Annotated in this window: 75 protein-coding genes and 1 tRNA gene (1 of these 76 cut by a window edge); 50 read left to right on the forward strand and 26 right to left on the reverse strand. The window is 61.8% G+C overall.

Annotated features, from left to right (window positions below; all coding sequences use genetic code 11):
- Positions 1-240 carry the start of a leucyl/phenylalanyl-tRNA--protein transferase gene (gene aat, locus APT59_RS09695; protein WP_059314653.1) on the reverse strand. The gene continues 450 nt to the left of window position 1, outside the view, so 240 of the gene's 690 nt are visible here — the first part of the coding sequence; its start codon is at positions 238-240; its stop codon lies off the left edge, out of view.
- Between the two features lie 256 nt (positions 241-496).
- Here aat and APT59_RS09700 point away from each other — a divergent pair, with 256 nt between their 5' ends.
- From APT59_RS09700 to cysG, 5 genes are read left to right on the forward strand one after another with little or no spacing between them, the layout of a single operon-like run.
- A complete protein-coding gene (locus tag APT59_RS09700) occupies positions 497-2,980 on the forward strand; it encodes a DNA translocase FtsK (RefSeq protein WP_059314654.1) in 2,484 nt (827 codons plus the stop codon).
- 17 nt (positions 2,981-2,997) lie between these two features.
- Entirely contained in the window at positions 2,998-3,621 is a 624-nt protein-coding gene (gene lolA / locus APT59_RS09705; RefSeq protein WP_059314655.1) for an outer membrane lipoprotein chaperone LolA, read from the forward strand.
- Between the two features lie 10 nt (positions 3,622-3,631).
- Complete coding sequence (locus tag APT59_RS09710) at positions 3,632-4,960, forward strand: replication-associated recombination protein A (protein ID WP_059314656.1); 1,329 nt, start codon at positions 3,632-3,634, stop codon at positions 4,958-4,960.
- A 47-nt stretch (positions 4,961-5,007) separates the two neighbouring features.
- Positions 5,008-6,285 (forward strand): serine--tRNA ligase, encoded by a 1,278-nt coding sequence (gene serS / locus APT59_RS09715; RefSeq protein WP_059314657.1) that lies wholly within the window; start codon positions 5,008-5,010, stop codon positions 6,283-6,285.
- A complete protein-coding gene (gene cysG, locus APT59_RS09720; protein WP_059314658.1) occupies positions 6,285-7,679 on the forward strand; it encodes a siroheme synthase CysG in 1,395 nt (464 codons plus the stop codon). The genes serS and cysG overlap by 1 nt, the downstream gene beginning before the upstream one ends.
- Positions 7,680-7,682: 3 nt before the next feature.
- Here cysG and APT59_RS09725 read toward each other — a convergent pair whose 3' ends face one another.
- The 7 genes from APT59_RS09725 to APT59_RS09755 form a co-directional block, all read right to left on the reverse strand.
- A complete protein-coding gene (locus APT59_RS09725; protein WP_059314659.1) occupies positions 7,683-8,684 on the reverse strand; it encodes a glutathione S-transferase family protein in 1,002 nt (333 codons plus the stop codon).
- A 65-nt stretch (positions 8,685-8,749) separates the two neighbouring features.
- The gene (locus APT59_RS09730; RefSeq protein ID WP_059314660.1) at positions 8,750-9,733 is read right to left on the reverse strand and encodes a glycosyl transferase family protein; all 984 of its coding nucleotides are present in this window, start codon (positions 9,731-9,733) and stop codon (positions 8,750-8,752) included.
- On the reverse strand, positions 9,730-10,044 hold the full coding sequence (locus APT59_RS09735) for a TusE/DsrC/DsvC family sulfur relay protein (RefSeq protein ID WP_059314661.1): 315 nt from the start codon (positions 10,042-10,044) through the stop codon (positions 9,730-9,732). Before APT59_RS09735 ends, APT59_RS09730 begins: the two co-directional genes overlap by 4 nt.
- Position 10,045: 1 nt before the next feature.
- Entirely contained in the window at positions 10,046-10,345 is a 300-nt protein-coding gene (gene tusB, locus APT59_RS09740; RefSeq protein ID WP_059314662.1) for a sulfurtransferase complex subunit TusB, read from the reverse strand.
- Positions 10,342-10,698, reverse strand: a complete 357-nt coding sequence (gene tusC / locus APT59_RS09745) for a sulfurtransferase complex subunit TusC (protein ID WP_059314663.1) — start codon at positions 10,696-10,698, stop codon at positions 10,342-10,344. Before tusC ends, tusB begins: the two co-directional genes overlap by 4 nt.
- Position 10,699: 1 nt before the next feature.
- A complete protein-coding gene (gene tusD / locus APT59_RS09750) occupies positions 10,700-11,095 on the reverse strand; it encodes a sulfurtransferase complex subunit TusD (RefSeq protein WP_059314664.1) in 396 nt (131 codons plus the stop codon).
- Positions 11,096-11,144: 49 nt separating this feature from the next.
- Complete coding sequence (locus tag APT59_RS09755) at positions 11,145-11,813, reverse strand: Bax inhibitor-1/YccA family protein (RefSeq protein ID WP_059314665.1); 669 nt, start codon at positions 11,811-11,813, stop codon at positions 11,145-11,147.
- A gap of 127 nt (positions 11,814-11,940) precedes the next feature.
- On the opposite strand from APT59_RS09755, the gene APT59_RS09760 reads away from it, so the two are divergent.
- Positions 11,941-12,028: transfer RNA gene (locus APT59_RS09760), tRNA-Ser, on the forward strand.
- A gap of 120 nt (positions 12,029-12,148) precedes the next feature.
- Here APT59_RS09760 and APT59_RS09765 read toward each other — a convergent pair.
- The 7 genes from APT59_RS09765 to APT59_RS22550 form a co-directional block, all read right to left on the reverse strand.
- A complete protein-coding gene (locus APT59_RS09765; RefSeq protein WP_059314666.1) occupies positions 12,149-13,198 on the reverse strand; it encodes a tyrosine-type recombinase/integrase in 1,050 nt (349 codons plus the stop codon).
- A 1-nt stretch (position 13,199) separates the two neighbouring features.
- A complete protein-coding gene (locus APT59_RS09770) occupies positions 13,200-13,442 on the reverse strand; it encodes a DUF4224 domain-containing protein (protein ID WP_059314667.1) in 243 nt (80 codons plus the stop codon).
- 114 nt (positions 13,443-13,556) lie between these two features.
- Entirely contained in the window at positions 13,557-13,949 is a 393-nt protein-coding gene (locus APT59_RS09775; protein ID WP_059314668.1) for a phage protein NinX family protein, read from the reverse strand.
- Positions 13,946-14,281 (reverse strand): hypothetical protein, encoded by a 336-nt coding sequence (locus tag APT59_RS09780; protein ID WP_059314669.1) that lies wholly within the window; start codon positions 14,279-14,281, stop codon positions 13,946-13,948. The genes APT59_RS09775 and APT59_RS09780 overlap by 4 nt, the downstream gene beginning before the upstream one ends.
- A complete protein-coding gene (locus APT59_RS09785) occupies positions 14,278-14,781 on the reverse strand; it encodes a hypothetical protein (protein ID WP_059314670.1) in 504 nt (167 codons plus the stop codon). The genes APT59_RS09780 and APT59_RS09785 overlap by 4 nt, the downstream gene beginning before the upstream one ends.
- A gap of 56 nt (positions 14,782-14,837) precedes the next feature.
- Positions 14,838-15,113, reverse strand: a complete 276-nt coding sequence (locus APT59_RS09790) for a hypothetical protein (protein ID WP_059314671.1) — start codon at positions 15,111-15,113, stop codon at positions 14,838-14,840.
- A gap of 8 nt (positions 15,114-15,121) precedes the next feature.
- Entirely contained in the window at positions 15,122-15,262 is a 141-nt protein-coding gene (locus APT59_RS22550; protein ID WP_167348563.1) for a hypothetical protein, read from the reverse strand.
- Positions 15,263-15,503: 241 nt separating this feature from the next.
- On the opposite strand from APT59_RS22550, the gene APT59_RS22400 reads away from it, so the two are divergent.
- On the forward strand, positions 15,504-16,514 hold the full coding sequence (locus APT59_RS22400; RefSeq protein WP_156428940.1) for a hypothetical protein: 1,011 nt from the start codon (positions 15,504-15,506) through the stop codon (positions 16,512-16,514).
- Between the two features lie 648 nt (positions 16,515-17,162).
- On the opposite strand, the gene APT59_RS09800 is transcribed toward APT59_RS22400, so the two are convergent.
- The 6 genes from APT59_RS09800 to APT59_RS09820 all read right to left on the reverse strand — a co-directional run bounded on the left by APT59_RS09800 (position 17,163) and on the right by APT59_RS09820 (position 18,721).
- The gene (locus tag APT59_RS09800) at positions 17,163-17,342 is read right to left on the reverse strand and encodes a hypothetical protein (RefSeq protein WP_059314673.1); all 180 of its coding nucleotides are present in this window, start codon (positions 17,340-17,342) and stop codon (positions 17,163-17,165) included.
- A gap of 14 nt (positions 17,343-17,356) precedes the next feature.
- The gene (locus APT59_RS09805; RefSeq protein ID WP_059314674.1) at positions 17,357-17,617 is read right to left on the reverse strand and encodes a hypothetical protein; all 261 of its coding nucleotides are present in this window, start codon (positions 17,615-17,617) and stop codon (positions 17,357-17,359) included.
- Positions 17,614-17,952, reverse strand: coding sequence for a response regulator transcription factor (locus APT59_RS09810; protein ID WP_156428999.1), 339 nt, complete (start codon positions 17,950-17,952; stop codon positions 17,614-17,616). Before APT59_RS09810 ends, APT59_RS09805 begins: the two co-directional genes overlap by 4 nt.
- A 47-nt stretch (positions 17,953-17,999) precedes the next feature.
- Positions 18,000-18,221 carry a hypothetical protein gene (locus APT59_RS09815; protein WP_059314676.1) on the reverse strand — a complete coding sequence of 74 codons (222 nt, stop codon included), beginning with the start codon at positions 18,219-18,221 and terminating at the stop codon, positions 18,000-18,002.
- Entirely contained in the window at positions 18,218-18,337 is a 120-nt protein-coding gene (locus tag APT59_RS22965) for a hypothetical protein (protein ID WP_082696313.1), read from the reverse strand. The genes APT59_RS09815 and APT59_RS22965 overlap by 4 nt, the downstream gene beginning before the upstream one ends.
- 174 nt (positions 18,338-18,511) lie before the next feature.
- Positions 18,512-18,721: a hypothetical protein gene (locus APT59_RS09820; protein WP_059314677.1), complete on the reverse strand. Its 210-nt coding sequence runs from the start codon at positions 18,719-18,721 to the stop codon at positions 18,512-18,514.
- Between the two features lie 399 nt (positions 18,722-19,120).
- Here APT59_RS09820 and APT59_RS09825 point away from each other — a divergent pair, with 399 nt between their 5' ends.
- Positions 19,121-19,405: a DUF1654 domain-containing protein gene (locus APT59_RS09825; protein WP_082696314.1), complete on the forward strand. Its 285-nt coding sequence runs from the start codon at positions 19,121-19,123 to the stop codon at positions 19,403-19,405.
- A gap of 118 nt (positions 19,406-19,523) precedes the next feature.
- Here APT59_RS09825 and APT59_RS22155 read toward each other — a convergent pair whose 3' ends face one another.
- Together APT59_RS22155 and APT59_RS09835 are read right to left on the reverse strand one after the other, a co-directional pair.
- Positions 19,524-20,900 carry a Fic family protein gene (locus APT59_RS22155; protein WP_082696315.1) on the reverse strand — a complete coding sequence of 459 codons (1,377 nt, stop codon included), beginning with the start codon at positions 20,898-20,900 and terminating at the stop codon, positions 19,524-19,526.
- 337 nt (positions 20,901-21,237) lie between these two features.
- The gene (locus APT59_RS09835) at positions 21,238-22,086 is read right to left on the reverse strand and encodes an XRE family transcriptional regulator (protein ID WP_059314679.1); all 849 of its coding nucleotides are present in this window, start codon (positions 22,084-22,086) and stop codon (positions 21,238-21,240) included.
- Positions 22,087-22,188: 102 nt separating this feature from the next.
- Between APT59_RS09835 and APT59_RS09840 the strand changes: the two genes are divergently transcribed.
- The 42 genes from APT59_RS09840 (at position 22,189) to APT59_RS10045 (ending at position 49,327) form a co-directional block, all read left to right on the forward strand.
- Entirely contained in the window at positions 22,189-22,407 is a 219-nt protein-coding gene (locus tag APT59_RS09840; protein WP_059314680.1) for a hypothetical protein, read from the forward strand.
- Positions 22,408-22,591: 184 nt separating this feature from the next.
- On the forward strand, positions 22,592-23,392 hold the full coding sequence (locus APT59_RS22615; RefSeq protein WP_174523134.1) for a hypothetical protein: 801 nt from the start codon (positions 22,592-22,594) through the stop codon (positions 23,390-23,392).
- A complete protein-coding gene (locus APT59_RS09850) occupies positions 23,373-24,176 on the forward strand; it encodes an ATP-binding protein (protein WP_156428941.1) in 804 nt (267 codons plus the stop codon). The genes APT59_RS22615 and APT59_RS09850 overlap by 20 nt, the downstream gene beginning before the upstream one ends.
- Before the next feature lie 118 nt (positions 24,177-24,294).
- A complete protein-coding gene (locus APT59_RS09855) occupies positions 24,295-24,516 on the forward strand; it encodes a hypothetical protein (RefSeq protein WP_059314682.1) in 222 nt (73 codons plus the stop codon).
- A complete protein-coding gene (locus APT59_RS09860) occupies positions 24,513-24,818 on the forward strand; it encodes a nuclease domain-containing protein (RefSeq protein WP_059314683.1) in 306 nt (101 codons plus the stop codon). Before APT59_RS09855 ends, APT59_RS09860 begins: the two co-directional genes overlap by 4 nt.
- Positions 24,815-25,165: a RusA family crossover junction endodeoxyribonuclease gene (locus APT59_RS09865; RefSeq protein ID WP_059314684.1), complete on the forward strand. Its 351-nt coding sequence runs from the start codon at positions 24,815-24,817 to the stop codon at positions 25,163-25,165. The genes APT59_RS09860 and APT59_RS09865 overlap by 4 nt, the downstream gene beginning before the upstream one ends.
- A complete protein-coding gene (locus APT59_RS09870) occupies positions 25,162-25,593 on the forward strand; it encodes a hypothetical protein (RefSeq protein WP_059314685.1) in 432 nt (143 codons plus the stop codon). Before APT59_RS09865 ends, APT59_RS09870 begins: the two co-directional genes overlap by 4 nt.
- Positions 25,571-25,870, forward strand: a complete 300-nt coding sequence (locus APT59_RS09875) for a hypothetical protein (protein WP_156428942.1) — start codon at positions 25,571-25,573, stop codon at positions 25,868-25,870. Before APT59_RS09870 ends, APT59_RS09875 begins: the two co-directional genes overlap by 23 nt.
- A gap of 2 nt (positions 25,871-25,872) precedes the next feature.
- The gene (locus APT59_RS09880) at positions 25,873-26,436 is read left to right on the forward strand and encodes a hypothetical protein (RefSeq protein WP_059314687.1); all 564 of its coding nucleotides are present in this window, start codon (positions 25,873-25,875) and stop codon (positions 26,434-26,436) included.
- 290 nt (positions 26,437-26,726) lie between these two features.
- Positions 26,727-26,915, forward strand: a complete 189-nt coding sequence (locus APT59_RS22160; protein ID WP_082696317.1) for a Com family DNA-binding transcriptional regulator — start codon at positions 26,727-26,729, stop codon at positions 26,913-26,915.
- A gap of 5 nt (positions 26,916-26,920) precedes the next feature.
- A complete protein-coding gene (locus tag APT59_RS09885; RefSeq protein WP_059314688.1) occupies positions 26,921-27,757 on the forward strand; it encodes a putidacin L1 family lectin-like bacteriocin in 837 nt (278 codons plus the stop codon).
- A 62-nt stretch (positions 27,758-27,819) separates the two neighbouring features.
- Entirely contained in the window at positions 27,820-28,194 is a 375-nt protein-coding gene (locus APT59_RS09890) for a putative holin (RefSeq protein WP_059314689.1), read from the forward strand.
- A 3-nt stretch (positions 28,195-28,197) separates the two neighbouring features.
- Positions 28,198-28,521: a phage holin family protein gene (locus APT59_RS09895; protein WP_059314690.1), complete on the forward strand. Its 324-nt coding sequence runs from the start codon at positions 28,198-28,200 to the stop codon at positions 28,519-28,521.
- On the forward strand, positions 28,518-28,748 hold the full coding sequence (locus APT59_RS09900; RefSeq protein ID WP_059314691.1) for a hypothetical protein: 231 nt from the start codon (positions 28,518-28,520) through the stop codon (positions 28,746-28,748). Before APT59_RS09895 ends, APT59_RS09900 begins: the two co-directional genes overlap by 4 nt.
- Entirely contained in the window at positions 28,745-28,930 is a 186-nt protein-coding gene (locus tag APT59_RS09905) for a hypothetical protein (RefSeq protein ID WP_059314692.1), read from the forward strand. Before APT59_RS09900 ends, APT59_RS09905 begins: the two co-directional genes overlap by 4 nt.
- Entirely contained in the window at positions 28,930-29,295 is a 366-nt protein-coding gene (locus tag APT59_RS09910) for an HNH endonuclease (RefSeq protein WP_059314693.1), read from the forward strand. Before APT59_RS09905 ends, APT59_RS09910 begins: the two co-directional genes overlap by 1 nt.
- Positions 29,296-29,425: 130 nt before the next feature.
- Positions 29,426-29,911 carry a phage terminase small subunit P27 family gene (locus tag APT59_RS09915; protein ID WP_059314694.1) on the forward strand — a complete coding sequence of 162 codons (486 nt, stop codon included), beginning with the start codon at positions 29,426-29,428 and terminating at the stop codon, positions 29,909-29,911.
- The gene (locus APT59_RS09920; protein ID WP_059314695.1) at positions 29,911-31,632 is read left to right on the forward strand and encodes a terminase large subunit; all 1,722 of its coding nucleotides are present in this window, start codon (positions 29,911-29,913) and stop codon (positions 31,630-31,632) included. The genes APT59_RS09915 and APT59_RS09920 overlap by 1 nt, the downstream gene beginning before the upstream one ends.
- Positions 31,632-32,897 carry a phage portal protein gene (locus tag APT59_RS09925; RefSeq protein ID WP_059314696.1) on the forward strand — a complete coding sequence of 422 codons (1,266 nt, stop codon included), beginning with the start codon at positions 31,632-31,634 and terminating at the stop codon, positions 32,895-32,897. The genes APT59_RS09920 and APT59_RS09925 overlap by 1 nt, the downstream gene beginning before the upstream one ends.
- A 17-nt stretch (positions 32,898-32,914) precedes the next feature.
- Positions 32,915-33,577, forward strand: a complete 663-nt coding sequence (locus APT59_RS09930) for an HK97 family phage prohead protease (RefSeq protein WP_059314697.1) — start codon at positions 32,915-32,917, stop codon at positions 33,575-33,577.
- Between the two features lie 10 nt (positions 33,578-33,587).
- Positions 33,588-34,754, forward strand: coding sequence for a phage major capsid protein (locus APT59_RS09935; protein ID WP_059314698.1), 1,167 nt, complete (start codon positions 33,588-33,590; stop codon positions 34,752-34,754).
- A 38-nt stretch (positions 34,755-34,792) separates the two neighbouring features.
- Complete coding sequence (locus tag APT59_RS09940; RefSeq protein ID WP_059314699.1) at positions 34,793-34,987, forward strand: hypothetical protein; 195 nt, start codon at positions 34,793-34,795, stop codon at positions 34,985-34,987.
- Positions 34,984-35,334, forward strand: coding sequence for a head-tail connector protein (locus tag APT59_RS09945; RefSeq protein ID WP_059314700.1), 351 nt, complete (start codon positions 34,984-34,986; stop codon positions 35,332-35,334). Before APT59_RS09940 ends, APT59_RS09945 begins: the two co-directional genes overlap by 4 nt.
- On the forward strand, positions 35,315-35,653 hold the full coding sequence (locus APT59_RS09950; protein ID WP_059314701.1) for a phage head closure protein: 339 nt from the start codon (positions 35,315-35,317) through the stop codon (positions 35,651-35,653). Before APT59_RS09945 ends, APT59_RS09950 begins: the two co-directional genes overlap by 20 nt.
- Positions 35,654-35,655: 2 nt before the next feature.
- A complete protein-coding gene (locus tag APT59_RS09955; protein ID WP_082696318.1) occupies positions 35,656-36,090 on the forward strand; it encodes an HK97-gp10 family putative phage morphogenesis protein in 435 nt (144 codons plus the stop codon).
- Positions 36,090-36,455: a tail completion protein gp17 gene (gene gp17 / locus APT59_RS09960; protein WP_059314702.1), complete on the forward strand. Its 366-nt coding sequence runs from the start codon at positions 36,090-36,092 to the stop codon at positions 36,453-36,455. Before APT59_RS09955 ends, gp17 begins: the two co-directional genes overlap by 1 nt.
- A 63-nt stretch (positions 36,456-36,518) precedes the next feature.
- Entirely contained in the window at positions 36,519-37,013 is a 495-nt protein-coding gene (locus tag APT59_RS09965) for a phage tail tube protein (protein ID WP_058790571.1), read from the forward strand.
- 9 nt (positions 37,014-37,022) lie between these two features.
- Positions 37,023-37,397, forward strand: a complete 375-nt coding sequence (locus tag APT59_RS09970) for a phage tail assembly chaperone family protein, TAC (protein WP_059314703.1) — start codon at positions 37,023-37,025, stop codon at positions 37,395-37,397.
- Positions 37,398-37,411: 14 nt separating this feature from the next.
- Positions 37,412-37,705 (forward strand): phage tail assembly protein T, encoded by a 294-nt coding sequence (locus tag APT59_RS09975; RefSeq protein WP_174523135.1) that lies wholly within the window; start codon positions 37,412-37,414, stop codon positions 37,703-37,705.
- A gap of 593 nt (positions 37,706-38,298) precedes the next feature.
- Entirely contained in the window at positions 38,299-41,034 is a 2,736-nt protein-coding gene (locus tag APT59_RS09985) for a phage tail tape measure protein (RefSeq protein ID WP_059314705.1), read from the forward strand.
- Between the two features lie 12 nt (positions 41,035-41,046).
- On the forward strand, positions 41,047-41,631 hold the full coding sequence (locus APT59_RS09990; RefSeq protein WP_059314706.1) for a hypothetical protein: 585 nt from the start codon (positions 41,047-41,049) through the stop codon (positions 41,629-41,631).
- Entirely contained in the window at positions 41,631-42,230 is a 600-nt protein-coding gene (locus APT59_RS09995; protein ID WP_059314707.1) for a hypothetical protein, read from the forward strand. Before APT59_RS09990 ends, APT59_RS09995 begins: the two co-directional genes overlap by 1 nt.
- Before the next feature lie 4 nt (positions 42,231-42,234).
- Positions 42,235-42,633, forward strand: a complete 399-nt coding sequence (locus tag APT59_RS10000) for a DUF6950 family protein (RefSeq protein WP_059314708.1) — start codon at positions 42,235-42,237, stop codon at positions 42,631-42,633.
- Positions 42,633-45,566 carry a phage tail tip fiber protein gene (locus APT59_RS10005; protein ID WP_059314709.1) on the forward strand — a complete coding sequence of 978 codons (2,934 nt, stop codon included), beginning with the start codon at positions 42,633-42,635 and terminating at the stop codon, positions 45,564-45,566. The genes APT59_RS10000 and APT59_RS10005 overlap by 1 nt, the downstream gene beginning before the upstream one ends.
- The gene (locus tag APT59_RS10010) at positions 45,566-45,853 is read left to right on the forward strand and encodes a hypothetical protein (protein ID WP_059314710.1); all 288 of its coding nucleotides are present in this window, start codon (positions 45,566-45,568) and stop codon (positions 45,851-45,853) included. The genes APT59_RS10005 and APT59_RS10010 overlap by 1 nt, the downstream gene beginning before the upstream one ends.
- A complete protein-coding gene (locus APT59_RS10015; protein ID WP_059314711.1) occupies positions 45,850-46,557 on the forward strand; it encodes a hypothetical protein in 708 nt (235 codons plus the stop codon). Before APT59_RS10010 ends, APT59_RS10015 begins: the two co-directional genes overlap by 4 nt.
- A 2-nt stretch (positions 46,558-46,559) precedes the next feature.
- Positions 46,560-47,108, forward strand: coding sequence for a hypothetical protein (locus tag APT59_RS10020; protein WP_059314712.1), 549 nt, complete (start codon positions 46,560-46,562; stop codon positions 47,106-47,108).
- A 2-nt stretch (positions 47,109-47,110) separates the two neighbouring features.
- Positions 47,111-47,623 (forward strand): DUF4376 domain-containing protein, encoded by a 513-nt coding sequence (locus APT59_RS10025; protein ID WP_059314713.1) that lies wholly within the window; start codon positions 47,111-47,113, stop codon positions 47,621-47,623.
- Positions 47,620-47,979 (forward strand): DUF1353 domain-containing protein, encoded by a 360-nt coding sequence (locus APT59_RS10030; RefSeq protein WP_059314714.1) that lies wholly within the window; start codon positions 47,620-47,622, stop codon positions 47,977-47,979. The genes APT59_RS10025 and APT59_RS10030 overlap by 4 nt, the downstream gene beginning before the upstream one ends.
- 201 nt (positions 47,980-48,180) lie before the next feature.
- The gene (locus APT59_RS10035; RefSeq protein WP_059314715.1) at positions 48,181-48,654 is read left to right on the forward strand and encodes a hypothetical protein; all 474 of its coding nucleotides are present in this window, start codon (positions 48,181-48,183) and stop codon (positions 48,652-48,654) included.
- Positions 48,654-49,064 (forward strand): hypothetical protein, encoded by a 411-nt coding sequence (locus APT59_RS10040; RefSeq protein WP_059314716.1) that lies wholly within the window; start codon positions 48,654-48,656, stop codon positions 49,062-49,064. The genes APT59_RS10035 and APT59_RS10040 overlap by 1 nt, the downstream gene beginning before the upstream one ends.
- Positions 49,061-49,327, forward strand: coding sequence for a hypothetical protein (locus tag APT59_RS10045; RefSeq protein WP_059314717.1), 267 nt, complete (start codon positions 49,061-49,063; stop codon positions 49,325-49,327). Before APT59_RS10040 ends, APT59_RS10045 begins: the two co-directional genes overlap by 4 nt.
- Before the next feature lie 31 nt (positions 49,328-49,358).
- Here APT59_RS10045 and APT59_RS10050 read toward each other — a convergent pair whose 3' ends face one another.
- From APT59_RS10050 to APT59_RS10055, 3 genes are all read right to left on the reverse strand, one after another.
- The gene (locus APT59_RS10050; protein ID WP_059314718.1) at positions 49,359-49,871 is read right to left on the reverse strand and encodes a hypothetical protein; all 513 of its coding nucleotides are present in this window, start codon (positions 49,869-49,871) and stop codon (positions 49,359-49,361) included.
- Positions 49,864-50,928 (reverse strand): hypothetical protein, encoded by a 1,065-nt coding sequence (locus APT59_RS22405; RefSeq protein ID WP_156428943.1) that lies wholly within the window; start codon positions 50,926-50,928, stop codon positions 49,864-49,866. The genes APT59_RS10050 and APT59_RS22405 overlap by 8 nt, the downstream gene beginning before the upstream one ends.
- A gap of 68 nt (positions 50,929-50,996) precedes the next feature.
- Complete coding sequence (locus APT59_RS10055) at positions 50,997-51,506, reverse strand: hypothetical protein (protein ID WP_059314719.1); 510 nt, start codon at positions 51,504-51,506, stop codon at positions 50,997-50,999.
- Positions 51,507-51,766: the final 260 nt, after the last annotated feature.

Here is a 51,766-nt window from a genome sequence, read left to right on the forward strand (position 1 = left end):
GGTCTTCGCCAGGCTGCGAGAGACGTGCAGGTCGGGAGGAAAGAGTACCGTGCGCGGATCGGGCGACCACCAGAGCAAGGGCTGGCCATCCTGGTACCAGGGGAAACAGCCGTGGCGGTAGGCACTGACCAGGCGCGCTGCGCTCAGGTCGCCGCCGATGGCCAGCAGGCCATTGGGTTCGCGTAATGCCTGTTGCAGGGGCGGAAAGTCAGGGCTTTCGCGAGTCAGCCATTTTACCATGGTAGGGGAGGGCGCCTTCTGATGCAGGAAGCTGCAGGTGGGAGCCTAGTGCGTAACCAGCTCAAGAAATCGTCATAACTCTTTGTCAGGACAACGAAAGAATGCTCCAATGTTGTGCCTGAAGGCGGTTCCGGTACTGCCGTCCGCTATCGTGCCATGTTTCGCCTCGGGACTGTAGAACCAGGGCCCGGGCGATCTAGAATGGCGCACTGTTTTTGATTCACGGTCACACGTTCCGTGTGCGGGAAAAGCGCGCTTGAAGCAATCCAGTTCTGTCAGCCACGTCAACCAATGGCGTGAGCATCTGCATTATCGTCTCAAGGAGGTGGTGCTCATCGCACTGGCCGCCTTGTGCCTGTATCTGCTCATGGCTCTGCTGAGCTATGACCCCTCTGATCCGGGTTGGACCCATACCAGTCGCATCGATCAGGTCCACAACGCCGCCGGCCGCGCCGGTGCCTGGCTGGCAGATGTCCTGTTCATGGCGCTTGGCTATTTCGCCTTCGTGTTTCCCGTGTTGCTCGCGGTCAAGACCTGGCAGATCTTCCGCAAGCGGCATCTGCCCTGGGAATGGAGTGGCTGGCTGTTCTCCTGGCGACTGACCGGCCTGGTGCTGCTGATCATCTCGGGGTCGGTACTGGCCTACATCCATTTCCATGCGGTATCGGCACTGCCGGCTTCCGCAGGAGGTGCCCTGGGTGAAAGCCTCGGGCAGCTATCGGTCGCTGCGCTCAATGTGCAGGGCAGTACACTGCTGTTCCTGGCGCTGTTCCTGCTGGGATTGACGGTATTCACCGACCTGTCCTGGTTCAAGGTGATGGATTTCACCGGCAAGGTCGTGCTTGATCTCCTGGATCTGGTGCAGGGCGGTTTCAGTCGTCTCGCGGGTGGCCGTCGCCAGGCGCCGGAGCTGGACGTCTTCGACGAACCGGTATCAGCGCCGGTCGCGCGCAAGGCCAAGGCCCGCGAGGTGCCGATTCCGGTCGCCGACGAAGACCTGGACGATCTGCTCGACATCGCACCACCGCCCCGGATGGAGCGTGCTGCACCGCGCATCGAGATGCCGGCGTCCAGTCGCGTCGTTGCCGAACCGGTTGAGCCTGCACCCAAGGCCGCCGCCCCGGTCGCTGCGGCTGCCACCGTCACCACGCCGACGCCACCGCCGCGCAAGGCCACTCCCGCAGCGGCGCCGGTCCCTCATTCGACGCCGGCTGCCGCAACCTGGGTCGATGCGGGCCTGGAAGGCACGCTGCCGCCGCTGTCGATCCTGGATCGTGCCGAGAAGAAACAGCAGAGCTATTCGCCGGAGTTCCTCGAGAACATGTCGCGCCTGCTGGAGGTCAAGCTCAAGGAGTTTGGCGTCGAGGTGCTTGTGGAGAGCGTGCATCCCGGTCCGGTGATCACCCGTTTCGAGATCCAGCCGGCCGCAGGCGTCAAGGTCAGTCGTATCTCCAACCTGGCCAAGGACCTGGCGCGCTCGCTCGCGGTGTTCAGTGTGCGAGTGGTGGAAGTCATCCCTGGCAAGACCACCGTGGGTATCGAGATTCCCAACGAAGACCGTCAGATGGTGCGTTTCTCCGAGGTGCTCGAATCGCCCGAGTACGCGGCGTTCAAGTCGCCCGTTACCCTTGCCCTGGGCCACGACATCGGTGGCAAGCCCGTCATTACCGACCTGGCCAAGATGCCGCACCTGTTGGTGGCCGGTACCACGGGTTCTGGTAAATCCGTGGGCGTGAACGCCATGCTGCTGTCGATCCTGTTCAAGTCGAGCCCGGAAGACGCGCGGCTGATCATGATCGACCCCAAGATGCTGGAACTGTCGATCTACGAGGGCATTCCGCACCTGCTCTGCCCGGTGGTCACCGACATGAAGGAGGCCGCCAATGCCCTGCGCTGGAGCGTGGCGGAGATGGAGCGCCGCTACAAGCTGATGGCGGCCATGGGCGTGCGTAACCTCGCCGGCTTCAACCGCAAGGTGAAGGACGCCGAAGAAGCGGGCACGCCGCTCACCGATCCGCTCTATCGTCGCGAGAGCATGGACGACGAGGCACCGCTGCTGAAGACGCTGCCGACCATCGTGGTGGTGGTCGACGAATTCGCCGACATGATGATGATCGTCGGCAAGAAGGTCGAAGAGCTGATCGCGCGGATCGCGCAGAAGGCGCGCGCCGCCGGTATCCACCTGATCCTGGCCACCCAGCGACCGTCGGTGGATGTCATCACCGGTCTCATCAAGGCCAACATTCCCACCCGGATGGCCTTCCAGGTATCGAGCAAGATCGACTCCCGGACCATTCTCGACCAGGGCGGCGCCGAGCAGCTGCTCGGTCACGGGGACATGCTCTATCTGCCGCCGGGAACCGGTCTGCCGATCCGCGTCCATGGCGCCTTCGTCTCCGACGACGAGGTCCATCGGGTCGTCGAGGCCTGGAAGCAGCGGGGTGCGCCCGACTATATCGAGGACATCCTCAGCGGCCCGGATGAGGGCGCTGGTGCGGGTGGCGAGGGCGGTAGCGGCGAAGGCGGCGATAGCGACGAGGATGATCCGCTCTATGACGAGGCCGTGCGCTTCGTGACCGAGAGCCGGCGTGCCTCCATCTCCGCGGTCCAGCGTAAGCTCAAGATCGGTTACAACCGAGCGGCACGGATGATCGAAACCATGGAAATGGCCGGTGTCGTATCGCCCATGAACACCAACGGCTCGCGCGAAGTCACAGCGCCTGCTCCGGTGAGAGACTGATATCCATGAGGACTTCGATGCACAAGCTGCGTTGCTTTGCCCTGGCAGCCCTGGCTGCCGTAAGCGTTTCCGCCCATGCCGACCAGGCGTCGGTGGGTCGCCTGTCGCAACTGCTGGACAAGGCCCAGACCCTGACCGCACGTTTCTCGCAGCTGACCCTGGACGGCTCCGGGACCCGGCTGCAGGAAACGGCGGGCAACATGAGCCTCAAGCGCCCGGGGCTGTTCCGCTGGCACTCCGATGCGCCCCAGGAGCAGTTGCTGGTCTCCGATGGCAAGCAGGTCTGGCTGTACGATCCGGACTTGGAGCAGGTCACCATTCGCAAGCTGGACCTGCGCCTGACCCAGACGCCGGCGCTGCTGCTGTCGGGTGACATCTCCAAGATCGAAAGTAGCTTCGACGTCAGCAGCAAGGACGCGGGCAACGTCGTCGACTTCGTGCTCAAGCCCAAGACCAAGGACACCCTGTTCGACAGCCTGCGGTTGTCCTTCCGCAACGGGGTGATCAACGACATGCAGTTGATCGACGGCGCTGGTCAGAGAACCAACATCCTCTTCTTCAACGTCAAGCTCAACGAACCGGTGGCCGCATCCCAGTTCACCTTCCAGGTGCCCAAGGGAGCCGACGTCATCCAGGAGTGATCGCATCCCTATGGATCTCTTCAGCACCGCACCCGTCGGGCAGCCCTTGGCTGCCCGCATGCGTCCCGAGACCCTCGATGAATACGCGGGTCAGCAACACCTCCTGGCCCGGGGCAAGCCCCTGCGCGAGGCGCTGGAGCAGGGCGCGCTGCATTCGATGATCTTCTGGGGGCCGCCCGGGGTGGGCAAGACCACCCTGGCGCGGTTGTTGGCCCAGGTCTCCGATGCCCACTTCGAAACGCTGTCGGCGGTGCTTTCCGGGGTCAAGGAAATCCGCCATGCGGTGGAAGTGGCCAAGCAGCAGGCCGCACAGTACCGCCGGCGTACCATCCTCTTCGTCGACGAGGTACACCGGTTCAACAAGTCGCAGCAGGATGCCTTCCTGCCCTATGTCGAGGACGGCACCCTGATCTTTATCGGGGCGACCACCGAGAATCCCTCCTTCGAGCTGAACAATGCGCTGCTGTCGCGGGCCCGGGTCTATGTGCTCAAGAGTCTGGATGACGAGGCCCTCGGTGGTCTGGCCCATCGCGCCCTGACCAGTGCCAAGGGGCTGGGCGAGCGCCATCTGAGCCTGCCCGACGATGCCCTGGCGCTGCTGCTGGCCGCCGCCGACGGCGATGGCCGGCGCCTGCTCAATCTGTTGGAGAATGCTGCCGACCTGGCCGAGGATGGCGGCGCCCTGGACGCCGACCTGTTCCAGAGCCTGCTCGGTGACCAGCGTCGCCGCTTCGACAAGGGCGGTGAGGCCTTCTACGACCAGATCTCCGCGCTGCACAAGTCGGTGCGCGGATCCAACCCCGATGGCGCGCTCTACTGGTTCGCCCGGATGATCGACGGCGGTTGCGATGCGTTGTACATCGCCCGGCGCGTAGTGCGCATGGCCAGCGAGGACATCGGCAACGCCGATCCGCGCGCCCTGAGCCTGTGTCTGGATGCCTGGGACGTCCAGGAGCGCCTGGGCAGTCCCGAAGGCGAACTGGCCATCGCTCAGGCGATCGTCTATCTGGCCTGCGCGCCCAAGAGCAATGCCGTCTACCTGGGCTACAAGGCCGCCCTGGCCGATGTTCGCCAGAACGGCTCGCGCGAGGTGCCGCTGCACCTGCGCAACGCGCCCACCAAGCTGATGAAGAACCTTGGCTACGGCGGCGAATACCGCTACGCCCATGATGAGCCGGAAGCCTATGCCGCGGGGGAGGACTACTTTCCCGAGGAACTGGAGCCGCGTCGCTACTATGAGCCGGTTCCCCGTGGGCTGGAGCTGAAGATCCGCGATAAACTGCAGCACCTGGCGGACCTCGACCAGTCCAGCCCGCGCCAGCGCCGGCGGCGTTCCTGACGCTTCGCCCACACTGCTGCCCCCATTCCTAAGTAAGAGACACGGACATGCTTGATTCGAAACTGGTTCGCACCCAAACCGAGGAGGTAGCCGCACGTCTGGCGACCCGTGGCTACGTCCTGGACGTCAGCCTGGTGGAGTCGCTGGAAGCCCGTCGCAAGGCCGTGCAGACCCGCACCGAGACCTTGCAGGCCGAGCGTAACGCCCGCTCCAAGGGGATCGGCCAGGCCAAGGCGCGCGGTGAAGACATCGCGCCGTTGCTGGCCGAGGTCGATCGCATGGGCAGCGAACTGGAAGAGGCTAAGCGCGAGCTGGACAGTGTCCAGGGTGAACTGGATGCTCTGTTGCTGGGCCTGCCCAATCTGCCCGACGCCTCGGTGCCGGTTGGCAAGGACGAGGACGAGAACGTCGAAGTGCGCCGTTGGGGTACGCCGCGCGATTTCGATTTTGAGATCAAGGACCACGTCGCCCTGGGTGAAACCCACGGCTGGCTGGATTTCGAGACCGCTGCACGCTTCTCTGGCGCCCGCTTCGCCGTCATGCGCGGTCCCATCGCGCGTCTGCACCGCGCCCTGGCGCAGTTCATGCTGAACCTGCACACCGGCGAGCATGGCTACGAAGAGACCTACACCCCTTACCTGGTGCAGGCCGAGACGCTGCAGGGCACCGGTCAGCTGCCCAAGTTCGAGGAAGACCTGTTCAAGATCGGCCGGGAAGGCGAGAGCGACCTCTACCTGATCCCTACCGCCGAGGTCACCCTGACCAACCTGGTCGCTGGCCAGATCCTCGACGCCAAGCGCCTGCCGCTGAAGTTCACCGCCCACACGCCGTGCTTCCGCAGCGAAGCCGGTGCCTCGGGTCGCGATACCCGCGGCATGATCCGCCAGCACCAGTTCGACAAGGTGGAGATGGTCCACATCGTTGAGCCGAGCACCTCCTTCCAGGCCCTGGAAGAACTGACCGGCCACGCCGAGACCGTGCTGCAGCGCCTGGAGCTGCCCTACCGTGTACTGTCGCTGTGCACCGGCGACATGGGCTTCGGCGCCACCAAGACCTACGACCTGGAAGTCTGGGTGCCGAGCCAGGGCAAGTACCGTGAGATTTCGTCCTGCTCCAACTGCGGCGACTTCCAGGCCCGCCGCATGCAGGCTCGCTACCGCAACGCCGAGGGCAAGCCCGAACTGGTGCACACCCTCAATGGTTCCGGCCTGGCCGTGGGTCGCACCCTGGTCGCCGTGCTGGAGAACTACCAGCAGGCCGATGGCAGCATCCGCGTACCCGAGGTGCTCAAGCCCTACATGGGCGGCCTCGAGGTCATCGGCTGATGGATTACCTGCCGCTCTTCCACAAGCTCGATGGCCGTCCGGTACTGGTGGTCGGCGGGGGCGATATCGCCCTGCGCAAGAGCGTGCTGCTGGCCGAAGCCGGTGCCCGCATCACCCTGGTGGCGCCGGAGATCGAGCCGGAGGTACGCGCCTTCGTCGAGGCGCGGGGCGGCAGTTGTCGGGTCGAGCGCTATGCGGCGGACCAGCTCGCCGGGCACTGCCTGGTGATCGCGGCCACCGATGATGACGGCGTCAACGAGGCGGTATCCCATGACGCCCAGGCCCTCGGTCTGCCGGTCAACGTGGTGGATGCGCCGCGGCTGTGCACCGTGATCTTCCCGGCCATCGTCGATCGCTCGCCGCTGGTGATCGCCATTTCCAGTGGTGGGGATGCCCCGGTGCTGGCCCGCCTGGTGCGGGCCAAGCTGGAGAGCTGGATTCCTGCCACCTATGGTCAACTGGCGCAACTGGCCCAGCGCTTCCGTGCCCGGGTCAAGACGCGCTTCGCCGATCTGCAGGCGCGGCGGATCTTCTGGGAAGAGGTATTCCAGGGCGAGGTCGCGGAAAAAGTCTTTTCCGGCCAGCCTCAGGCCGCCGAGCAACTGCTGGAAGCCAAGCTCACCAGCGAGACCGCCACCTTTCGGGGTGAGGTCTATCTGGTCGGCGCCGGTCCTGGCGATCCGGATCTGCTGACCTTCCGCGCGCTGCGACTGATGCAGCAGGCCGACGTGGTGCTCTACGATCGCCTGGTGGCGCCTACCATCCTCGACATGTGCCGTCGCGACGCCGATCGCATCTATGTTGGCAAGCGGCGCGCCGAGCACGCCGTACCCCAGGATGATCTCAACCGGCTGCTGGTCAAGCTGGCCCAGGAGGGCAAGCGGGTCTTGCGGCTAAAAGGTGGGGATCCCTTCATCTTCGGTCGGGGTGGCGAGGAGATCGAGGAGCTGGCCGCGGAAGGCATTCCCTTCCAGGTGGTGCCGGGTATCACTGCTGCCAGCGGCTGCGCCGCCTATGCCGGCATTCCTCTGACGCACAGGGACCATGCCCAATCGGTGCGTTTCGTCACTGGCCATCTCAAGGATGGTTCGGCCGATCTGCCCTGGACCGACCTGGTCGCTCCTGGGCAGACCCTGGTGTTCTACATGGGGCTAGTCGGGCTACCGACCATCTGCCAGCAGCTCATCGCCCATGGCAAGAACCCGTCGACGCCGGCGGCCTTGGTCCAGCAGGGCACCACGAGCAATCAGCGCGTGTTTACCGGCACCTTGCAAGACCTGCCGCAACTGGTCGCCGAGCATGAGGTTCATGCGCCGACCCTGGTGATCGTCGGTGAAGTGGTGGCGCTACGGGAGAAGCTGGCCTGGTTCGAAGGCGCCCAGGCCACGGCTTGAGGTTCAGGCCGATCCCTGGATGCCTGCCCCAGTCAGGACCTCCCGGCCATGGGGCAGGTCCAGCTCCAGGGCCGGCCCCTTGGGGACGATGCCGGTCGGATTGATCTGGGCATGGCTGCCGTAGTAGTGATGCTTGATGTGCTGGAAGTCCACGGTCTCGGCGATACCTGGCCATTGGTAAAGCTCCCTGAGCCAGCCCTGTAGCGCCGGGTAGTCACGGATTCGTCGCAGGTTGCATTTGAAGTGGCCGTGGTAGACGGCGTCGAAGCGGATCAGGGTGGTGAACAGGCGCCAGTCGGCTTCGGTCAGCCATTCCCCAGTGAGATAGCGCTGCTGCTGCAACAGTCGCTCGAGATCGTCGAGGGTGGCGAAGACCTCGTCGAAGGCTTCTTCGTAAGCCTCCTGGGTGGTAGCGAATCCGGCACGATAGACGCCGTTGTTGACCGTCGGATAGATGCGCTCGTTGAGGGTGTCGATCTGTCCGCGCAGGGCTTCCGGATAGAGGTCCAGGCGATTTCCCGTCAGGTCATCGAAAGCGCCATTGAACATGCGGATGATCTCGGCGGATTCGTTGCTGACGATGCGTTCCTGTTGGCGGTCCCAGAGTACCGGGACGGTGACCCGCCCGGTGTAGTCGGCCTGGTCGCGCTGATAGAGCTGGTACAGGCGGTCGAGCTGATAGAGATCGTCGCCACTGGAGCCGTGCGCGGGATCGAAGGTCCAGCCTTCCTCACGCATCAGCCAGCTGACCACTGAAACTCCGATCAGGTCTTCGAGACCCTTGAGCTTGCGATAGATCAGGGTGCGATGGGCCCAGGGGCAGGCCAGGGAGACATAGAGATGATAGCGGCCGGCCTCAGGCGCGTAGCGCGAGGCCTCTTCCGGAATGGCCTGCTCCGGACGGGCTATCCAATCACGGCGCTGGGCCTCTTCCCGCTTGAAATGGCCGTCCTCGCCGTTGTCGTACCAACGGTCCTGCCACTGCCCATCGACCAACAAGCCCATATCGTCATCCTCCGCTACGTTGCGGTTAGGAACCCAGGTGACCACCCTGGGTTCCGACGGCGACGTCAGAGCGTGCGATCACGCGCCTCCCAGCGGCGTTCGGCTTCGATCTGGGCACTCGCCTGATCCTGGCCAAGGGCGCGCAGGGCCACGGCTAGCGTCGCGATGACCGCCAGACGGCCATAGGGGTCTTCCACCTCGCCACGCCAGGTGGCGGCCAGCAGCGCCGGATCGAGGCGCTCCGGTTTGACCTGGCGGCGCTCGGTCAGCGCCGGCCAGCTTTCGTCCCAGGCTTCGCCGCCACGGGTGCCATAGAGATGAGCGATGACATCGGGATTGCGCTCGACCTCGCCCCCTTCGCCCTTGATGACGATGCTGTCGTCACGCAGCAGGCGACTGGCCTCGCGATGTACCTCCTGGTACCCCGGGTGGAAGATGCTCTGCAGGATGCAGCGCGCGTCACTGGGATTGAGCAGCCGGACCAGCGAGTGGATCGGGGAGCGCAAGCCAAGTTCGGCCTTGAGGTCGATCATCCGCTGCAGCGCCGGCATCCAGGCCGCCAGCGGCAGGAAGGCGGGCTGGCCGCGGTCGAGCAGGGCGCCGACGTCCTGCCAATCCTTGGCCGTCTGCAGACCCAGGTCTCCCAGGCATTGCTCGGTGTAGAGCCGGCCCCCCGTGTGGGTGCCGCCGCCATGCATGACGATCCGCACGCCGCTGCCGGCCAGGCACTTCACCGCAAGCAGGTACCAGGGCAGGTGCCGCTTCTTGCCGGCGTAGGACGGCCAGTCGAGGTCGACGGGGAAGCCGGGAGACTGCAGGCGCGCCCGAACGGCGCGGGTAAAGCCTGCCAGCTCTTCAGGGCTTTCTTCCTTGTGGCGCAGCAGCATGAGGAAGGCGCCGAGCTGGGCATCGGTCACCTGGCCGTCGAGGATCAGGCCCATGGCCATTTCGGCTTCGGCTTCAGTCAGGCTGCGGGCACCGCGCTTGCCCTTGCCCAGGGCGCGGACGTAGACGGCGAAGGGATGTTCTTCGGGCGTGGTGAAGGTCATAGGCAATTGTCCGGTTTCGGCAGGCCGGCGAGCTTGGCGCCGAGCTTGGCCGGCGCTCCCTTGAACAGCAGGTTGAGCTGCAGGCTGGTACCCAGTTCGGGGCCCAGTGTCTGGGCGATGTACTTGATCAGCGGCCGATTGGCTGGTGATAGCTGGAATTGCGCATAAAAGTCACGGAGCGCCTGCAGCACCTGCCAGTGGCGTTCGGTCAATTCGATGCCTTCCTGGAGTGCGAGTTGCCGGGCTACCTCGGGACTCCATTGGGAGAGATCGCGCAGATAGCCTTCGGGGTCGAGGTCGAGAGAGTGCATGCTAGGTCCAGCTGATGACCTTGGCGTGGCTCACGCTCAGGTCAACGAAAGTGGGGTAATCGATCAGGGTCACGCCACGCTCCGGATGTAGGCGGCGGGCCTGGACGTCTTCCGCGAGCGCGTAGAGGCCTGCTTCCGCAGGCAGCCGTGCCAACGCCTGGCTGGCGGTGCTACCCGGGCGCAGTGCCTCCACGGCGCCACCGGTGAGCAGGATGGCGTCCCCGCCACGGACCCAGGTCAAGCCGTCCAGGGCATCGGACTCTGTCAGCGGCGAGCGGGAAAACAGGTGCAGAGTCGTCAAATGGAAATCACCTGGTCATGGTCGTGGATCAACGTGGCCAACGCCTCGGGTTCGAGTGGGGTCACCCAGGCGGGCAATTGCTCGGGCGTGATGCCCAGACGCTGCAGGGCCGTGGCTTCCGCATAGATGGCGTCGACGCCGAACAGCGGCAGTGCGGAGAGATTGGCGCTCAGATCCTTCTGTTCGAGGGCAGTGCTGTCGGCTGCCAGCAGTTGGGTCACCCCAGGGCCTGCGAACAGCATCGCCAGGGGCAGCTCGAAGGCGCCACCTGCCAGCACGATATCCAGTGCCTCGCGAGGAGCCAGACCGCCCAGCGCCGGCTGACGAGAGATGACGAGGGTACTCTTGGCCATGCTAGTCGCCTCCAAAGCAGAGCAGGCGATCGGCGTCCTGTACCGCTTCATGCAACTGCCCCAGGCCGGACAACTGCCAGGGCGCATGCACGTTCACTGCGCCACCCCGTTCATAGCGCCGCGCTTCGTTCTCGTCCAGCAGCCCGCGCTTGAGGGCAGCGGCGATGCAGACCACGGCGTCGATCTGGTGGCGTTCGATCAACTCGCGCCAGCGCACGGGCAGGTCCAACTCGTCCTGTCCGCTGACCGAGGCGTGTGAGGCGTTATGGACGCCGTCGCGGTAGAGGAAGAGTCGCGACAGTTCGTGGCCCCCGGCCAACAGCGCTTCGCAGAAGCGCAGGGCCCGCCGCGCCGAAGGCGCCTGAGGGGGAGAAAGGACAACGATGGCAAATTTCATGGATGTAAAAAGGCCCGCCGAAGCGGGCCTCTTGGGCTACCGCTGATGATCAATCGTTGTTGCTGGCGAATCCGAAGATCTGCAGCAAGCTGAGGAACATATTGTAGATCGAGACGTACAGGGTGATGGTAGCCATGATGTAGTTGTCTTCACCACCGTGCACGATGGCACTGGTCTGGAACAGGATGGCCGCGGCGGCGAACAGCACGAAGCCCGCGCTGATGGCCAGTTGCAGGCCGCTGATCTGGACGAAGAAGGACAGCATCACGGCGCCCAGCAGGATCCAGAAGCCCGCCATCAGGAAGCCACTCAGGAAGCTCATGTCCTTGCGGCTGATCAGGGCGTAGGCCGACAGCCCAAAGAAGGCCAGGGCGGTCATGCCGGCCGCGGAGGCGATCACGCTGCCACCGTTGGGCAAGCCCAGGTACATGTTCAGGATCGGGCCCAGGGTGTAGCCCATGAAGCCGGTCAGGGCGAAGGTGCTGACCAGACCCCAGCCGCTGTCACGCGTCTTCATGGTCAGGAAGAACAGGCCGTAGAAGCCGATCAAGACCACGAAGATGTTGGGGTAGGGCAACCGCATCTGCTGCGAGACGAAGGCGACCAGGCCGCTGAACGCCAGAGTCATGGCCAGCAGGGCGTAGGTGTTGCGCAATACACGGCTGACGTCCCGAGATTGCGCGAGGGCAGGGTTGTAGGCGTATTGACGCTCGTTCATGGTGTACTCCAAAGCTAAATAGACGGTGTGATGTACCGTACGACCCCGAAGATAGCAAATGTTGCTTAAGGATCGCTTGCGAGTGTTTGACAGTGTGTTGCCATCAGGTACTATGCGCCCCTCTTACGGAAGTGTGGCCGAGTGGTTTAAGGCAGCGGTCTTGAAAACCGCCGACTCGCAAGGGTCCCAGAGTTCGAATCTCTGCGCTTCCGCCATCTTCGAAGCCCCGTTCTTACGGGGCTTCTTGCTGTCTGAGGGGTCGGATTTCAAGGGCCGTCGGGCAGGTATAAAGGGAGGAGTTCCGAAACTATTTCGGAACAGTTCCGAAACTCCGCCTATTTTGTGGGGCTGGCGATCGCGCCAAGGCGACGATAGACCCGTTCTGTGATGTCCTCTTCGGTATGGCCTAGAAGCTTGCTGGCTTCCTTCGGGTCGAGGATTTCCGAGGCCGCTTTCGGCCGGATGTCACGGAACTGGAATTGGCCGATCCGAAGCGCCAGTTGCGCATCGCCCGCTTCCATCGCGGCGATCTTCGCCAAGTCCCTAGCCGCATCCCAGCGGATCCGCAGCATGGATGTCGTGAGCCGACGCCCTCGGCCGGTGACGATCAGGAACGGGCTGACCCGGACAGGGTAGCGGGCATCGAACATTCGCAGCAGCGCCCCAAGGCTGTTGTCCGTTCCATTGGCCTGCAGCAGGATGCGCAACCGCTTGCTGGTCTTGCCCTGCTGCACGGTCAGGAACTCACCTTCGATATCATCCCAGCGCATGGACAGCACATCGGCCGGGCGCTGGCCGGTGAGGTAGGCCAGGTCCATGGCGTCCTTCAGCTCTGGCGTTGCCTTCTGGTAGACGGCTGCCCATACCGTGTCGTTGGCGTAGTAGTCCCTGGGCGCCTCTCGGTTCTTCCTGACGCCTTGGCAAGGATTCTCCCGGACTGTCAGTCCCCACTCCCTTGCCATGTTGAACACGTGCGACAGCGTGGCGATCTCTCGGTTGGCTCGTACCTTCGCTGTCCTGGCGTCACGGTACTGGGCGATCGTCGCCGGGGTGATGGAGTCGATAGGTGCTTCGTCGAAGACAGGCCGCAGTTGCCGCAGCTCGGCGAGGTTGTCCCGCTGGGTGCGTGGCGCCTTCTTGGGGATGACGTCCCGGACATACCGATCAAAGATGGAGCGCATCACCCGTAGGTCCTGTGGCTTCTCCTTCGCTTCCAGCTCCGCCCACCGCATCCGGGCGATGTCCAAGTCACCTCCCAGCGGGATCTCCTTTCCGGCAGCATCGCGATAGTAGTAGGCCACCCAGACCTTGCCGTTCTTCCTGGCCCGCTTTCGCCGGTAGACGCCCGGCGGCAGGTCGCGATTCTCCTTGCTTCTAGGGCGCATCTCATTTCACTCGGGAGAGGTCCGGGGTCCAGGTCTGGGCCGGTAGTGGAGGAGGCTGATAGGCTCCAGGTACTGGAAGAATGCCAAGCTTCTGCCGGGCATAAAGGCGACCCACCAGTGGCCTCTTGCCGCGGCTTTCGACGTAGTGCCAGCGGTGATCATCGAGCCATCGGCGTTGCCAACCTCTGGCCTTGTAGCCGGTAATCTCGGCCAGCTCTTCATCGGAAAGGATTTCGCTTTCCATGGGCAATACCTCTTCGCGCCGGCCGGCGGCCAGCGGTGCGGGATGATAGGGAATGGCGGGTCTATCGCTAGTGGATTAGCTCATCAGGTGAGCCGATTGCGGGTGCTATTCGGCTCATGGCACCAACTCTGCCGGCACGCTGATGCTGTCGCCTGTCATGGTTCCCACCAGAGCCCGGCAAGCTGCCATCAGCGCGGTATCGCCGAACCAGTAGCGGCTGCCGCCGAATGAGCCTGTATCGATGTGAGCTGACCACTGCCCACCCATGCAGCCGGGCCCGCTCAGGCTGATGCGCTGAGCCTGGATCAACAGTCCGCCCTCCGACCATTCCGTGGACGGGCAATAGTCGTTCGTCCAGCAGCCCTCCCTGTGCGCCACCTCGTAGATGCAGCTGACCCGGCCAGAGCCGGTAACCTTCAGCTCTTCCGCCTGGGTAGCCTTTGCCACGGCCCAGTTCAGCGCCGCGCCATGCAGCTCGGCCGTTTTCACCTTGATGAATTCGCTCATGGCTGCTCCTTGGTCATCGCCTGACGCTGGGCCCGCTGCTCGTCGAGCTGGGTCACTCGATCAATGGCGGCCCGCAGGTCCATCCCTCGGTGTTCGCAGGCATTGACGCCCGGCACGCCGGTCATGATGTAGCCGCGGTCGAGGCGGTCCTTGTCCTTTCGCAGCTGCGCACTCTCCGCCGTGAGCTGGTCGATCTCATCCAGCAGGGCCAGGACGGCGGCAGGGTTTGCCAGTTCGGTGAAGCGCTCCACCGTTGCCGGCCAGCAGTTTTCGCCCTCGGCTATCAGGCGCTCGGTGGCTTCGCGCAGTTGCTGCTGTACGAGGATGGTCATGGCTGGGCTCCTGCAGGATCGACCTTGCGGTAGCCGGCGTCGAAGATGGCTGCAGGTCCGCCGTCAGCGTAGAGGGCTTCAATCTCGGCCAGAGTCCGATCTATCGCCCGCTCCTCATCAGTACGAATAGGCCGGAAGCAAGCGCCACGGTTGTCGCTAGTGCCTATGTGATCTTCGTACTGGAACACAGCGTGGTCATCGCCGCAGATTTTGGCGTGAGCAAGGACCTTTACCTCTACCCACTCGGTGTCCTCGCCATGGCTCAGCATCTCGCAAACGATGCCAACCGGCGGTAGGCCATCGCCTGGCCACGAATCTACAGGCGCAGCCAGATACAAATCGGGTCTTGGATCTTCGACCTCCACCCAGTTTTCTTCGTCAGGGTTCCATCCATACCAATCCCCATCGTCTTTCATGCGCCAGGGCTGCTCGTCATTGAGCGGGCTGAAATGCGTTGCACCTTCCGGTGCGCTGGTCCAATCGATATGTTCCGTAGACATGAAAGTCCTCATCCCGCGCTGGGCGCAGGTTCAATGGGGTAGGGGTTAGGAGGGGCTCAGGCGGGCTTGCGTCTCGCGGCCCAGGACCGGGCGCGGCTGACTGTTTCGTAGTGGGTCCCCAGCGCCTTCGCTGCGGCGGCACAAGTCGCGCCCGGATTGGCCTGCAAGTACGCCAGGATTGCGTCGCGCATCGGTGCCTGCCGCGGTGGGCGCATCCCGATCTCCAGCCGAAGCATCTTCGGGTAGCTCAACGCACAGCCCAGTGCGCCTGCTATCTCCTGGTCACTGCGGCCGGCCAGCAGCATTTCGATGATCTGCGGTTTCAGGCTCATGGAGCACCTCAGCTGGCGTGCTTGGCGATGTTCATCTGCTGGCGGAGCTTCGAGCACTTCCGGTGATTGGCGGCGCCCTGGCCCTTGGTCCTGGGCTTGCCGCAGATGTCACAGATGCTCGATAGCCTCCGCATGTCGAAGGTCTTCATGAAAACGCGCGTGGCTAGGCGTCCTCGCGGGGTGGTGGGGGAGTGCAGCGGAGGCACGCGCAGGTGCCGACGCGCTGGCCGCTGGTACGGCAGTAGATCGGGGCGTTCATAGGCTGTTGCTCAGGGTAGGCACGCCAGCATAGGCATTCGGGAAGTTAGAGGGTTGAAAATGGGCCTCAACCTTTTGCTCGCTTCGCCGATATCTACTTGCACATTTGTAGGCAGTTGCAGGAAGCAGGTGATGAGCAATCTAATTATTGAAAGCGGTGACAATGCAAACAAAGTTGTAGTTGATAATTCTGGGCAGACGTCTCTGTCTATGCAGCAATTTCAACATGTGTACGCAATGTTTACTGGAAAAAGTGAGGAAATAGTAAGGACTTCAAATAAGCCTATAAGACTTGAGTTGGACGACCTCTATCAGCTCGACACCATGTTCCGCCAATTGTTAGAGCAGTATAAAGTAGCTGGTCTTTCTGCTGTTTATAATATTTATCATGAAGGTGGTGAGAAAGGGGTATATAGCTCTTACGAACAGTTTGCGCGTAGCGTAGGGGCGAACAGTTCGGCGACTGAAAGTATCTATTTTAAATATCACGTTGCTATAGTGCTTCCGCAAACCCAGCAGCCTCAGAATTATATAATTTCTATACGCTGTTCAAATAGCTTGGTCCTTCGGCGCAAAATGAGGAACGAGCTTCCTGCTGGAGTTCCGGCACAGTTGCTAAACCTGTTTTCAACGAAGACTGTTGAAATTAAAGTGGAATATATTGATTTTGCCGTCGCACGATCAGTAATGTCTGCGTTGGATGCTTGGTTGACCGGTTTGGCTGTAGGAGAGAAAAGCGCAGCTCTCAAAGCTCTTCGCGAGAGATCGTCTCTCATTCCTGTGCTATTTCGCTACTTAGGTCTAGCCTTCATGGCTTGGGGTTTATTTGGTGTGATACCGAAAGTGCTGGACGATAATGGCAATCTCGAAATATTAGCTAAGTTCTCTATATCTGCGGCGTTGCTGGTTTTTGTCGGCTGGAAGATTCTTAGCTCTCTTGGCGGGATGGTCGAAAATTTTGTCGATAGCACTACGGAAATATCGCATACCAATATTACACGTGGCGATAAAAACGACTTGGCGGCGGCATCAAAAGAAAATGAGGGCTACATAAAAAAAGCTATCATTGGAGGCGCTGTTTCTGGGGTTGCCAGTTTTTGCTCTAAATATTTGGTCGCGCTAACCGTGTTTGTAGGGGGTTGAAACTAATGGCTGCCATTGGACCGGTTGGCTAACTCGGTCCGTTTCTTAGGGCTAGAGTTATTGTGCGAGTATGGGGGTGATTAAGAGACCTCCGCGCGCAGCGAGTTAGTCGCGGTAAACCAAGCTGGCGCTTTCTGGTCAGCCTTACGATAGTAGTGGACCCAGGCGCCGTTGGCGCGGCGCTCGGCGCGATAGGGCCAGCACTCGAAGCCCAGCATGCGGGCACGCGAAATCACTGCCGCCGGGCTACGCCCGATGATAGGTAGGGTGATCATGATGATGGTCCCGGGATGGCGCCGAGCGGCGCGGGGAATGGATGCCGGCTTCAGGGTTGAACCGTGGCCGGCGGTGATGCAGTGCCAGTGCCTGTTGTGTGCTAACTGGCGCGACTCCGTCTTCCTGCATCGGAAAGGGGTGGCCGGTGCTTATCTCCAGCTCGCAGGCGATTCATGCTCGCCCCAGCAGGTCACGCTACCCAAGGGCCACGTATTCACCCCTTTCCGATGCAGTCCCCGTGACGTGGGGAATACGGCCTGGCCCTCGGCGGAGGTAGAAGCTGGTGACCAATGCCAGGCTGCCGGTGATGTGCGCTCCGCCGGCTGGCGCTCCTGGGTATCCGCCGGGGCGGCCCGCCAGGTCGGGGCTAGATCACCAGAAGCCGAACCAGACGCCCACGCCGTGGACGATGGCGACCGGGAAGAAGATGGCGCCCCCGATCAGGAAGCCCCATTGCTCCTCGGTGAAGCAGCGGTAGAGGTGGGTCACCCAGGCGCCGAAGCTGCTGAGCATCAGCGCGATGGTGATGATGGTTGCGGTAAGGTCTTTCATGACTCTCTCCAAGATCATTTGCCGCTGGGGGCGGACATCAATTCAATGAAACGTGACATGTCACGCTGAGCAATCTTGTCAGCGGCATGAATCAGCATAGTGATGACCTCGGCGCGCTGCTCGAAACCGCCGGCGGCGCACAGCCGGTCCAGCGCCTGAGCGGTGCCCTGATACATCTCGAACGGCATCACCTGGTGACCCAGGGCGGCCAGGCGCTCGGCCTCGCGCTTTCGCTGGTCAGCCTTCCGCTCGGCGGCAGTCTTCGGTGTGGTCATGCGTAGATCTCCGGGGCTTCAGCGCGGCGCATCATCCGGACCTGGGCGGTGCGGCGCTCCGGCGCGCGGCGGTCGCGGCGCATCGGGTCTTCATCGAGGGCGGCATGGGCAACCACCAGGGCGGCCAGCATCAGGCAGAGCGGGCTGATGATCTGGCGCTTCATGGCCTCTGCCACCAGCTGCGGGGCGCGCTGCACGCCCAGCTTAAACATGGCGCTGCTGACCCGCTTGGTGACGGTCATGGGAGCGATCGCCATGTCACGGGCGATCTGCTTGTGGGTCAGGCCGCTGGCCAGGCCCATCACGCATTCCAGTTCTCGGGGAGCCAAGCCCATGCCCAGGCGTCCTTGCCATTGCCCGAATTCGATCACGGTGTGGATCCTTACGCCGCGGCGGCGTGGTACTGGTGTTGGTTGAGGAGTTCTTCGAAGCCCGCCAGCGTGCGCTGGAAGTAGAGCTTCAGGCCGGGAGTGGAGGCCTGCTGCATCTCGCGCCGGTACATGGCCGCGAGGTCTTCAACGTGCGGCAGGATGTTCAGGTGCAGGGTGGCCGGCGTGGCCGCTTCGATCTGGGCGCGCAGCCAGGCGACGTAGTGCTGGTTCATGACGAGCTCCTCAGCAGCCTGATCCCTCGGGCCGTGTTGGGGGTGAGCGTGAGAAATCCCTTTTCTTCCAGCGCTGCCAGGTGCTCCTGGGCGCCGTTGGGCGATGCCATGCCCATCAGCTCGGCCAGCTCGGCGCGGGTGGGCGGGTGGGCGGGTAGTTGTGGGCCGACAGGAAGGCTTCCACTTCCTGCAGGGTCTGCAGCTGGCGCGGGGTGAGATCGTTGGCCATGTCGGCCTCCTGTTCGGTTGGCATCCCGTCTGGCCCTCGTGGGAAGGCCAGTCAGTGATGCTTAGGCTTCGGCGGGTGCCGCGGCTTCACGCTCAAGGCGCTTGGCGTGAGCTTCAGTCAGCTTCGCCAGGACCTTCTGCTGCAGTGCTGCAGTAGGGATCGCCTGGAAAGTCTCGATTGCTACGCCGGCGATTGACCCCTCGATGTCAGCCGTCATGGATTCCATCCAGATCTTCACCTTCGCGTAGTTCGTGCGCTTCGTTCGTGCCATTGCGGTGTCCTCGGTTGTCTTCCCGGCTGGCCCTATCTCCAAGGCCAGCGAGGAAAACTGCTATGCCGGTGTTACGCGCCACCGCCGGCTGGGCGACTACTTGTTCGGGGGATCTGAGATCCCAACAGCCGCCCGCGCTGGTGTGCCGGCGGCTCTCCATTTCGGTGCTTTACGCTGCACACCTTGGGGGAGGCGTCCCATCTCAGGAGGTCGGCTTCAAGCCCTGGGTCTCCTGATCGCTACCCGGGGCGGCTTGCGCTGCCGTGGATAAAATATGCACTGGTGCAATTATGTAGTCAATGCACCAGTGCATTATTTTTCTGAGAATATTCCCTTGAGGCATCGTTCCGCTTGGTCTACTGTCTATCCATACAGTATACTTGTGAAGGAGGTCACAGCATGTCCAAGCCCGCCAAACCGACAATGTCCGCCCAGGAACGCCTGTCCATCCGCATCTCGAACATGATTACGTCACCCAAGGCTCAGCTTGAGCGACGGGTAAGGGTGCATCAGCTCGATACCGATCCGGACGATGTATGGGAACTGGTGCTGGAGTGCCTGGCGGAATCGGCCGAGCTGGACGTGACCTTTGAAGACGACGGCGACGTGACGATCCGGTGGGAGTCGGATGCCCGAGAGGTGACGGACGAAGGAGAGGTGAGCGTGGAGCAGGTCAACTGCTGACCCGCTGAATGGAAAGGCCTCGGGCGCCCTGAGCAGTATCAAGGCGCCCGCATCAGATCATGAGACGACCTATGTCTTTCAACTTCGCCGACTTGTCTATGAACAAAAACGCAGTTTCTCAAATTGTCATTTGCGGCTTCGTTCTTTTTTTAGAGACCTTGCTTTTGGCTATTCTTGACTGGGCATCACTACGTGCTACGTAAAGGTAAGATTTCCCTTCTTTTGTTTTTGCCATGAATTTGAGAGAGGCGAGTTTTTCTAAGTCCGCCCGCGCTGTACCTTCGGATACATCAAACTCATTTTTTACTTCTTTTGCAGTGAACACTCGTCCCGGATTACGCAGGACCTTTTTAAGTAAGTGAATTTGCCGGAAGCTTAAATCTTTGCTGTAACCCGCCTGATCTATGAAAGCCATTATTTCATAGAATTCTTTCTTTTTGGTCTCGATATGAGTCAAGAAGTCATTGATGGCGCGTTCTATAATCCGCAGTTGATAGCAAATAAAATATGTGAGGTCAAAGTCGTCGTTTTCAGTGAAAAGATACGACTCGCCGTATTGGGTAGGTGCCTGCTTTAGCAGGTTGCTAATTGAGATATATTCAAATGCCCAGTATCCACTTTTAAGCATATACCAATAGAATAGGCATCTGGCCGTTCTACCGTTTCCATCATTGAACGGGTGTTCGTAGCCTATCATAAAATGCAAGATAATCGCTTTCACAGCAGGATGTATGAACGTCCGCCCATCCTCTCCGTCATGATTCGTATTAGCAAAATCACAAAGCATTTCAAGTCTGAACAGCAAGAGCTTTTGGTCAGGAGGCTGATGAGCAATTTCCTCGTCCCTCCCTTTGACATAGATGTCATTACTCTTCCGGATTTCTCCAGGACACGAGTGTTCTTCTTCTACTCCACGCGTAGCGTCAGTGTGAAAACGCCTGATGAGTTCGATAGTGAGTGGTTGGTCTTTATTGTATTTTGCTTGCTTCATTAATATGAAGTTATTGACGATCATTCTTTCATCGTCATTGACGGGTGGGCGCTCTTTTTCAAGCATCTCTTTTGCAACTTTTCTAGTAGTTGCTGCCCCCTCCAGTTGTGCACTTGAGATGGCCTCTTCCATCATCAAAGATTCAACTAAATATATATCGCTCGCTCTGGTGCGTGCGGTATCCAAATTCGCGCCTATTTCTGCGTTTAGCCTATCTATTTTGTGTAGGATGTTTTGAGATGAGTCAGGAAGACAAAATTGAAAGGGGTGTCCGGTTTCGGCATTCAGCTCTATAGGCTTTAAAAGAGACTGCCTTGATAGCTTGATTACAGCCCATGCGAGCTCGGCGTCGTCGCCATTTTGAACGCGATGACGGATATCGTGCCAATGGAGATAGCGTCCCTTTTCGTCTACAGCTTTGTACTTACCAAAATATCTTGGGAGATCGCCAGACTTCTCTTTCAAGATATCCCCGACTTTCCTAGGCCGCTTGATGTGTGACATGACTTCAGCTCAAAAACGCAAAAATTGTTCTGAACGTATCCGCAGAGAGCATCTAGGTCAAGAAATTCGTCTAAGACGGATGTTCCGGTTCCTGCTGCTCCAAATTCTGGTTGCTTGAAGGCTGCGGTTTAGACGTTTTCACAGGCACCCGGCTCTATTTTTTTGCTACGGAGGAAGAAGAGCTATGGACCTAGATCTCCCCTGGCACGGCAAAAGGAGCGCTGCCCCCCGATGTAGACGCAACAGGGTTGCCTTCGCTGCGCACGAGCGGGGTCAAGTCAGCGCTTGTGAAGCCAAAAAGTACAAGGCAACTCGGGACCTGACGCACTTTACCGTTTCAAACGCGGTGTGCGTTCCAAACCAGCAGGATGCGCCCCCGGATGTAGATGTCTTCCTTCCTCACCTGGCGATCCTTGTGCTTCTCATTATCCGAGATCACTTCGAATCGCTCAGCATCGGCCAACTGCAGCCGCTTGATGAACAGGTACTCGCCCTCGTTGAAGAGGTAGATCCCGTCGCCGGTGTACTCGGTGATGCTGACGTCGATCAGCAGCGGATCCTTGTCCTGGATCGTCGGCGCCATCGACTGGCCCCAGCCGGTGATCAGCTTCAGGTGGTACGGACTCTCGTAGTCCACGCCCAGGCGGCGCAGGTGCTCCTGGCTGACGGTGACATCCTGCAGCAGCTCGACATAGTCGGCCGGGATCTGCCCGCCGCCCATGGCCGCGCGCACGTCGTAGTGGGGGATGCGGATCTCGTCACCCACGGCGCCAGGCCGGGAGAAGTCGGCGGTGATCACATTGCCGCGTTCGGCAGCGACCGTTGGCTGGTCTTCGGCGGCGGCCTGGATACGCTGGCGCGCCTCCTCCGGAAGCCCCTTGCCATGCTTCAGCAGCATCTCATTGACGAGGTCAGAGAGCTTGCGCACCTTCTCTTCCGGCGCGGGCTCAGTATCGCCCGGTAGGGGAGAGTGGCCACGAAGCTGATCAGTGGTGATCCCGAAGAAGTCCGCCAGCGGCTTGACCTGCTTATCAGTCGGCTCCTTGATGCCTTTCGCGATGTTTTTCGGACCAAGGATGCGGGATAGCGTCGACTGGTTGAGGCCAGTCTGACGAGCCAGTTCGGTCTGATTGATCCCTCGCTGATCCATGAGATGGCGAAGGATTTTGTCCACTGTTTTATGCATGGGTGCAATGCTGTCCCTAGCCGGTGCATAACTCAATAGCGCGGTGCATTGACGTTTATGCACTAGTGCATGATCATGTGCATACCGATCCAGGAGTAAGCCATGAGCGCTACTGACCTCTCCCAGAAATTGGATGCGTTGTTCGCCGCCGGGCTGACCTACAAGGCCATTGCCAAGCGCGCTGGCTGCGACATCTCGACGATCTTCCGCATTCGTTCGAAGCAGATCACCAACCCCAGCTACTCGGTGGGTGTGGCTATCGACTCGCTCTATGCGGAGTCCGTGAAGCGCGCTCGGAAAGCTGCGCGTCTGGCGTCCTGACCATGGAACCCATTATCCGCGTCATGGCCTTGCGCCAGCAGTCACGCGGGATAGCTGTGATTCCGTCCAGTACGTGAATCGCAGACAAGAAAAAGCCCGGCGGCAACCGGGCTTCGAAGTAACGCTAAACAGGTGACCATTATGAATCGTTTCGCTGCAGTTTCAAGCGGCAAGGCAGAGCGCCATGGCCGGTGACTGGATCAAGTTCGAGCTGACCACCCTGGACAAGCCTGAGGTGTGCCAGATCGCTGATGAAGCCAACATCGATTCCGACGCGGTGGTAGGCAAGCTGCTCCGCGTGTGGGGTTGGTTCGATCAGCAGACCTCCGAAGGTAACGCTCCGAGCGTTAGCAAGCGGTTACTGGATCGCCTGGTAGGCGTTACTGGCTTCTGCGATTTGATGCGAAAGGTCGGCTGGATGGTTGAGGACGACGGCGTCATCAGCATCCCCAATTTCGAGCGCCACAACGGGAAAACCGCCAAGAACAGGCTTCTCACGGCCAAGCGCGTAGCCAACCACAAGGCTGCTAACGGTAAAGGTAACGCTCGCAGCGTTAGCGATGCGTTACCTAGAGAAGATGTAGAGAAGAGAGAGAAAGAGCAAGAGCCAAGAGCTGGCTCCGCAGCGCCGCAACACCAGGCCGAAGCCAATCCCGAGACCGATCAAGCCAAGCCCCGGGCAAGCCGCCTGCCGAAGGACTGGGCGCTCCCTGAAGACTGGGCAGCCTGGGCTCTCGCTGAGCGGCCCGAGTTCACCGAGCAGCAGGTCCGCGCCATCGGCGCCACCTTCGCCGACTTCTGGCATGCCAAGGCTGGCAAGGACGCCTGCAAGCTCGACTGGCTCGCCACCTGGCGCAACTGGATCCGCAACCAGAAGGCCCATGGCGGCAACGTCCGCCAGCTGCCCAGCCGCCACGTCGGCCTGAACGACCAAGACTATTCCCGCGACCTGGAGGCCAATGGCGATGGCACCTACCGGTTTTAACTCGTTGCTCGAACGCACCCAGCGCCTGGCGGGCATCGTCGGCCAGGAACAAGCCACCTGCGATCGCCATGGCGCCTACGAGGCCCAGGTCTTTCGCGATGAGCGCCGCTCTGGCTGCCCGGCCTGTGCCGAGGACGCCCGCGAGAAGCGCGAGGCGGAGGAGTGGGCAGCCCAGCGCCGCCAGGGCGCCGTGGCCAAGCTGGAGCGCCGCCTGGGTAGCGCAATGATCCCGCCGCGCTTCACCGGCAAGACGTTCGAAAGCTACCGCGCCGAGACCGCCGAGCAGAAGAAGGCCCTGGCCTCCTGCCGCCGCTACGCCGAGCAGTTCACCGAGAACGCCCAGGGTGGCCGCTGCATGTTGCTGCTGGGCAAGACCGGCACCGGCAAAACCCACCTGGCCGCCGCAGTCGCCCAGCACGTCATCCGCGAGCACGGCGCCACGGCGATCTACACCACCGTCAGCCGCATATGCCAGCACATCAAGGGCAGCTTCGGCAGCGACGCTACCTACACCGAGGCCCAGGCCATCGAGCTGTTCGCCCAGGCGGATCTGCTGGTGATTGACGAGGTGGGCGCCAGCCGGGACAACGACTTCGAGCGCATGAGCATCTTCGAGGTGGTGAACAAGCGCTACGAGGAGATGAAGCCGACCGTCCTGGTCTCGAACCTCTGCGCCACCAAGTTCGAGGCGAGCGTAGGTGACCGCACCGCTGACCGGCTGCGCGAGGGTGGCGGCTTCGTTCTCCTGTTCGAGTGGGACAGCGCCCGCCGAGGTGCTGCATGAAGGCCTGCTGGTTCGTTCTGCTCCCAGGTCGCCCGCCGTTCGCAATGGTCGGCGCCCAAGTAACCCGCGACGAGGCGCTGACCTCGGCGCGCATCATCTGGCCGGAGGCCGACGTAGCATGATGTTCACCGAAGCAGAGATGACCGAAGCCCGCCGCCTGGCCTATGACCAGGGCTTCTGCCGCGGCAGCGGCATGGACCCCAAGGTCCAGCACACCGAGGCCTACATCCACTTCCGTGAGCAGGAGCTGGCCCAGCCGGTTAAGCGCGAGCGAAAGGCGCCGGCACCGCGTCGACCGATCGGCGACTGGCTGGGCGACGGGGAGGGCCGTGATCAATGAGCCGCGCCCAATCCAAGAAGCTTCGCGACAGCGCCCGTGGCCAAGAATGCACCTTGCGTATCCCGGGCGTCTGCAACTTCAACCCCGAGACCACGGTGCTTGCTCACGTCGCCTGCGGCCAGAAGGGCATGGGTCTGAAGAGCCCGGACAACATGGCCGTGTTCGCCTGCAGCTGCTGCCACGACCTGCTCGACGGCCGGCGTCAGGGTGAGCTGGATCAGCGCGACGTGATCCGGGCCCTGGGCGAGACCCAGGCCATCTGGATCAGCCAGGGCCTGATGACGATCAAGGGGGCGGCATGACCGGAATCGTCCTGCCATGGCCGCCGAGCAACAACACCTACTACCGCCGAGTCGGGGCCAAGACGCTTATCAGCGAGAAAGGTCGCCAGTACAGCCGCGCCGTGACCCAGCTATGCGCTGTGGCCAGATTAAAGCGCAGGGAAGGGCGCCTTCAGGTGGTCATCACGGCCTGCCCGCCAGATCGTCGTCTGCGCGACCTGGACAACATGCTTAAGGGGCTGCTCGACGCGCTGACACATGGCGGTGCCTGGGTCGATGACAGCCAGATCGATGACCTGCGCATTGTCCGCGGCCCGGTTACTGCCGGCGGCACGGTATCGGTTGAGATTCAGGAGATCCTGGCATGAACCACCCAGCACAAGACCTGGCCGGCCTGGCCCGTCAGATCCTCGGCCACTCCATGATGGTCTTCCTGAGCCATCACGACGAAGCGCACCAGGCGGCCCCGGACAATGCCCAGGAGCTGATCGGCCAGATGCGCGCCCTGGCTGCCCAGCGCATGGCCGACGCGACTGATGACGACCTGCGCCGCCGGAAGATGGTGCTGCAGTCGCTCTACACGAACGCCGCCAGCACCGCGCACGCCTGCCGCGGCTACCAGTCGGCCCGCCGCCCTGGCTCTCGCCTTGGTGGCCGCATTTGGAAGGACCGCTCCAGCGTCAACAAGGCCGGAGAGCAGAAAGCCCAACGTGACATGTCACACGCCCTCGGCGAGATGGAAGACATCCAGAAGGAGATCGACCGGAGGGCCAATGCGCAAGAAGCACGGGCCTGACCTGAAACGGAAGGTGAAGCCGATTTCGCGTTGCGTGACATGTTACGGGCGAGGAGTCGTGAAGCCGCTGTTCTACGACGTTGAGTGTGCGGCCTGTGACGGTGCTGGCTTCGTCGATGCCGCCACTGGTGAGTCCCTTGGCAAGGACGACGCACCATTCCAGATGCGTGCCTACATCGCCCGGCTGGAAAGCCAGGTAGCAACCCTGCAGCGGATGCAGCCCTACGAATCGAGCAACCGCCGCGGCCCGCACGGCTCGCACTTCACCGGAGACTGACCATGAGCTACTACCGTGACACCCTGAGCGCAGTCGTCCGCTGCCTGTCCGCCGAGACCATCGACAACACCAGCAAGCAGGCCTGGCAGAAGCTGTACGACGCCGGCTATCCGGAGGCGCGCGGTGGTAGCGGCCTTAGCCCCCAGGAGCAGCGCGACATGGACTGCCTGCTGCACGCCCGGCTGCATCGTCAGCTGTCCGCCCTGGACTGGGCCGTGCTGGTGGCCAAGTACAGCACCCACAAGGCGCGCAAGGTGGACGCCATCGGCTTCGTCATCCCGCGCATCGAGTCCCCAGCGCCGCGCCTGTTCGTATCGAAGGCGGTCACCGCCTGGGCGATCCCAGAGCTGCGCGGGGTAGAGGGGCGTCGGTCCACTGACATGATCGTTCTGCCGAAGGCGTTCTACTGCATGAACGCCTGGGACCCGGATGCACGCCCTGAACAGACCCGGCGCCGGTGGCGCGGGGGCATTGGCAAGCGCTGCGAGGAGCTGGTGACTCAGGCGCTTCGTCGGGCCGAGGCAGTGCTAACAGAAGAAGGGCTACTAGCTCACATTGCCGCTTGACGTCTGTGAGCGGTTGAGCGAATATTTCCCTATCTTGTCGATTCTGCGCGTAAATAAGATTCGACTTAAAAGCCCGGCCACTGAGTCGGGCTTTTTTATGCGTGCTCCAAAAACAGAAGCCCCGCCAATGTGCGGGGCTTTTGCGTATCTGGAGGAAAAAGAGGGCGACCACTGACGGTGTTACGAGCACCGCCGGCGGCCACCAACCTGCAGTCTGTACCTGCAAGCCAGCCAAGGCCCCCTGCTCGCGCGAGCGTGGCGGAGCCTAGCAGAACGAGGCTTTGCAGACCATGTTGAAAGATTGCCGTTGCGGACAGTGCAACCGACTACTCGCCCGCGTGGGTGAGTTCACCGAGCTCCAGATCAAGTGTTCCCGCTGCGGGACATTGAATCATGTGAAGGCCAAGAGCCTCGAGCAATCGCCTCTGAGCGACATTTCCAGCGACCAAACGCTGAAACCATCATTACTCAGAGGTTAACTATCATGGCTGAAACTTACTCTCCCTTCGCTGATAACGGCAACGCGATGCTGCCCCCTTTTCAAGTGATGTCTGTAGGTCAATACCTACAGTCTCCGAATGGGCAGTACCGTTTGGTTTTCCAGAGCGACGCGAATCTGGCGCTCTATCAGGGGGATCAGGCGATTTGGGCTGCAAACGAAGATGTTCCTTATAGCCAGACGATCAAGCTGAATACTGGCAAGGGCACATCCAGCGCTTATAACCGGGGCACTTTGGAAGTGACGGACTACATGCGCAAGCGGCAGTGGAATGCGTCGCCTTCCACCTATCCAGCTGAGGACAGGTATCGCGTGTATTGCGTACTGCAAGACGATGGAAATATCGTATTGACGGTATTCAAGCCGCTTTGGCAGAGCGATGCGGGTCGTGCGGTAGTGCCTGATGCTCGCGGCATTGTTAGCTTTGCCCCGGGAACCCGTCTGGACCAAGGCCGGGAGTATCACGCGGGGGATAAGCGAATTGTGTTTCAAGGCGATGGTAACTTGGTTGTCTACGATGCCAATTCGGCTCCTGTATGGAACTCGGGTACGCAAAACCAAGGCGGTGATGAAGCGGTCATGCAGCCAGATGGCAACTTCGTCATCTACAATTCTAGGGAAGGCCGGCCGCTGTGGAATAGCCAGACTGCCGGTAATCCCAACGCCTACGCGATGCTCACCGACAACGGCTGCTTCAGTGTGCTTACTCAAGAGCCTATTTGGGCACGCTTTGGCTTCACGCCGACTATTCAAAAAGGAAAGCCGCGTAGCAAAGGAGGTATCAGCCTCAGCACGCCGCAGATAGTCATCTGGACCTTCTAGTCCTGCCTGCTGCCCCCACCATGGCCCGCCCTGCGGGCCTTCTGCTTTCTTGGAGTAATGAAATGGGCGAACCCTCATCCACGAGCATCGGGCTGGCCGGCTTGTTCGCCAGTCTGGGCCTGGGTGCAGTGTTCCCCGATCTGGATCCGGCTGCGCTGGTTGGAGCCTTCGGTGGCGCCTTCTTCTACGTGGTCTTCGCCAAGGACATGCCCTTCTTTCGGCGTGTGGGCTACCTGTTCGTTGGCTGGATCGGTGGCTACTTCGCGGCGGCCGAGGCGATCGGACAGGACTGGACGAGAACCACCGGCCTGGTGGCCATGGCCTGCGGCGCCGTTTGTGTAGTCTTCCTTGCCGGCCTGGTCGAATGGGTTGAAACGGGCACTATGCCGCGCTTTTTGCGCTGGGTGCTCACCATTCGTTTTGGTAAAGGGGGCTGATCGATGGCCACTATCCTGCAGGCGCTGTTCTGCGCTGGCATCTTCATCATGATCGGCTTCGTCTACCGGCCCGATCCTGACTCACGGTACCGCCTGGGCGTATCGGTGATTGCCTTCGCGCTGTGCGCTGTCACCGGGATGCAGTTCATGAGCATCACCGCCCGCATCATCCTCGAACATCATCTGCCGGTAGTGTCCTGGTACAACACGGCGTTCTATGGCCTAAGCCTGGCGCTGGTCGTCCAGGCCCGCGGCAACGTAGCTAAGATCTGGCCGGCGGGCTTCGAGCGTTGGGATGGCAGCGAGCGGCGGAGGGGCAGGGGATGAACCAGCAGCAGATCAAGCTGGCCCAGCAGCTGTTCTCCGAGCGCGACCGGCTGAAGAAGTTGCGCGACGATGCTGAGCGAAAAGGCGGCTTCTCTGTTGCCGTCAACGGCAGCTATCAGGATGACGAGATGGTGAATGTTGCGCGACGTCCAGTGCTTGATCTGATAAGCCAGCGGATTAAGCGTATCGAAGGCGACCTTCAGCAGCTGGGATGGGATGGAAAATGACCGAGCACCAGGAGCTGATCGCAGCACTGGCACGCCAGACCCAGGCGATGCTGGAGCTGGCCGAGAGCAACAGGCTGTTGGCCGAGAGTAACCGCGAGATGGTCGACTACCTGGCCGACCAGCAGGACGACGGCGGCGAACGCGATGGCCCTCGCTTTGATTTGGCAGGGAAGCCCCTCTGATGGCGCTGCGACCCAACAAGCCATGCCGCGCCCGCGGCTGCAACGCGCTGACCCGTAACGCTGGTGGCTACTGCGATGAGCACGCCGACCAGGCCAAGGCCTGGGCCAGCAGGCAAGGCTCTGGTCGTGGTGGTCGGCCCTGGCGACGGATGCGCGAGCAGGTGCTGAAGCGTGATGGCTACCTCTGCCAGTGCGAGGACTGCAAGCATCTGGGCCGTGTCAGGCCAGCGCACGAGGTCGACCACATCGTGGCCCTGGCCCAAGGCGGCAGCGATATCCCGGACAACCTGGCGGCCATCAACCATGACTGCCATCGGGTCAAGACGCTGCGCGAGTCAGCAGCAGGCCGGCGGCCCAATCTGTAGCACGTCACAGCCCCGATATAGGCTTGGCCTATGGGTGGGGGTTGGTCAAAAGTCCAGGGCTATAGGGTCGGACACCGTCCGCCCCGTCAATTTTTCACGCCCGCGAAATTAAAAATTCAGGAGTAGCGCCATGGGCGGCACAGCGGCGGTCGCTGGCCGAGGTCGCAAGCCCAAGCCCACGGCCAAGAAACAGCTCGCCGGCAACCCCGGCAAGCGGGCCTTGAACAAGGCCGAACCCCAGTTCTCCACGGTCACCAACGTCGATCCGCCCGAGTGGTTGAACGACCGAGCGGCTGACATGTGGAAGATGATCATTCCCGAATTGCTTCGCGAGAACGTGCTGGCGCTCACCGACCTGCACAACGTCGAGGCCTTCTGCACGGCATATGGCAACTGGCGCCTGGCGCAGGAATCGATCAACACCCACGGCATCGTGGTGGAGGGCGCCCAGGGCGGGCCGATGAAGAACCCGGCCCTGACCGCCGCCAACGAAACGATGCGCCAGATGGTGACCTTCGGTTCACTGCTCGGGCTCGACCCGGCCAGCCGGACGCGCCTGATCGGCGGCAACAAACAGAAATCCACCAACGAGTTCGCTGCTCTCCTAGGTTCCTGATGGCCAAGACCCCCACGCCCAACGTCGACAAGGCGATGGCGTGGGCGCGGTCCGTCCTGAAGGGCAGGGTGCCGGCGTGCCGGTTCATCCATCTGGCGATCCAGCGGCACTTCGAAGACGTGGCCGAGAGCCGGGGCAAGGGCTTTCCCTACAAATTCGACGCTGCCCAGGCGGAGAAGAAGCTGCGCCTGGTGCAGCTGATGCCGCACACCAAGGGCGAGTGGGCGTTCAAGCGCCAGCTCATCACCCTGGAGCCCTGGCAGCTCTTCGGCATGGCCTGCACCTTCGGCTGGCTGCGCAAGAAAGACGGCTACCGGCGCTTCCGCGAGAGCTACTGGGAGGTGCCGCGCAAGAATGGCAAGTCGGTGATCGCCGCCGGCGTCGGCATCAGCATGTTCGTCGCCGACAACGAGTTCGGCGCCGAGGTGTACAGCGGTGCCACCACCGAGAAGCAGGCCTGGGAGGTCTTCCGCCCGGCCAGGCTGATGGTGAAGCGGACGCCGATGTTGATCGAGGCGGCGGGGATCGAGGTGAACGCCTCGAACATGAACGTACCAGCCCAGGGTTCGCGCTTCGAACCCCTAATCGGCAACCCCGGCGACGGCGCTTCGCCCAGCTGCGCGATCATTGACGAATTTCACGAGCACGACAGCTCGGCCCAGTACGACACCATGCTGACCGGCATGGGCGCCCGCCGGCAGCCGCTGATGTTCATCATCACCACGGCCGGCGCCAACATCGAGGGCCCGTGCTACGACAAGCGCCGCCAGTCCATCGAGATGCTAGAAGGCTCGGTGCCCGATCCGGAGTTGTTCGCCTGGATCTGGACCCTGGACGAAGGCGACGACTGGACCGACCCGAAGAACCTGGCCAAGGCCAACCCCTGCATGGGTGTTTCGGTCTATCAGGAGTACCTGGAAAGCCAGCTGGCCCGGGCGATCCGCTCGGCGCGCTTCACCAACACCTTCAAGACGAAGCACCTGAACCTCTGGGTCAGCGCGAAAGCGGGCTTCTTCAACGTCGAGAACTGGAAGGCCTGCGAGGACAGGAGCCTGACCCTGGAGCAGTTCGAGGGGCAGGAGTGCATCCTGGGCTTCGACCTGGCGCGCAAGCTGGACATGAACTCCATGGCCCGGCTGTTCTGGCGCGTCATCGACGGCCGCATCCACTACTACAGCGTCGCCCCGGGCTTCTGGGTGCCGGAAGACACGGCGTTCAACGACGACAACCGGCGGATGGCCGAACGCTTCCAGGCCTGGATCAACACCGGGCATCTACAGGTCACCCCAGGCGCCGAGATCGACTATCGGGAGATCCTCGAGGAAGCCAAGGAGGCCAACCTGGCTGCCCCGGTGCTGGAGTGCCCGATTGACCCGCATGGCGCGACGAACCTGAGCCACCAGCTTGATGACGAGGGCCTGACCCCGGTCACCATCGTCCAGAACTACACCCACATGTCGGACCCGATGAAGGAACTGGAAGCCGCTATCGAGTCCGGCCGCTTCCATCACGACGGCAACCCGATCATGACCTGGTGTATCGCCAACGTGATCGGCAAGACGGTGCCTGGAAACGACGACATCGTCCGGCCGATAAAGCAGGGCAACGACAACAAGATCGACGGCGCCGTGGCGCTGATCATGGCGGTGGGGCGCGCAATGCCGGCAGCGGCCGAGCCCCGCAGCATCGATTCCTTCCTGGACAATATCCTGAGCGCGTAATGGCAGACACCGACTACAGCATCGACCTGCGAACCCGCAGCCCCTTCTGGGCGCGCATGGCGAGCTTCTTCGTCGGTGGGCGCCTGGTTTCGCCGGAAAAAGGCTCCGTGACAGGTCCCATCTCCGCGTCTGGAGTGGTGGGCGACTCGGTGGTGAGCGACGAGCGCACCCTGCAGATCAGCACCGTCTACGCCTGCGTCCGGCTGATTTCCAGCGTGACCGCCGGCCTGCCGCTGGATGTCTTCGAGACCAAGGGCGATGACCGCCACAAGGTCGGCCTGGACCAGCCGCTGGCGCGCCTGCTGCGCTATAGCCCGAACAGCTTCATGACCGCCGTCGAGTTTCGCGAGGCGATGACCATGCAGCTGTGCTTCTACGGCAACGCCTATGCCCTGGTCGAGCGCAACGGCGCCGGCGACGTCATCTCCCTGCTGCCGCTACTGTCGGCCAACATGGACGTGCGGCTGGAGGGCAAGAAGGTCGTCTACCGCTACCGCCGAGATAGCGAGTACGCCAACTTCAGCCAGCGCGAAATCTTCCACCTGAAGGGTTTCGGCTTCAACGGCCTGGTGGGGCTGTCGCCGATCGCCTTCGCGGCCCGCGCCGCCGGCGTGGCGGTCTCGATGGAAGACCAGCAGCGCGACTTCTACGGGAACGGCGCCAAGTCCCCGCAGCTGCTGATGACCCCGGACGTGCTGAAAAAGCAGCAGCGCGACCAGCTGGAGGAGAACTTCAAGGAGATCGCCGGCGGCCCGGTCAAGAAGCGGCTCTGGATCCTAGAGGCAGGCTTCACCACCCAGGCCATCGGGGTGACACCGCAGGACGCCGAGACCATGGCGGCCCGGAAATTCCAAGTCAGCGAGCTGGCGCGCTTCTTCGGCGTGCCGCCCCACCTGGTGGGTGACGTAGAGAAATCGACGAGCTGGGGATCCGGCATCGAGCAGCAGAACCTTGGCTTCCTGCAATACACCCTGTCGCCGTACCTGGTGCGCTGGGAGCAGGCGATCTGGCGCTGGCTGGTGAAGCCCGCTGACATCAGCCGTTTCCATGCCGAGCACAACCTGGAAGGCCTGCTGCGGGGCGATTCGACGGCCCGGGCCCAATTCCTCACCCAGCTGGTGAATAGCGGCCTGCTGACCATCAACGAGGGTCGGCGCCTCGACAACCGGCCGCCACTGCCTGGAGGCGACGTCGCCACCCGGCAATCGCAGAACGTGCCGATCACCCAACTTGGCCAACCAAACCCCGCCCCGAGCGGGGTTTGATCTATCTGGAGGCTGCAATGCCCAACATCTGCAAGACCCTGGACTTCGAACTGGCCGGGGTGAAGTTCGCCGGCAATGGCGCCCAGGGCATCTTCGAAGGCTATGCCAGCGTCTTCGGCGTGACCGACAGCGATGGCGACGTGATCCAGCCGGGTGCATTCGCCAACGCGCTGAAGTCCCAGACCCGCTCGGTGGCCATGTTCTTCAACCACCGCCGCCACGAGATCCCGGTAGGGAAGTGGCTGCACCTGGAGGAGGACAGCAAGGGCCTGCTGGCCCGTGGCGAGCTGACGCCGGGTAACCCCCAATCCGAGGCCCTGAAGGCCGCCATGCAGCACGGCACCGTGGCGGGCATGTCGGTCGGCTTCCTGGCCGCCAAGGGCGACTTCGAGCCCATCGCCACCGGCATGTCGTTCAAGAACGTCTCCCGGCTGAGCGAAATCAGCATCTGCACCATGCCGGCCAACGAGCACGCCACCGTGGCCTCGCTCAAGAGCATGGATGGCATCGAAAGCATTCGCGACGCGGAGCACTGGCTGCGAGATGCAGCTGGCCTCTCCAAATCCGAGGCGCAGGCGTTCATCGCCCGCATCAAGTCCGCAGTTCGGAGCGAGTCCGAAGGCGGCGACGAAATCGCCGCGCTCTTGCAGCGCATTCAAACCTTCCCCTCCGTGAACTGAGGAACCCCCCATGTCCGATTTGGCAGTCATCCAAAAGGCGATCGAGACCGCGCAGACCCGCATGCAGGAGCTGTTCGACGCCCAGAAAACCGAAATCCAGGCCACCGGCGCTGTCAGCAAGCAGCTGCAGGGCGACCTGACCACCGTCCAGGAAGAGCTCAAGTCGGCAGGCACCCGCCTGTTCGATCTGGAGCAGAAGCTGGCGGGCAACAAGATCGATGATCCGTCCACCCAGAAGTCCTTCGCCGAGCGCACCGCCGCCGACATCATGAAGGGCTGGGACGGCCGCTCCTCGAAGGTAGACGTGAAGTCCTTCGACAAGGCGTTGGGCAGCACCGCCGCCTCGGCGGGCACCCTAGTCGAGCCCCAGCGCAATGCCGGCATCCTGATGCCGGGCCTGCGTCGTCTCACCATTCGCGATCTGCTGGCCCAGGGCCGCATCAGCTCCAACTCCCTGGAGTACGTGCGCGAGAACGTCTTCACCAACTCGGCGGCGATTGCGCCGGAAGGCACCCTCAAGCCCGAGTCGCAGCTGACCTTCACCAAAGAGTCGGCAAACGTGAAGACCATCGCCCACTGGATCCAGGCTTCGCGCCAGATCATGGAAGATGCGCCGATGCTCGAGTCCTACGTCAACAACCGTCTGCTGTACGGCCTGGCGCTGAATGAAGAGGTGCAACTGCTCAACGGCGACGGTACCGGTGACAACCTGGTCGGTATCAACAAGGTGGCAACCGCCTACGACACCGGCCTGAACGCCACCGGCGACACCCGCGCCGACATGATCGCTCACGCGATCTTCCAGGTGACCGAGTCCGAGTTCGAGGCCTCCGGCATCATCCTCAACCCGCGCGACTGGCATGCCATCTCGCTGCTCAAGGACGCCGAAGGCCGCTACATCTTCGGTGGCCCGGCAGCGTTCGCCGCCCGCGTGATGTGGGGCCTGCCGGTCGTGGCCACCAAGGCCCAGGCCCAGGGCACCTTCACCGTCGGTGCCTTCGACCTGGCCTCCCAGGTCTGGGACCGCATGGACGCCACCGTCGAGGTCAGCCGCGAGGACCGCGACAACTTCGTCAAGAACATGCTGACCATCCTCTGCGAAGAGCGCCTGGCGCTGGCCCACTACCGGCCGACCGCCGAGATCAAGGGCACCTTCGCGGCTCCGGCTGCCAGCTGATCACACGAGGCGGGGCAGGCAACTGCCCCGGTACCGCCATGAAGACGATTCGCGCTCTGCGTCAGTTCTCCCACTACCACGCTGGCAACTTCGACCAGGGCGAGACCCGCCCGGTAGACGACTATGTCGCCGATGCCCTGGTGGGCATGGAGCTGGCCGAGGAAGTCAGCACCGAGGGCAAGCCCGAGGTGAAGACCAAGCCGGCCACCCGGAAGAAGGACGACCCGCAATGAGCATCCAGCCCACGGACCTTGTGTCGATCGAGCGGATGCGCGAGCACCTGGTCATCGACAGCGATGACGACAGCGAGGACTCCCTGATCCTGCTGTACGCATCGGCGGCCTTGGGCTGGTGCCTGTGGTTCTGTGATGAACCGGCCTGGACCGTGCCCGCTCAGGTGCCGGCCCAGGTCGCTATCGCCATGCTGCTAGTGCTCACCGACTTCTATGAGCACCGGTCCAGCCAGGCAGAGATTCAGCTCTACGAGAACAAGGCGGCCAAGGCCATGCTCTTTAGCTGCCGTAATTGGTACGGCGGCCCGCTGCCGGTGGAGGGTAGCAATGGAACCGGGACGGCTTAGGCATCGCATCAACCTGCAGAAGCCGGGCAGGGTGCAGGACCCTGATACCGGGGAGATGATCACCGGCTGGACGAACCTGACGGCCAAGCCGATCCGGGGCTCCGTCGAACCGGTGAGCGGCCGCGAATTTATCGCCGGCCAGGCCACCCAGAACGAGGTGACGACCCGGATCGTCATCCGGTACCGCGCCGGCGTCACCGCTGCCATGCGCGCTGTGCACCGCGGCGTCACCTACAACATCGAGGCCGTCCTACCGGACAAGAAATCCGGGCGGGAGTACCTCACCCTGATGGTTTCCGGCGGACTCGACGAGGGCTGACCATGATCACCTTCACCCTCAAGGGCGTGGACGATGCCATCGAACGCCTGACCCAGCTGCCGGATAAGGTCCAGCGCTCTTCGGTGCGCCGGGCAGCGCGGGCGGCGATGAAGATCGTCCGTGACGAGGCGGTCGACCGGGCAAACCAGCAGGATGACCCGGAAACGCCGATGAACATCGCCGACTTCATCGTGATCCGCGAGGGCACGATCAAGGGGCGGCGCGAGGGTGGCATCGTCATGCGCGTCGGCGTCATGGGCGGCGCCCGCTACGACAAGAAATCACCGAACCCGACCTACTGGCGCTTCGTCGAGCTGGGTACCGAGCGCTCCAGGGCCCGGCCATTCATGCGGCCGGCTCTGGATAACAATGTGCCGGACGTCATCCAGACCTTCATCGACGTGCTCGACGACGAGCTGAACAAGGAGCTGGTCTGATGTTTCCCCCTCTGTTCAAGGCTGCGGCGGCATCCGCCGAGGTGAAGGCGCTGCTGGGCAGTGATCCTGTTCGGGTCTATCCCTTCGGCGAGGCCGAGGAAGGCACCGCGCTGCCGTATGCCGCCTGGCAGGTCATCAGCGGCAGCCCCGAGAACTACCTGTCCGGCAGGCCGGACGTGGATGGATTCCGAACCCAGGTGGACGTCTACGGCACCACCGCGGCCAGTACCCGGGCCGCTGCTACCGCTCTGCGCGCCGCGCTGGAAGGTGTGGCCTACCTGGTGGCCTACAACGGCGAGAACCGCGACCGCGACACCAAGAATTACCGGGTCAGCTTCGACATCGAGTGGACTGTGCTCCGCTGACCTTTCACCGACTACCCCTCGACCCGCTCCGGCGGGTTTTTTCATGCCCGCAGGAGACGCTCCATGTCCATCAAGACCCAAGGAACCCAGGTCTATGTCCTGGTCCCGCCCGCCAGCGGCACCGGTGCCAACACCGTGCTGGAGATCGAAGGCCTGACCGCCTTCAACCCCGGTGGCTCGCCGGCCGATCAAATCGACACCACCACGCTCAAAGACAAGGCCCGGACCTTCATGAAGGGGTTGCGCACCCCGGGCAGTGCCACCGGCACCGTCCAGGCTGATCCGACCAAGGCCAGCCACGTCCGCCTGGCGCAGCTCGCCGCCGATGATAGCGACGCCAATCTGAAGTTCGCGGTGGGCTTCTCGGATGGCACTGTCCCGCCGACCGTCGCCAGCGGTGGCAGCGACTTCACCCTGCCGCCCGCCCGTACCTGGTTCACCTTCGACGGCTACGTCTCCGACTTCCCGTTCGATTTCGCCACCAACACCGTCGTGAGCACCGCTCTGACCATCCAGCGCTCCGGCCCCGGCGCCTGGACGCCCAAGAGCGCCAGCTAAGGAATTGCCATGAAGCTGAAAGACCTGAAAGCCGCCGGCGCCTTTGTCGAAGCAGCGCCGGTGAAGAAGACCATCCAGTGGGACCGCGGACAGCTGGATGAAGAGAAAAAGCCGGTGATCGACGAGTTCACCGTGCTGGTGAAGCGTCAGTCATTCGGCGTGATCGAGAAGCTCTACGCGCCGGCCGAGGGTGAGGACGAGGCCGCTGTGGCCAAGCGCAGCCGCAACGCCAAGCTGATCAGCGAGTGCGTTCTGCTGGGTGAGCAGGGCGACGAGCAGATCCCTTACGAGGACGCGCTGAACCTCGAACCCAACCTGGCCTTCGCGCTGCTCAATGCGGTGCACGAGGTCAACGGCATCGGGAAGGGCGCCGCAAAAAACTGACTCCCGCCGATGAGGTGTGGCACGAGCTTGTGCTGCATGGCATCGGCGGGTGCACGATCCTCGAAGCAAAGGAGCGGCTGACCTACGCCGAGGCGATGGACTGGTACGCCTACATCCGCCGGCGCGGCAGCCTGAACCTGGGCAATCGCCTGGAGCACGGCTTCGCCATGCTGGCCACGGTGCTGAGCCGGATCCATGGTGGCGAGGTAGAGATGGAAGCCTTCATGCCTTACGAGGCGGCCCTGACCCAGGAGCAGGACGACTGGTCGAGCATCTCCGTCGAGCGCGCCCGTGAAATCTGGCACTGAACCACCTAGGCGGCGGATCACGCCGCCGGTATGGCCTGTGACTTGTAAGACAATTCATAGCTGGTCTACCGTTTGTGAGCTAGTTATCACATGGAAGGCAGGTCAGAAATGCGCATTATCTCGTTGGCCCTGGCGGCTCTGGTTCTCACAGGGTGTGCTCAGGAGGCGGTACGCAAGCAGACGCAGTCGGGGTACCCGGAGGGCATTTTCAAAGCCTCCTCGTCAGCGGATGTAAGGGGCAAAATAATAAATGGCTGTATTAATAAGGGTCTTCAAATTGAAGATTCTGGCGCCGGTCAAATTGTTTGCTCTAGGGAGCTTGATGGGCTCCAAGCGTCTTTCACTCAGATAGCTATTTCGAATAGCTATAGCACCACCCCTCAAATGAAAGTGAAGTTTGTCCCGGTGCAGGTTGGTGATGATGTGAGAGTCGTCGCATATCCTTGGGTGGAAAGTGTTATGCCTGGCGGACAAGTAAGGAAGGTCGAGGCGAACGGGAACAAAGATAGGAACGCTATACAGGGGTTCCTCAACTCACTTGGTGCAAGTTGAAATAAACCCGCTTCGGCGGGTTTTTTATTGGTGGAGAAAATATGGCAACCCGCTCCCTCGGCAGTTTGACGCTTGACCTGGTTGCCAAGACCGGCGGCTTCGAGCAGGGCATGGACCGTGCCTCGCGCTCCATGCAGCGGTTCAAGACCGAGACCACCAAGCAGCAGAACGATCTGGAAAAGCTGCTGGGCAAGATCGACCCGGTGGTGGGGCGCCTGGGCGAGCTGGACAAGATGGAGCAGCAGCTGGCGGCCCATCGAAAGGCCAATCGCCTGCCGGCCGACGACTATGCCGAGTACCTGGGCAAGCTCAACGCCATGCGCGACGGCCTGACCGGCGCGAGCGCGGCGAATGAAAAGTACACCATGAGCGCCAAGGCCCAGGCCGCGGCGCTGCGTGGCGTGCCTGCGCAGTTCACCGACATCGTGGTCAGCCTGCAGGCCGGCCAGCAGCCTTTGCAGGTGCTGCTGCAGCAGGGCGGCCAGCTCAAGGACATGTTCGGCGGCATCGGGCCGGCGGCTCGCGCCCTGGGCGGCTACGTCGCCGGCATGGTCAATCCCTTCACGCTGCTTGCGGCAGCCGCCGGGGTGCTGGCGCTGGCCTACAAGCAGGGCAGCGCCGAGCAAGACGCCTTCCGTGTGTCCTTGGTCTCCACCGGCAACCTAGCCGGCAAGAACACCGGGCAGATGGCTGACCTGGCCAAGGATGTCAGCGGTGTGACCGGTACCACCGGCGCCGCTGCCGAAGCTCTTGCGCAACTGGTGGCCACCGGATCGCTGACCAGCGATCAATTCAAGGACATGGCGATCGCCGCCGTGGCCTGGGAGTCTGCTACCGGGAAGGCCGTGGCCGACACCGTTGCCGAGTTCAAGCGGCTGGCCGACGAGCCTACCAAGGCTTCGGCCGCGCTGAACGAGCAATACAACTACCTCACTGCCGCGGTCTATCAGCAGATCCAGGCGCTGGAAGAGCAGGGCAACAAGACAGCCGCTGCCAACCTGGCCGAGGCGACCTATGCCGGCGCCCTTCAAGAGCGCGCCAAGGGCATCAAGGAAAACCTCGGCACTATCGAGGCGGCCTGGAAAGGCATCACCAGCACAGCCAAGTCGGCCTGGGATGCGATGCTCGACATCGGGCGCGAGAAGTCGCTGCAGCAGGAGATCACTCAGCTAAGCGAGTTCATCGAGAAGCGCCAGAAGCTCGGCGGCTATGACAACACGGCGTACCAGGCAAAGCTGGACCTGCTGATTAAGCAGAGGGACGCGGCCAATGCTGAGTCGAAGGCGCAGGGCGAGTCGGCGGAAACAGAGCGCAACGCCATTCAGGCGGTGAATACGCTGCACCAGAGCTACCTGTCCAACCTCGACAAGGAAGGGAAGAAAAAGCTCGAGATTCAGAAGCTCGACCAGGCGCGCATCCAGGCGCTGAAGGGTGTCAATGTCGACACCGCTGCGATCGAGCGCGACTACGCGGCGGCGCGCGCGGGTATCGAGGACAAATACAAGGAGAAGGCAGCCCCGCGGGCCAAGGCCTACACCGACGACGAAGCCACTCGAACTCTTCTGGCTCTGCGTCAGCAGCAGAGCAGCCTGGAAGAGCAGCTTTCCAGTACCAACAAGCTAACCGGCGCTCAGCAGAAGCTCGTGCAGTTCGAGCAGCAGATCGCTGACCTCAAGACGAAGCAGACGCTGACGGCAGACCAGCAAAGCCTGCTGGCCAGCCAGGACCAGATCAAGGCACAGCTGCAGAAAAATGCTGCTATCGAACAGGAGATCGCCCAGAAGCAGGAGCTGCAAAGGCTCACAGAGCGGGCAGCACAGCTCGATGCTTCGATTGCCAACTCCTTGGCCTCGCAGCAGGAGCAGTATGGCCGTCAGTTGGACGGCGCCGGTATGGGCGACCAGTACCGAGATCGACTGAACCAGCAGAAGGCGATCTATCGGGAGTTTCAGCGCTACCGCGAGCAGCTGGACAAGGCCACGCCGAAAGACCTTCTTGGGAGTGAGCAGTACAGCGCTGCTGTCGAGAAGATCCAGGCTGGCCTGAACGATGCTCTTAGAAGTCATGAGTCCTACTACTCGCAGCTCGACCAGCTCAACCAAGACTGGACTAAGGGCGCCGGTGATGCTTGGAATAACTACGTTTCTGAGGCCAAGAACGTAGCCAAACAAACTCAGGACCTATTCAGAACTGCATTTTCCGGTGCTGAAGACGCAATTGTGAATTTCGTGAAGACAGGCAAGTTGTCATTTTCTGATCTGGCCAATTCCATAATCACCGACCTGATACGAATCCAAGTCAGGCAAGCCTTGGTTTCCGGTCTGAGTGCCGCCTATAGCGCCTATGGTGGTGGCTTTACTTCTCTGTTCAGCGCTGCTCAGGCGAATGGCGGGGCATGGGAAAGCGGAATTCAGAAGTTTGCGAATGGCGGAGCCTTCACCAATCAGGTCGTGTCGACGCCGACCGCTTTTGCTCATTCGGGTGGTCTTGGCCTAATGGGTGAGGCCGGCCCTGAGGCAATTATGCCGCTGACTCGTAGTGCTGACGGCTCGCTAGGTGTGAAGGCTTTGTCCGGCGGCGGTACTGGCGTTGCTGGTGCTGTTGCGGCAAACGTCGGCGGTGTCAGCCAGACCTTCCACATCAACGGCGACGTCAGCCCGGAAACGGTGCGGATGATCGAGCAGGCAACAGCCAGAGGCGCGCAGCAAGGTTATCAGCTGGTGCTTAAGGACCTCAGTCGCAACGGGCCGGCCCGGCAGATGCTCAGGCGCGGATAATCAGGAGTAACCATGGCTATAGACTGGCCCGCCGATCTTGTTCCCAACGAGATGACCTTCGGCTGCGTCTACAACAATCGCGCCTTCACCTCAACGCTGTCCAACGCGCAGCAGGTGGTCGGCTACCCGGGCGACTACTGGCAGTGCCAGCTCTCGTTCTCCGGACTGACCAGGGACCGCCACCGCCTGCTGACGGCCATGCTCGGCCGCCTGCGTGGCATGACCGGTACCGTCCGAGTGCCGGCCTGGGACCGCCTACGCACCGACGACATCGGCGCCCCGGTGGTTGCTGCCGGCCCGGCCTTCGCCGCGTTCCTGCAACTGCAAGGCATGACGCCCAGCAAGAAGGTCTTCAGCCAAGGCGACTACTTGACTGTGGCCGGCGAGATGTTCGAGGTGGTGCAGGACGCTACCAGTGACTCGGCCGGCAAGGCTACGGTCAGTGTCAACAAGCCGATCCGCAAGGCCCTGGCTGCCGGTGCCGCCGTGGAGTACCGCACTCCCTACTCGGAAATGCGCCGGGTCGACAATACCAACAGCTCCAGCGTGCAGCCCATGGTGGCCAGCCTGAGCCTGCAGTTCCGCGAGGCCTTCTGATGGCGACCAGCTTCCCCTTTAGCCAGGCGGTGGTGGACATCATCGCTCAGGGCAACTTCCGCGCGGTCTACGCTGCGCAGCTCGACTTCGTCGACGGCATGGTCTACGCCCACACCGGCCTGGGCGACCTTGTGGTGGACGGCATCACCTACCAGGGCGTGGGAAAGTTTGGCGAGGTAGGTCAGAGCCAGGAGAGCAGCAACAGCAGCTCACCGATGAGCATTGAGCTCACGCTCAACGGCCTGGACACCGCAATTCTCAGCTCCACGACCATCAAGGGCTGCCGCGGGCGCCCGGCGCGCCTGCTGTTCATCGTGATGGATGAAGCGGGCAACTACGCGGCCGACGTGCTGTTCTCCGGCCGGATGGATGCCGCCCAGATCGCCTACGGCGGCAACAGCGAGGACGGCAACAAGATTACCGTCACCCTGATCGACCGCATGGCCGAGTGGAGCCGCACCGGTACCGAGCGCTGGACCGACGAGAGTCACCGCGCGCGCCATGAGGGCGACCGCTTCTTCTTCGCCGTGGCCCAGCTCGCCAGCTGGCCGATTTACTGGGGCTCCGGCAAGGACGCGCCTTCCTTCACCTACGAGTAGCGCGATGCGACATCCCGACTGGACCCTCAAGCTTTCCGACACGATCAAGGCCGCCTCCGAGCGGCCTTTTTCATGGGGCGAGTTCGACTGCTGCACCTTCGCCGCCGACTGCGCCGTAGCGGTGTGCAGTGTCGACCCGGCCGAAGCCTACCGGGGCAAGTACAAGACCGAGCGCGGGGCAAAGAAGGCCATCGTCAAGCGCCACGGCAGTGTCGAGGGCGTGCTGGACGCCTACTTCAGCCGGATCAACCCGGCCTTCATTCAGCGCGGCGACCTGGTGACCTACCAGGGGCCGAACGGCCTGAGCGTGGCCGTGCGCTGGGCAAACGAATACTGGTCCGCCTGTGAGGGTGGAGTCGCGCGCGTCGAGTGCACACCGCAGGCAGCCTGGAGAGTCGAGTAATGGGGCAGGGAGTCAGCAAGGTCGCCCAGGTCGCCATCGGTGCCGTCGTCGGCTTCATGAGCGGCGGCCCCTGGGGCGCTGCCATCGGCGCGGGCCTGGCCCTGTATTCGGCCAACCAACAGGCCAAGCTCAACACCGATACCGCACAGCAGCAGGAGCCATCCGCACAGACCGTCCGCAGCTCCAAGGCGGCGTGCCGCTACCTGCTCGGCCGGGTGAGCACCGGCGGCCTGCTGGCCTGGGCCCAGGAGCAGAAGGGGCCGGAGGGCGACGGCGAGTGGCTGCACCTGGTGTATGTGCTGGCCGAGGGTGCCATTGCCGGCGTGGACCAGATCCTGCTGGGCGAGGAAGACATCAACGCCTACGGCGACAGCGCCACCTTCGAGGTGGTGATCAACCCGACCCAGCCCAATGCCTTCCTGCTGGCCAACTGCCCGGATTGGAAGGATAGCCAGATCGGCCGTGGCCTGAGCTTTGTGCGCCTTTCGCTGCGCTACAGCGCCGAGCGCTTCCCCTCGGGTATCCCGGACGTGCGCTTCATCGTGCGCGGCCGGACCGACATCTACGACCCCCGCAACGGGATCACCGGCTACAGCGAGAACACCGCGCTTCATCTGCTCTGGTACCTACGCGCCCGCTGCAACGTGCCGGACGACGAGATCGTATTCCCCAGCTTCGCGGACGGCGCCAACGTTTCCGAGGAGGTGGTGAGCAACGCCGACGGCACCTCCAGCTCGCGCTACGTGACCTCCTGCGCCATCGGCGCGGATGAGCAGCGCACCCAGGTCCTGCAGAAGCTGGAACAGGCATGCGGCGGCCAGCTGGTGCGCGTGGGCGGCAAGTGGTCGCTGCAGGTCGGCGCCTACTACGGTCCCTACGATTTCACCATCACCGAGGACATGGTGATTGGTACCGTCAGTGGATCCACCGAAGTCAGCAACGACTCGGCGATCAACATCATCCGCGGCACCTTCATGGATCCAGCCCAGGCCTGGGCGGACACCGACTATCCCGAGGTCCGGATTGCTGAGTGGGTGGCTGAGGATGGCGGCGAAGCGGCCGAGACCCTGTCGTTCAGCTACATCACCGACCCGTACCAGGCCCAGCGCCTGGCCAACATGGAACTGCGCCGGCGCCGGGCCGGGGGTACGCTGTCGATCCCGCTGAACTTCAACGGCTACAACTGCCGGCCCGGTCGCGTGGTGCGCGTGAACCTGCCCAGCCTGAACATCGATGGCGAGTTCATCGTCCAGGACTGGACCATGACTGCCACCGGCGGCTGCACGGTCAACGTCTCCCAGTACGATGCCGAGATGTTCGGCGATGCCGTGGGCAAGCCCTACAACCCGATCGGCTTCATCAGCCTGCCCACCGGCGGCATCGGTACGCCTACTGGCCTAACCTGGACGCCTGCGGACAAGGCCGAGGTGAGCCAGGGTGTTCTGTCATGGGTGGCGCCTACCCAAGGGAGCGTGCAGGGCTACGTGGTCACTGTGCGCCAGGGCGCCAAGGCGGTGCAGTCCAAGACGCTGGCGGCTGACTCGCTGCAGATCTCGTTCAACGACCTGCCGGCTGGCAACTACACCATGAGCGTGGCCGCTGTGGGGCCGCTGGCGCGCTCGGGCGAGGTGAGCATCACCGTCAGCATCGATGGCCCGCCGATCCCGGAGAAGGTCGCGGTCTACGCCAACATCGACGCCATCACCCTGGTGCCGAGCAACCCGCTGCACGGCCTCAACGGCGGCACCTACGAATACTGGTTCAGCACCGATCCGAAGGCGACCGCGGACAAGGCTACTTTCCTGGGCCAGGGCCTGAGCTTTACCCACACCGGGCTGGCCTTCTACTCGAACTACTACTACTTCATCCGGACCCGCAACGCCTACGGCGTGAGTGCGTTCCTGAAGGTGAACGCCGCGACCAGCCAGGACGTCGGCGCGATCCTCAACGGCCTCACCGGCAAGATCACCAAGACCCAGTTGGGCGGTGACCTGCTGAAGTCGGTGAACTCGATCGACAGCCTGGTGCCCCTGGTGTGGACCTCCAGCGCCACCTATAAAAAAGGGCAGATCGTCGCCTACACCGATGGTCGGCTCTACAGCTGGAACGGGGATAAAGACGGTAACGAGACGCCCCCAGGGACGAAGTGGGTAGACGCAGGGCAGGGCATCGCCCAGGCCGGCGCCGTGGCTGCTCAGGTGAACAAGAACACCCAGGACATCAGCACGCTGGATGGCCGCGTGAAGGCCCAAGCCGAGAGCGTCAATGGGCTGGTGGCCAGTATCTCGCCGGTAGGTGCCGGTGATGCCGATTGGGGCGCCGGTGATGCCAACGTCTACGCGGGCACCATCACCGTACAGTCGGTAGCCGCGAACGACAATCTGGCCCAGGCGCGCCGCATCGACACGGTGGAATCCACCATCGGCCAGAACGCTGCCGCGGTCCAGGTTACCCAGGAGGCGATCGTCCAGCAGGGCAACTCGCTAAATGGCCTGGCTACACGGATCTCCTCGTCCTACTCCATCAAGACCGAGATCACCGCCAATGGCCAGCGCTACGCCGCGGGCATCGCCCTGGGTGTGGACTACTCAGGCGGAGACGTCATGAGCCAGTTCCTGGTGATGGCTACGCGGTTCGCAGTGCTCAACACCGATGGCACCACGGTCACCTCGCCATTCGTGGTCCAGGGCGGCCAGACCATCATCAACGTGGCGCTGATCGGTGACGGCACGATCACCAACGCCAAGATCGGCAACACCATCCAGTCGAACGACTACGTGGAAGGCCAGACCGGCTGGCGGCTCAACAAGAACGGCAGCTTCGAGATCAACGGCTCGATCGCCGGCGAAGGGCGGTTGAACATCAACAATGTCCGGCTGACGATGTACGACGAGAACAACCGGCTTCGACTGCTGATTGGGAGGCCGTTGTAATGGCGGCCTACGACTTCATCCTCAACGATGCAAGCGGGCGGAGGATCTTGGATCGCGCCCGCTTCGCCCTACGGATCATCCACAGGGGCGTCGTCACCAACCCGACCAACAACTTCACCACGAAGACCTACGACGTGCCCGGGGACCTGGGGTCGCGCTACATGATCTGGGTGCAGGAAGAGAAGCAGGGATATGGCATCCCGGCCTACCGTGTCGATGGCCGACGCGTGACCCTCAACCTGACCGGCAACCAGTCGGCATTGATATTGGCGGTGTCCTTCGGATGAGCTACGCCATTCAGCTGTTCAACGACCAGAACGCCCTGGTGCTCGACGGCCAGAACTCCCTGCTGCACTGGCTTTTCACCGCTCAATACACCGTAGGGGCCAACACCAACAAACCGATCCAGGTGAACTGGCCGCAGGTCGTCACCAGCCAGCAGCCGCCCATGGTCTTTCAGAAGCTGCAGGCCGGCGCCTATGGGTGCGGCAACTTCAGGCAGCTCGGTAGCCCTGGTAACTGGACGGGCATGAGCATCAGCCCTGACATCGTCGGCAGTACCCAGACCTATACCTATTGCGTCGCGGTATTCATGCCGCCACGCAGTTCGGGCGCCTGGGGCGTGCAGATGTGGGATGACCAGGGTGGGCTCATCCTAGACGCTGGCTATCCGCAGATGGTCTTCCAGTACGCCACCCGAACCTATCGGCGCGACGGACCGATAAACCAGTCTGGCTACAACCGCACCTGGTACTGGACTACCACCGAAAACTTCTCGGTCAGCGCCAACAGCTACGTTCTGATTTCAAACTTCACCGGCTATCTGCTCGATGGTGCCGGCGTGGGCAACGTCGCCACCTATGGCTATTTCCGAGCCACCACCACGGTGGCGCAGTACTACCAGAACTACGACATTCTCGGCTCGCCGTCAGGGAATGATCCCTATTTCAACTGGCCGTTCATCTATGCGGTCCCCAGTCATGAGGCCTGACCATGACGCGTGAAGTAATCGACACCACCACGGACCACGGCAGCTACCGGGGCGATCCTGGCCCAACCGCCTTCGGAAAGATCAACTCCAATTTCGAAGAGCTCTACACGGGTATGGACAAGGCCCTGGCCTCGCCTGTGGCGTGCCAGCTCGGAATGTCCGCCAACTACAGCATCGCCAGTGGCGTGGTTCAGGCCATCCCATGGAACACGGAGTTCTTCGATACGGCGTCGATGCACTCAACCAGTTCCAACACCGAGCAGGTCCAGATCGCCAAGGCCGGCTTCTACCTGGTGGCTTGCAACATCCAGTGCGCGGCCAATGCCAACGGCAGCCGTGCCATTCGTCTTCTGAAGAACGGGGCGCTGCTCGCGGGCACCCTAAGCTTTTTCCCTGCCATCAATGGCCGCGCCACCACCTGCAATACCTTCTCGATCGAGCAGCTGGCAGCGGGCGACATCATATCGGCGGCAGCCTTCCAAGACAGCGGTTCAACGATCGTGCTGGAAGCGGCGAACTGCAAATTCTCCATCTACAAGCTGAGTGTCTGACCATGGCTGACAAATGGGTACAGGTAGAGATCGCCGACCTGAGCGTGATTGGCCAGGTGCTGGCGCGGGTTGGCCAGACCGATCCGGAAAAGTCGATGTATGTCCAGGGCATGCTGCAGGTGCAGGGCGTAACCCTGGCAGCACTCAAACGTGCTGTGGCTGCAGTAGACCCCGCGACAATCCGCGCGGAAGGGCTGAAAGCAGACATCAGCGCGCGCCGGTACGCCGAGGAAACGCGCGGGATCACGGTGAGCGGTGTTTCCGTGGCCACTGACCGCGAAAGCCAGGGGCTGATTACCGGCGCTGCATTGGCCGCCACGGTCGATCCGGCCTATGTCTGCCGGTGGAAGACACCCGATGGCTTCGTGGAGCTGGACGCTGCCGCACTGCTGGGCATGGCGGGCGCTATCCGCGCCCATGTTCAGGCCTGCTTCGATCGTGAGGCCGATCTGCTTTCTGCGGTGAAGGATGGCACCTACACCGACGATATGTTGGGAGCGGGCTGGCCGGCATGAACCGATTCCCTGAGCCGCTGCAGGCCGAACTGCAGACCGACCGCAAGACATGGCGCCTCCTGGCGCCATTTTCGTATCTGGACCCAGACCACGGCCTGATCGTGGTGCCGCCGGGCTTCGAGACGGACTTCGCCAGCGTTCCGCGCGTGCCGATCATTTTCGACCTAGTAGGCGCCTACGGTCACGCTGCAGCTGTTCTGCACGACTTCTGTTATCGCAGCCGCCTGCTATCCCGAAAGGACGCCGATGAGGTGTTCTACAACGCCCTGCGGTCGAGCGGTATTGCCCGCTGGCGCGCATGGTTGATGCTCGGAGGCGTTCGACTCTTTGGGGCCGGCCACTACAGCGCTGCCTAAATCCTCACGATCACGCGGAATCCGCTGCGCAGCATCAACACTACCACCATATTCCTCACGATCATGAGGACATCCCAACTACCGAGGATTCCTCGGTAGTTCACCAACCGCTTATTGAGTCCGGCGGCGCCCCCCTAGCTCGCCGGAAATTCCTGCCCACAGACCGCCTCCGAGCGGGCTTTTTTTCGCCTGGAGAAAACCATGGCCCTCGACACTACCCAGACCGGTGCCATTGCTCCGGCCTTCGCGCTGCTGCCCGCCAAGATGGCCGGCAAGCGCGCCACCGTCATGCTGCTGGCCATCGGTCTGCAGGAATCCCGCCTCCAGTTCCGGCGCCAGATCGGCGGCCCGGCGCGGGGGCTGTGGCAGTTCGAGCAGGCCGGCGGCGTCCGTGGCGTGCTGACCCATCCCGCCAGCCGTCCGCACGCGCTGGAGGTCTGCGCTGCTCGCGATGTGGAGCCTACCGCCCCGGCGGTCTATGAGGCCTTGGAGCGCGACGACGTCCTGGCCGCAGCCTTCGCCCGCCTGCTGCTGTGGACCGATCCCAAGCCGCTGCCGGCCCTGGGTCAGGTGCAAGACGCCTGGGATCTCTACGCCCGCGTCTGGCGCCCGGGCAAGCCGCACCCGCAGACCTGGGAGGCGATATACGCCCAGGCACTGGCCGCGGTGCAGTGATGGTCGCGCTGGAGCAGTACAGGGTGGCCATGCTCGCAGTCGCCGTTGTCGTGTTGCTCGCTCTGGGCGGAGTGTTGGGCGGTGGGGTCGCCTATTGGCTCACCGCCGACCACTACCGGCCTATCGTCGAAGGACTGCGCGATGACGTGACGACCTCGGCCAGCACCCTGGCTTCCTGCCGAACCACCAGCAGCACGCTGGAAGGGCAGGTCGGGCAGCAGAACCTGGCGCTGGCAGATCTCCGGCGCGCTATCGACGACCGTGCTGCCAAAGCCCTGGCCGATCAGCAGCTGGCGGCCAAGGCTGCCAGCGAGGACTACCAGGCAGCCAACCGCCTCCAGCAGGAGCGCACCGGGGGTGACCCGGCGTCGGCGGCATCGGCCATCATCGACAAGGAACTAGGCCTATGAGGTGGATCATCGTGGGAATGGTGGTCGCGCTGGCAGGGTGCGCTGGCCAGCCCGTTGCCGAGCCTGAGCCGCGCGTGGTGCGCGTAGAGGTGCCGGTCCAGGTACCGTGCCGGGTGAAGGCGCCGGCAGTGCCGGCCTGGGCGGCGGAAGGGCTGCGCAGGGAGGACAGCTTGGAGGTGAAGGTGAGGGCGCTGTTGGCGGAGCGTCGCCAACGGATCGGCTATGAGCGGGAATTATTAGCGGTAATTGATAGCTGCCAATAAGCGTCCGTAACGCCCTGATCACGGCTGCATTTTATATATCGTTGTCTCTTTCTTGTATTTCTCGTTTACTATGGAGGTCGTCTATGAATTGGTAGTTGGCGTAAATAACGCTGGCTACTGATGAGCACTGTATTAATGTCAAAAAGACGATAAGTCCTGCAGCTGTGGATCTAAGCGGGATGCGGAGCGTTTCGTAGTCAGGGAATCCCGTAATAGCAAGCTTTGCAAAATATATGAGCGTTATGCACATTGCTACGAAACCCGCTTCCATCACACTGCTAACAATGCTTTCTAATCTTCTGGTATCCCGCATGGTTGAGGTAAAGTCTGCGATTTTTATCTTGTCTGGATCTTGAAGTCTTTTAATCGCGTTGGGATACACAAAAGCTATCCAAATCCCCATTATCGTAAAGACCATGCCGGAAACTGCCAGCAAGGTGTTGCAATAGTCTTTGAAGTCTGAGTAGCTAAACTTCGGTTGATAATGGTATGTAAGGATACCTATCAACAGAGAGGCTATTGCCATCACGATAATTTTATGCATTTTCTACTGCCTGACTGGCTAGGAGGTCTTTCCTAATCGGGTCAAGGTATCTTTCCCGGTTTTGCAGTATTTTAGCATATAGATAATCAGCTTTGAAAATGGGTTCGCTTCCATCTTCAATGGAAAGGTTTTCGGTCAGCCTGTACTTACTTGCCCATACAATCCTAGTCGAGTTTTCAACCGCGAATCCGACGTCTTCCCATGTAGGAGAGCTTCCGTCGGTGCCATGCTGCTCGATAATTTCCTTAATCTCACCAGGAGTAGGCTTCGCCTCGATTTTCAGCTCCACTTTTCTAACCGAGTCATTTACGGCTGAAGCAAAAGGTACTTCAAATCGCCTAAAGAACTTGGCAAACCCCCTGCGTTTATCCACATTTTTTATAGAGATGGTTTCCCTTTTTACAATGTGCGTGACTTTCTTGGCTAGTTCAGTGATTTCTGCTGAGGAGGTAGAAAGCGAGGCTATTGAGAGGTCAAACTGGAAATAGTATTTGTAGCTATCTTCGGCGTCAGGAAACTCAATCCGAGTAAAGCCTTTTTCGGTGCTGCTAACTTTAAACTCTGGCAAAGGGACCCTGAAGTTCATGCATCCACTAACCCAGTCCTGAAACATTGTTGAGTCGCAGCGGGAATTTTCGAATTTAATTGATGCAATTACATTGACTTCAGGTATTACCCAGTAATAGCAGGGTCTACCCCAAATCAGCTGCTTATTTGATTTTGTTTTTGTCTGCTCTATGGCTTTCTCGGTGGTTCCGTCAGGATTGACAGTTATCCCGTACAGTGGGCCATTTTTATCTGTATCGCCTTTCCATAAGACCAAAAGGAAGTCGCCAGTTCCGGCGTCGTGATATATTTCATGGCTGTAACACGCGGTTTTATTTCTATTTTTCTTGGGGTCCCATGGATTTGTTGCTTCAAAGTTGCGATCTTCTTTCCAATCTTTTAGTTTAGAAAAAGTGGTTATCAGATCGAGACCTTTCGGCTCGACTCCGTGGTGCCTGTAAAGGCCGCATTTGTTTACGTTGAAGAAATTCAAATGACCGTTCTGAAGCATTCCGGCTCTCCCTATTTGGAATGGTGACGCGGTTCACACTATCATTCGTCTTACCAAACGGAAACTGGCTATCTGCCCAGTAGCTGCACGACGTTCTGTCCATCCCATCGCCCTGCCAACACCATCTCGTAGAGCTGGCCGGCGATCTCTGCTTCGGTCGGCGTGACGAATACCCCGAAGGGTTCCCGCTGGAACATGTCCACCAGGTAGATCCGCCCCTCTCGCTGGCGCGTGAAGCTGCCCACCGGATGGATGCCGAGCTCTGGCCGGACAAATCCGCATCCTGAGCAGCGTGCCCACACGTGGCCGCTTTCGTGGCAGGTGAGGGTGTAACTCAGCTGCAGGTCCCAGCCCCTGGGCCAGGTCGCGTGAATCTCCAACGCATGCTCCAGGCCGGCATCGGCCATCTCACAGTGTTCTACGCATTGCTCCTGGCTGATGACCTTCCGGTCGAACAGTTCGGTGACGAGCTGCAGGCAGACGCTGTGCCACAAGTTCGGGAAGTTCAGGCGCTCATGCTCGTTCTCGAACTGGGCCTTCAGGCTTGGCAGTGAGGGGGTGAGGGGGTCGAAGATCATGACAATATCCATACTGTTCATGCGTACAGTACGGCGCCGTGCTCAGATGTCGAGTGGCTGATGACGAAAGGCAGGGGGATTGGGTGTCGGCAGAACGCCTAAGGAGGGGAAAAGCTGTCTAATAGAAACTCGGCAAACCGCGCCAATACTGGGGCAAATTTGACCAAAGTGGCGAAACCAGATTAGACAGCATTCGAAGCGAAGCCAGGAGCAGAGCGGACTCCAGCGCCTAGACACAACTACTGCTGCAGTATGGGAAT

The sequence above is a fragment of the Pseudomonas oryzihabitans genome (assembly GCF_001518815.1).
GTDB lineage: Bacteria > Pseudomonadota > Gammaproteobacteria > Pseudomonadales > Pseudomonadaceae > Chryseomonas > Chryseomonas oryzihabitans_E.

Bases quoted from the DNA above. Each gene is read 5' to 3' on its own strand.
- lolA (WP_059314655.1), top strand. From the start codon at position 2,998: ATGCACAAGCTGCGTTGCTTTGCCCTGGCAGCCCTGGCTGCCGTAAGC.
- APT59_RS09710 (WP_059314656.1), top strand. From the start codon at position 3,632: ATGGATCTCTTCAGCACCGCACCCGTCGGGCAGCCCTTGGCTGCCCGC.
- serS (WP_059314657.1), top strand. From the start codon at position 5,008: ATGCTTGATTCGAAACTGGTTCGCACCCAAACCGAGGAGGTAGCCGCA.
- cysG (WP_059314658.1), top strand. From the start codon at position 6,285: ATGGATTACCTGCCGCTCTTCCACAAGCTCGATGGCCGTCCGGTACTG.
- APT59_RS09725 (WP_059314659.1), bottom strand. From the start codon at position 8,684: ATGGGCTTGTTGGTCGATGGGCAGTGGCAGGACCGTTGGTACGACAAC.
- APT59_RS09730 (WP_059314660.1), bottom strand. From the start codon at position 9,733: ATGACCTTCACCACGCCCGAAGAACATCCCTTCGCCGTCTACGTCCGC.
- APT59_RS09735 (WP_059314661.1), bottom strand. From the start codon at position 10,044: ATGCACTCTCTCGACCTCGACCCCGAAGGCTATCTGCGCGATCTCTCC.
- tusC (WP_059314663.1), bottom strand. From the start codon at position 10,698: ATGGCCAAGAGTACCCTCGTCATCTCTCGTCAGCCGGCGCTGGGCGGT.
- tusD (WP_059314664.1), bottom strand. From the start codon at position 11,095: ATGAAATTTGCCATCGTTGTCCTTTCTCCCCCTCAGGCGCCTTCGGCG.
- APT59_RS09755 (WP_059314665.1), bottom strand. From the start codon at position 11,813: ATGAACGAGCGTCAATACGCCTACAACCCTGCCCTCGCGCAATCTCGG.
- APT59_RS09765 (WP_059314666.1), bottom strand. From the start codon at position 13,198: ATGCGCCCTAGAAGCAAGGAGAATCGCGACCTGCCGCCGGGCGTCTAC.
- APT59_RS09770 (WP_059314667.1), bottom strand. From the start codon at position 13,442: ATGGAAAGCGAAATCCTTTCCGATGAAGAGCTGGCCGAGATTACCGGC.
- APT59_RS09775 (WP_059314668.1), bottom strand. From the start codon at position 13,949: ATGAGCGAATTCATCAAGGTGAAAACGGCCGAGCTGCATGGCGCGGCG.
- APT59_RS09780 (WP_059314669.1), bottom strand. From the start codon at position 14,281: ATGACCATCCTCGTACAGCAGCAACTGCGCGAAGCCACCGAGCGCCTG.
- APT59_RS09785 (WP_059314670.1), bottom strand. From the start codon at position 14,781: ATGTCTACGGAACATATCGATTGGACCAGCGCACCGGAAGGTGCAACG.
- APT59_RS09790 (WP_059314671.1), bottom strand. From the start codon at position 15,113: ATGAGCCTGAAACCGCAGATCATCGAAATGCTGCTGGCCGGCCGCAGT.
- APT59_RS22550 (WP_167348563.1), bottom strand. From the start codon at position 15,262: ATGAAGACCTTCGACATGCGGAGGCTATCGAGCATCTGTGACATCTGC.
- APT59_RS22400 (WP_156428940.1), top strand. From the start codon at position 15,504: ATGAGCAATCTAATTATTGAAAGCGGTGACAATGCAAACAAAGTTGTA.
- APT59_RS09800 (WP_059314673.1), bottom strand. From the start codon at position 17,342: ATGAAAGACCTTACCGCAACCATCATCACCATCGCGCTGATGCTCAGC.
- APT59_RS09805 (WP_059314674.1), bottom strand. From the start codon at position 17,617: ATGACCACACCGAAGACTGCCGCCGAGCGGAAGGCTGACCAGCGAAAG.
- APT59_RS09810 (WP_156428999.1), bottom strand. From the start codon at position 17,952: ATGGGCTTGGCTCCCCGAGAACTGGAATGCGTGATGGGCCTGGCCAGC.
- APT59_RS09815 (WP_059314676.1), bottom strand. From the start codon at position 18,221: ATGAACCAGCACTACGTCGCCTGGCTGCGCGCCCAGATCGAAGCGGCC.
- APT59_RS22965 (WP_082696313.1), bottom strand. From the start codon at position 18,337: ATGGGCATGGCATCGCCCAACGGCGCCCAGGAGCACCTGGCAGCGCTG.
- APT59_RS09820 (WP_059314677.1), bottom strand. From the start codon at position 18,721: ATGGCACGAACGAAGCGCACGAACTACGCGAAGGTGAAGATCTGGATG.
- APT59_RS09825 (WP_082696314.1), top strand. From the start codon at position 19,121: ATGTCCAAGCCCGCCAAACCGACAATGTCCGCCCAGGAACGCCTGTCC.
- APT59_RS22155 (WP_082696315.1), bottom strand. From the start codon at position 20,900: ATGTCACACATCAAGCGGCCTAGGAAAGTCGGGGATATCTTGAAAGAG.
- APT59_RS09835 (WP_059314679.1), bottom strand. From the start codon at position 22,086: ATGCATAAAACAGTGGACAAAATCCTTCGCCATCTCATGGATCAGCGA.
- APT59_RS09840 (WP_059314680.1), top strand. From the start codon at position 22,189: ATGAGCGCTACTGACCTCTCCCAGAAATTGGATGCGTTGTTCGCCGCC.
- APT59_RS22615 (WP_174523134.1), top strand. From the start codon at position 22,592: ATGGCCGGTGACTGGATCAAGTTCGAGCTGACCACCCTGGACAAGCCT.
- APT59_RS09850 (WP_156428941.1), top strand. From the start codon at position 23,373: ATGGCACCTACCGGTTTTAACTCGTTGCTCGAACGCACCCAGCGCCTG.
- APT59_RS09855 (WP_059314682.1), top strand. From the start codon at position 24,295: ATGATGTTCACCGAAGCAGAGATGACCGAAGCCCGCCGCCTGGCCTAT.
- APT59_RS09860 (WP_059314683.1), top strand. From the start codon at position 24,513: ATGAGCCGCGCCCAATCCAAGAAGCTTCGCGACAGCGCCCGTGGCCAA.
- APT59_RS09865 (WP_059314684.1), top strand. From the start codon at position 24,815: ATGACCGGAATCGTCCTGCCATGGCCGCCGAGCAACAACACCTACTAC.
- APT59_RS09870 (WP_059314685.1), top strand. From the start codon at position 25,162: ATGAACCACCCAGCACAAGACCTGGCCGGCCTGGCCCGTCAGATCCTC.
- APT59_RS09875 (WP_156428942.1), top strand. From the start codon at position 25,571: ATGCGCAAGAAGCACGGGCCTGACCTGAAACGGAAGGTGAAGCCGATT.
- APT59_RS09880 (WP_059314687.1), top strand. From the start codon at position 25,873: ATGAGCTACTACCGTGACACCCTGAGCGCAGTCGTCCGCTGCCTGTCC.
- APT59_RS22160 (WP_082696317.1), top strand. From the start codon at position 26,727: ATGTTGAAAGATTGCCGTTGCGGACAGTGCAACCGACTACTCGCCCGC.
- APT59_RS09885 (WP_059314688.1), top strand. From the start codon at position 26,921: ATGGCTGAAACTTACTCTCCCTTCGCTGATAACGGCAACGCGATGCTG.
- APT59_RS09890 (WP_059314689.1), top strand. From the start codon at position 27,820: ATGGGCGAACCCTCATCCACGAGCATCGGGCTGGCCGGCTTGTTCGCC.
- APT59_RS09895 (WP_059314690.1), top strand. From the start codon at position 28,198: ATGGCCACTATCCTGCAGGCGCTGTTCTGCGCTGGCATCTTCATCATG.
- APT59_RS09900 (WP_059314691.1), top strand. From the start codon at position 28,518: ATGAACCAGCAGCAGATCAAGCTGGCCCAGCAGCTGTTCTCCGAGCGC.
- APT59_RS09905 (WP_059314692.1), top strand. From the start codon at position 28,745: ATGACCGAGCACCAGGAGCTGATCGCAGCACTGGCACGCCAGACCCAG.
- APT59_RS09910 (WP_059314693.1), top strand. From the start codon at position 28,930: ATGGCGCTGCGACCCAACAAGCCATGCCGCGCCCGCGGCTGCAACGCG.
- APT59_RS09915 (WP_059314694.1), top strand. From the start codon at position 29,426: ATGGGCGGCACAGCGGCGGTCGCTGGCCGAGGTCGCAAGCCCAAGCCC.
- APT59_RS09920 (WP_059314695.1), top strand. From the start codon at position 29,911: ATGGCCAAGACCCCCACGCCCAACGTCGACAAGGCGATGGCGTGGGCG.
- APT59_RS09925 (WP_059314696.1), top strand. From the start codon at position 31,632: ATGGCAGACACCGACTACAGCATCGACCTGCGAACCCGCAGCCCCTTC.
- APT59_RS09930 (WP_059314697.1), top strand. From the start codon at position 32,915: ATGCCCAACATCTGCAAGACCCTGGACTTCGAACTGGCCGGGGTGAAG.
- APT59_RS09935 (WP_059314698.1), top strand. From the start codon at position 33,588: ATGTCCGATTTGGCAGTCATCCAAAAGGCGATCGAGACCGCGCAGACC.
- APT59_RS09940 (WP_059314699.1), top strand. From the start codon at position 34,793: ATGAAGACGATTCGCGCTCTGCGTCAGTTCTCCCACTACCACGCTGGC.
- APT59_RS09945 (WP_059314700.1), top strand. From the start codon at position 34,984: ATGAGCATCCAGCCCACGGACCTTGTGTCGATCGAGCGGATGCGCGAG.
- APT59_RS09950 (WP_059314701.1), top strand. From the start codon at position 35,315: ATGGAACCGGGACGGCTTAGGCATCGCATCAACCTGCAGAAGCCGGGC.
- APT59_RS09955 (WP_082696318.1), top strand. From the start codon at position 35,656: ATGATCACCTTCACCCTCAAGGGCGTGGACGATGCCATCGAACGCCTG.
- gp17 (WP_059314702.1), top strand. From the start codon at position 36,090: ATGTTTCCCCCTCTGTTCAAGGCTGCGGCGGCATCCGCCGAGGTGAAG.
- APT59_RS09965 (WP_058790571.1), top strand. From the start codon at position 36,519: ATGTCCATCAAGACCCAAGGAACCCAGGTCTATGTCCTGGTCCCGCCC.
- APT59_RS09970 (WP_059314703.1), top strand. From the start codon at position 37,023: ATGAAGCTGAAAGACCTGAAAGCCGCCGGCGCCTTTGTCGAAGCAGCG.
- APT59_RS09985 (WP_059314705.1), top strand. From the start codon at position 38,299: ATGGCAACCCGCTCCCTCGGCAGTTTGACGCTTGACCTGGTTGCCAAG.
- APT59_RS09990 (WP_059314706.1), top strand. From the start codon at position 41,047: ATGGCTATAGACTGGCCCGCCGATCTTGTTCCCAACGAGATGACCTTC.
- APT59_RS09995 (WP_059314707.1), top strand. From the start codon at position 41,631: ATGGCGACCAGCTTCCCCTTTAGCCAGGCGGTGGTGGACATCATCGCT.
- APT59_RS10000 (WP_059314708.1), top strand. From the start codon at position 42,235: ATGCGACATCCCGACTGGACCCTCAAGCTTTCCGACACGATCAAGGCC.
- APT59_RS10005 (WP_059314709.1), top strand. From the start codon at position 42,633: ATGGGGCAGGGAGTCAGCAAGGTCGCCCAGGTCGCCATCGGTGCCGTC.
- APT59_RS10010 (WP_059314710.1), top strand. From the start codon at position 45,566: ATGGCGGCCTACGACTTCATCCTCAACGATGCAAGCGGGCGGAGGATC.
- APT59_RS10015 (WP_059314711.1), top strand. From the start codon at position 45,850: ATGAGCTACGCCATTCAGCTGTTCAACGACCAGAACGCCCTGGTGCTC.
- APT59_RS10020 (WP_059314712.1), top strand. From the start codon at position 46,560: ATGACGCGTGAAGTAATCGACACCACCACGGACCACGGCAGCTACCGG.
- APT59_RS10025 (WP_059314713.1), top strand. From the start codon at position 47,111: ATGGCTGACAAATGGGTACAGGTAGAGATCGCCGACCTGAGCGTGATT.
- APT59_RS10030 (WP_059314714.1), top strand. From the start codon at position 47,620: ATGAACCGATTCCCTGAGCCGCTGCAGGCCGAACTGCAGACCGACCGC.
- APT59_RS10035 (WP_059314715.1), top strand. From the start codon at position 48,181: ATGGCCCTCGACACTACCCAGACCGGTGCCATTGCTCCGGCCTTCGCG.
- APT59_RS10040 (WP_059314716.1), top strand. From the start codon at position 48,654: ATGGTCGCGCTGGAGCAGTACAGGGTGGCCATGCTCGCAGTCGCCGTT.
- APT59_RS10045 (WP_059314717.1), top strand. From the start codon at position 49,061: ATGAGGTGGATCATCGTGGGAATGGTGGTCGCGCTGGCAGGGTGCGCT.
- APT59_RS10050 (WP_059314718.1), bottom strand. From the start codon at position 49,871: ATGCATAAAATTATCGTGATGGCAATAGCCTCTCTGTTGATAGGTATC.
- APT59_RS22405 (WP_156428943.1), bottom strand. From the start codon at position 50,928: ATGCTTCAGAACGGTCATTTGAATTTCTTCAACGTAAACAAATGCGGC.
- APT59_RS10055 (WP_059314719.1), bottom strand. From the start codon at position 51,506: ATGATCTTCGACCCCCTCACCCCCTCACTGCCAAGCCTGAAGGCCCAG.